We start from the raw sequence: 54,633 nt of genomic DNA on the forward strand, positions 1-54,633 counted from the left end.
GGTGGCGCGGTCGAAGATCACCTCCCAGCAGGTGGCGACCCCGACGGGCACACCCGCGGCGTGCACCACCCCGTTCCCGCTGCCGGGGACGAAGTAGCCGGCACGGTCGGCGTACGACGACAGGTGCCGGAAGAAACTCCGCCACGGCAGGTACTCGCCGAACGGCTGGATGATCTGCTTGTCGTGACGTTCGGCCGGCCCGGTCTCCGGGTTCCACACGATCACCGAGTTGTTGGCGGCAGGGTTGTCGGCGCTGTAGCCCGGTGCCGCGACCACGCTTCCGACCAGGATCGGCGCGTCGATCGCCGCCGCCGCCGCCGAGATCTCGGCTTTCGCGTCCGGATTGGCCAGCGGATCGATGTCCGAGGAGTTCTCGGGCCAGACGACGAACATCGGCCGCGGCGCCCGGCCCGCGCGCACGTCGTCGGCCAGCCGCATCGTTTCGCGGACATGGTTGTCCAGTACCGCGCGCCGCTGAGCGTTGAACTCCAGGCCGAGTCTGGGCACGTTGCCCTGCACCGCCGCCACCGTGATCGACTGTTCGTCGTCCGCGCCCACCCCGGAGTGCCGGACCTGCGGCCAGGTAAGTGCGGTCAGCAACAGGACGACGGTGATGCACGCGCCCGGGACCACCACCGCGGGCGGCGCCCCCGTCCTGGTCGTGCCGAGACGCCACCACTTGACGATCTCCAGAGCGATCGCGGTCAAACTGGATCCGACCAGCACCACGGCGAACGACAGCAGCGACGCGCCGCCGAACTGCACCACGGACAACATCGGCCCGCCGGTCTGGCCGTACGCCACGACACCCCACGGGAATCCGCCGAAGGGGACGGTCGACTTGAGCCACTCCGACGCCACCCAGAGCCCCGCGAACCACAACGGCCACCCCGGCACCCGTCGGACCACGACCGCCAATGCGCCGAACAAGGCGGGGAACAGTGCCTCGAGCGCCGAAAGGGCGATCCACGGAATCGCGCCGACGAGTCCGCTGATCCACGGCAGCAGCGGCAGATAGAACACCAGCCCGAACAGCAATCCGTAGCCGAATCCGCCAGCAACAGTGGTTGATTCGCGGGTGAGTACCCATGCGAAAAGCGCGAACGCGACGAACGCCAGATACCACCATCCGAACGGCGGGAAGCTCAGGCACAATGCCAGACCGGCGACGATCGCGACGCTCAACTGCGGCAGGCGGTCGAGTACCGCGCGACCGAAACGCTTGGTGCGCGAACTATCGGCCGACGCTGTCGCCGGCGCCTCGGTCTCGTCGTCCGCGTCGTCGTCGACGACATCGGTCTCGTCGATACGCGGACTCACGTCCTCAGCCATGGATGACGACACCCCGGTGGACCGTCTGACGGCAGCGCGGCAATGCGGCGTCGAGTCGTGGAAGCGCGGGCACCCGCGAGCGCGTATCGGTCGACCAGCGCTGCACCGCATCGGCAGGTGCACTCACCTCGAACTCGTCGGCCTCCCACACGGCGTAGCTCGCCGGGGCGCCTGGAACGAGCGTGCCGGTTTCACCGTCCCGGATCCCGGCGGCACGCCAGGCTCCACGGGTCGCGGCGGCAAACGCCGCGCGCGCGGACAGTGCGCTCCCGTGAGTCTGGTGCTGTGTCGCCGCTCGCACCGTCGCCCAGGGATTCATGCTGGTGACGGGGGTGTCTGAGCCGAAAGCGAGGGGCACGCCTTGGGATGCTAGCAGCGCGAAAGGATTCAACGATCCCACGCGTTCGGCGCCGAGACGTTGGGCGTACATGCCGTGCTCGCCGCCCCACAACGCATCGAAGTTGGGCTGCATGCTGGCAATCACACCCCACGCGCCGAGGTCGTGCGCCTGCTGCTCGGTGACCATTTCGAGGTGCTCGAGGCGATGTCCGCAACGGGCAACCGCGGGTGCGCCGAACTCCTCGACGACGGTCGCAAGTGCATCGACCACAGCGCCGACAGCCGCGTCGCCGATCACGTGGAATCCCGCGGTGACGTGCACCTCGGTGCATGCGCGCAGGTGTTCCGCGATGGCCCCGGTGTCGAGATACGAGTTACCGCAACAGTCGGCAGCGTCTGCGTAGGGCTGATGCAGCCATGCGGTGCGTGAGCCCAGCGCGCCGTCGACGAACAGGTCGCCTGCCAGCCCGCGCGCGCCTGTGCGGGCGATCAGATCTCGCGCCTCGGCGGCGGTGCTCACCGCTTCACCCCAGTAGCCGACGACCTCCACGCCGTGCTCGATGCGGCGCACCTCGTCCCAGTCGGCCAGGCCGCCGATGTCGGGCCCCGCACACTCGTGCACCGCGGCGATGCCGAACGCGGCCGCGGCGTCGAGGGCGGCCACCTGGGCGTGCCGCCGCTGCTCGGATGTCAGCCCGTCACGCGCGGCCGCGCGCACCAGGTGATGTGCGTCGCCGGTCAACGGCAGCGCAGCGGAGAAGCCGTGTGCGTCGGCCAGTCCGGGGGCGAGCCGGCGCAGCGTGGTCGAGGCGGCCGCCGAGTGGACGTCGACGCGGGCCAGGTACGTGGGCCTGTCTCCGACGACGCCGTCCACGTCGGCCGTGCTCGGCGGTGTCCGTTCGGGCCAGCCGGATTCGTCCCAGCCGTGTCCCCAGATCGGGCCGGCGTGGGTGCGGGCGAAGTCGCCGAGCAGCTGCAGGCAGTGCCGCAGTGAGGTGGCGGACCGCAGGTCGAGCCCGGTCACGGTCAGGCCGGTCGAGGTGAGGTGGACGTGGCTGTCGACGAAGGCCGGCGCGACGAACGCGCCGTCGAGATCGACGATCTGCGCGTCGGGATACTGTGCGCGTCCCACGTCGTCGCTGCCCAGCCATGCGACGACGCCGTCGCGCACCGCCATTGCGGACGCGTCGGGCATCGCCGGGCTGTGCACCCGGCCGTTCAGCAGGAGGGTCGTCACTTAGTCGGGTTTGGGCTCCACGGCAAGAGGTTCGACGTCCGTTACGTCGATGACCTCGCCGTCAATGTAGTCACCGCGCGGCGCCGGGTACCCCGCGGTGCCTGCCACGGTGATCAGCGGCATGCGGCGCGCGGCCATGGCCCTGACCACCGGACGGGCGGCCGAGCGCGTGGGCGGCAGCAAGAGCAGCGCGCCGATGACGGAGCTGGCCAGGCCGGGGATGGCGACGAGAACGGTGCCGAGCGCGACGAGCACGCTGTCTGCCGCGGCGCCCTGGACGGTCGTCGCGTCCAAACCTGAGCGCAGACGGCGGATGTGCCGCTTGACCTGTGATCCGGCCAGTGCCATGCCGACCAGGAAGGTGGCGAGCAGCAGCAAGACGGTCCAGCCGAAGCCGATCGTCGCTGTCAGCGCGACGACGACCGCGAGCTCGATGACCACGTAGAGGACAAACAACCGCATCGCCATGTGATGGGAACGTTCGGGAAGGGCGCCTGGGTTCCGTAAATTGACGATGTGACGACAATCAAGATCGACACGGCGGACGGCCCGATCGACGCGGTGCTCGCCGTGCCCGACGGTCAGGGACCGTGGCCGGGTGTGGTGGTCGTGCACGACGCCTTCGGATACCGCCCCGACAACGAGGCCACCGCAGCCCGAATTGCCGCCGCGGGCTTCGTCGCGATCACTCCGAACCTCTATTCGCGAGGCGGGCGCGCCCGATGCGTCACCAGAGTTCTCCGCGAGTTGCTCAGCCAGCGCGGTCGCGCGCTGGACGACATTCTCGCCGCGCGCGACCACGTGCTGGCTTTGCCGGAATGCAACGGCTCGGTGGGCGTGGTCGGTTTCTGCATGGGAGGGCAGTTCGCTCTAGTGTTGGCGCCCAAGGGTTTTGGCGCGTCGGCTCCGTTCTACGGTACTCCGCTCCCGCGGCATCTGAGCGAAACGCTGGACGGCGCCTGTCCGATCGTGGCCAGCTTCGGTCGCCGCGACCCGATCGGCATCGGTGCACCCGCACGGCTGGAAGAGGTCGTCGAGGAAAAAGGCATCACGGCCGATATCAAGGTCTACCCCGATGTCGGACACAGCTTCGCGAACAAACTGCCCGGGCAGCTTCTGATCCGCATTGCCGGTTTCGGATACAACGACGCGGCGACCGAGGATGCCTACGGGCGAGTGTTCGCGTTCTTCAACGAACACCTGGCGGCGCGTTAGGCCGCCTTTACCTCGATGGCGCTGTGCACTTTGTCGATCCCGCCTCGGATGAGGGCCTGCGGTATCCACCACCACGCATGCCACCAGTACTTCCTGGTGACCATGTCGAAGACCCGCCGATTGTCCGACTTGGGCAGATTACGGGCCACCGCCTCGACCGGTTCACCCTTGGGCTTACCTAGGGCGGTTGACCGTTGAATGGTTACGCGTGGCGTGTTGTTGATGCGTTTGGTCTTCCACGACCCGTCGTCGGTGGAGATCAGCAGCTTGTCGCCGTCCTTCACGCCCCACACGGTCGTCGGCTTCGGCCTGCCGTCCTTGGTGAATGTCGTGAGCAGCAGGTACTTGGACCGCGCCACGTCCTCAAAGGTGTCTGTCATAAGTTCAACGTCTTCTTTCGATGCACAAACGATGCAATTGAAGGATACCTGGCGAAGAGTTTGCTACACGGGCCTCAACTCGATCGTCACATTGTTCTTCTCGCCGCCACGCAGCTTGGAGAAAAGATTGAACGTCTTGCCCAGCAGTCCGTAGCGCTTGCCGATCGCGTCATAGGTGGCTGCGTTGGCAGATTTGTCCAGGATCGCGGCGACCGCGTCGACGGCCTCGCTCTTCGGGTTACCGCTGCGATCGCACGTGGCGATCGTCACGCGCGGGGTATTGCGGATGCGCTTCACCTTCCAGGACTTCTCCTGCGTGATCGCGATCAGGCTGTCTCCCTGCGATACCGCCCAGATGGCGGTCGGCTTGGGCCGGCCGTCCTTGGTGAACGTGGTCAGCAGGATGTACTCGGACTTGGCGACGTCGGCAAAGGTGGCGGGCATTCCCCAAACCTATCGGCTCAGCCCTCCAGTTCGCCTTCCGTCTCCAGCAGCACCTGCCGTAGGCCGTCGAGCGTGGCCTGATCGGGCTGCGCCCACATGCCGCGACCGGCGGCCTCCAGCAGGCGCTCGGCCATTCCGTGCAGGGCCCAGGGATTCGACTCCTCCATGAACTTGCGGTTCTCGTCGTCGAGTACGTATTCCGCCGACAGCCGCTCATACATCCAGTCGGCCATCACCCCGGCGGTCGCGTCGTAGCCGAACAGGTAGTCGACCGTCGCGGCCATCTCGAACGCGCCCTTGTAGCCGTGCCTGCGCATCGCGTTGATCCAGCGCGGATTGACCACCCGGGCGCGGAACACGCGGGTGGTCTCCTCGGAGAGCGTGCGGGTGCGTACGGCGTCGGGCCGGGTGTTGTCGCCGATATAGGCGGCGGGCGCCTTTCCTGTCAACGCCCGCACCGTCGCGATCATGCCGCCGTGGTACTGGAAGTAGTCGTCGGAATCGGCGATGTCGTGCTCGCGGGTGTCGGTGTTCTTCGCCGCGACCGCGATGCGCCGGTAGTTCTGGTTCATGTCGTCGGCCGCAGGCCTGCCGTCCAGGCCGCGGCCGTACGCGAAGCCGCCCCACGCGGTGTATACCTCTGCGAGGTCGGCGTCGTCACGCCAGTTCCGACTGTCGATCAGCTGAAGCAGACCCGCCCCGTACGTGCCGGGCTTGGATCCGAATATTCTTGTCGTGGAACGCCTTTGATCGCCATGCGTGGCCAGATCGGCCTGCGAGTGGGCGCGGACGTAGTTGTCCTCGGGGGGCTCGTCGAGGCCCGCGACCAGTTGGACCGCGTCGTCGAGCATCGTGACCACATGCGGGAACGCGTCGCGGAAGAAACCTGAGATGCGCACGGTGACGTCGATGCGCGGGCGATCCAGTTCCTCGAGCGGTATCGGCGCCAGGTCAACGACCCGCCGGGATGCATCGTCCCACACCGGCCGGACCCCGAGCAGCGCAAGCACTTCGGCGATGTCGTCACCGGCCGTGCGCATGGCCGAGGTGCCCCACACCGACAGCCCGACCGACCTCGGCCAGTCGCCGTGGTCCTCGCGGTAGCGCGCCAGCAGCGAATCCGCCATCGCCACACCGGTTTCCCATGCGAGCCGCGAGGGGACCGCCTTCGGGTCGACGGAGTAGAAGTTGCGTCCGGTGGGCAGCACGTTGACGAGGCCCCGAAGCGGCGACCCCGACGGACCCGCCGCGATGAAGCGGCCGTCGAGCGCGCGCAGAATCTGAGGGATCTCGTCGGCGGTTCCCGCCAGTCGGGGCACGACCTCGGTCGCCGCGAATCGCAGGATCGCCGCCACGTCGGTGTTGTCGGTGATGGTGTCGACGGCGCCCGGATCCCACCCCGAGGCCGCCAGTGCCACAACGAGTTCGCGGGCCTGTGCCTCGGCGGCGTCCACCGCGGTGCGCTCGTCATTGCCGTCCTCGGCGAGACCGAGCGCCTGGCGGAGACCGGGCACGCTCTGCTCACCGCCGAACAGCTGGCGTGCGCGCAGGATGGCGAGCACCAGGTCGATCTCCGGTTCGCCCGTGGGCTTTTCGCCGAGGATGTGCAGCCCGTCGCGGATCTGGACATCCTTGATCTCGCACAGCCAACCGTCGACGTGCAGCAGCATGTCGTCGAACGAGTCCTCGTCGGGGCGGTCCTCGAGACCGAGGTCGTGGTCCATCTTCGCGGCCCGCATGAGCGTCCAGATCTGCTGACGGATGGCGGGCAGCTTTCCCGGGTCGAGCGCGGCGATGTTGGCGTGCTCGTCCAACAGCTGTTCCAGACGCGCGATGTCCCCGTACGTTTCAGCCCTGGCCATCGGCGGAATGAGGTGGTCGACAAGCGTTGCGTGGGCGCGACGCTTGGCCTGGGTGCCCTCCCCCGGGTCGTTGACCAGGAACGGGTAGATCAGCGGGAGGTCGCCGAGTGCGGCATCGGTGCCGCAGGCCGCCGACATCCCGAGCGTCTTACCCGGTAGCCATTCCAGGTTTCCGTGCTTGCCGAGGTGCACGACGGCGTCCGCGCCGAATTCGGCGTCGAGCCAGCGGTAGGCGGCCAGATAGTGATGGCTGGGCGGCAGATCGGGATCGTGATAGATCGCGACGGGGTTCTCCCCGAAACCGCGCGGCGGCTGAACCATCAGCACGACGTTGCCCGCCCGCATCGCGGCGATCACGATCTCGCCGTCGGGGTCACCGCTGCGGTCGACGAACAACTCGCCGGGCGGTGGGCCCCAATGCTCGACCATCGCGTCGGTGAGCTCGGCGGGCAGGGTCGCGAACCAGTCCCGGTACTCCTTGGCGGACACGCGGATCGGATTGCCAGCGAGCTGACCGTCGGTCAGCCACGCTGGATCCTGGCCGCCGCGCTCGATCAGCGCGTGGATCAACGCGTCACCATCGCCGGCGTCGACGCCGGGAATGTCGTCGATCCGGTAACCGTGTTCGCGCATCGCGCGTAGCAACGCGACGGCGCTTGCCGGGGTATCGAGGCCGACGGCGTTGCCGATGCGGGCGTGCTTGGTGGGATACGCCGAGAACACCAGCGCCACCCGTTTGTCCGTGGCCGGGATGGCACGCAGCCGCGCGTGGCGCACTGCGAGACCGGCGACGCGCGCGCAGCGCTCGCGGTCGGCGACATAAGAGATCAGGCCCTCGTCGTCAATCTCCTTGAACGAGAAAGGGACTGTGATGATACGGCCGTCGAATTCGGGGACGGCGACCTGTGTGGCGACGTCGAGCGGCGACATCCCGTCGTCGTTGACCTGCCACTGCGACCGCGAACTGGTCAGGCACAAGCCCTGGAGGATCGGGATGTCGAGGGCGGCCAGATGCGCCACGTTCCAGGTGTCGTCAACCCCGCCCGCCGAGGCCGTCGCAGGGGTGGATCCGCCCGCGGCGAGCACGGTCGTCACCAACGCGTCGGCGGTGCCGAGCAACTCGAGCAGCTCGGCGTCCGCGGTGCGCAACGATGCGCAGAAGACGGGCAACGGTTTTCCGCCCGCGGCGTGGATCGCCCGGCACAGCGCTTCGACGTAGCCGGTGTTTCCCGCGAGGTGCTGTGCGCGGTAGTAGAGCACCGCGACGGTCGGCCCATCGCCGTCGGCCGACGCATGCTCGAGCACACCCCAGTTCGGGGTGGTCGCCGGCGGCGCGAAGCCGAAGCCGGTCATCAACAACGTGTCGCAGAGGAACGCGTGCAGCTGCCGCAGATTCTCGACGCCGCCCTGCGCCAGGTAGACGTGGGATTGAAGCGCGACACCCGCGGGTGTCGTGGAGTGGCCCATCAGCTCGGCGTCCGGGGCCTGCTCGCCGCTGACCACCACGGTCGGCACGCCGCCGGTCTCGAGCGCGTCGATGCCCTCCTGCCAGGCGCGGTAGCCACCGAGAATGCGGACCACCACGATGTCCGCGGCGCCGACGAGTTCGTCGAGTTCCCCGTCGACCAGCCGCGACGGATTGGCCCACCGATAGCCGGCGCCGCTGGCACGGGCCGTGATCAGGTCGGTATCGGATGTCGACAACAGCAGGACCGTCGGCGAGGAAGTCGGCTGAGTCACCCACCATTACTACCGCACCCCCAGATTGGGGTGCGGACTACCGTCGGTACAGGATCAGCGCCGGTTCCAGCGGCTGTAGGTGCTCTCCGGATATCCCATCCCAAGCGCACCGATGAGCATGACCCCGAGAGATCCGAAAACGATGAGTTCGAACATCGTCGTTCCTTCCTGACATCGCTTACTACACACGCGTGTAGTTAGTAGGAACGTACTGGTCAACCGGTGGAAATAGGGACTTTTGTGTGGGACGGATCACTAGAGCCAATAGTGTGGCGACCGTCACATTCAGGCAGTTTGGACGTCGAAGTGCGATTCGTCCGGAATGGCTAGCAGCTCGCGATGGCGAACCGGCCGCCACGGGAAAAGCTCCGGCAAGCCGTCCTTGCCCAGATACCAGCTCTTGCATCCGGTTACCCAGATCGTCTGCGGCATCGCGGATTTCATTTCCTCGTTGTAATCCTCGGTGGCCGCGTACGTGGGTGATGCCGCAACGATGTCGCCGTTGCGGATCTTGTTGATCCACCACATCGCGTAATCGGCCTGGTTCTCGGCGATGAGGACCAGCGACTGATTGCCGATCGGCGAGTGCGGGCCCATCAGCATGAACAGGTTCGGGAAACCCGGCACCGCAACCGACCGATAAGCGTGCGGGCCGTCTTCCCAGGCCTCGTCGAGCGTGACACCACTGCCGTTGACGATCCCCATCGGGCGTACGTAGGCACGGGCGTCGAAGCCCGTCGCCAACACCAACAGATCGAGTTCGTGGAGCACGCCGTCGGACGTCACGACACCTCTCGGTTCGACGTGGTCGATCGCCGCGGTGACGAGATGCACACCGGGCTTCTGGATGGACCGGTAGTAGTGGCCGGCCAGGATGAGCCGCTTACACATCGCGTGGTAGTCGGGAGTGAGCTTGCGGCGCAATTCCCGATTACGCACCGACAGTCGCAGATTCAGTCGGCACGACAGCGCCATCAACCAACGGTTCAACCCCGCCTCGACTGCCGCACGACCCAGGGTGTTCTCGATATAGGTCTGCCAGAAGCGGTATCCCAGTCTGTTGAGCGCCGGCCAACGCGCGAGCGCAGCCTTGGTCAGCGCCCGGTAGCGAATGTTGGGTGTCGGGTACACCCACTGGGGCGAGCGCTGGAAGATCGTCAGTCCGCGGACATTGCCGCCCAGTTCAGCGGTGATCTGTACGCCGGTGGAACCGGTGCCTATCAACCCGATCCGTTTGTCGTGCAACGGAATCGAATGATCCCAGCGTGATGAGTGGAACGTCGGCCCGGCGAATGTGTCGAGCCCCTCGATCTGTGGATAGCGGGGCACGCGCAGGACACCGGTCGCGGTGATCAGCACATCGAAGGCGTCCTCCCCCGCTGCCGTCGTCACCAACCACTGTCCGTCGTGATACCGCGCAGCGGTCACTTCTGTGCCGAAGCGGATGTGCGGTATGACGCCTCGCTCGTCGGCCACCTGTCGGAAGTAACGGTGGATCTCCGGACCCGGCGACATGAAGCGCGACCATTCGGGGTTCGGCCGGAACGAGTACGAATAGAAGCGAGACGGAACATCGCAACTCAGCCCGGGATAGCTGTTGTCGCGCCACGTCCCACCGACATCGTCGGCGGACTCGTAGATGACGAAGTCGTCGATGCCTGCGTCCTGCAGTTTGACCGCCATGCAGATGCCGGACATGCCCGCGCCGATGATCGCGACCCGCAGGGCTCGTTGTGTTGACATGATCAGCCCCTCCCGATGCACGGGACGGTACGCCTGACGAGCCCAGATATTCGGGAATTCGCCGCTCAGCGTTCGGTGACGAAACCCTGCGCCAGCATCCAGTCGCGGGCGACGACGGCAGGGTCGCGCCCTCGACGTCGACTTGCTTGTTCATCTCGATGATCGCGTCGTTGGTCAGCGCGGCGGTCACCGGAGCTGTCACGTCCGCGATCTGCGGATGCGCATCGAAGAACTCCTGCTTCATCGTCACCGACGGGTTGTAGTGGGCGAAGAACTGCTTGTCGTCGGTGACCACCACCAGATCGAGTGCCGCGATACGGCCGTCGGTGGTGAACACCTCCCCGAAGTCGCACTGGTCGCCGTCGGCTGTCGCCTGATAGATGATGCCGACCTGCAACACCGGTGTCTGTGCCTGCGCGGGATCGAATCCGTAGGCCGCGGCCATCAACGAACGGTCAGTTCGATTCGTGCTGAGGAAAATACTTGTCGGCAGACCGTCGAAAGACCAGCGTATGGCGGGTTCGTTCGATGGTTTGGAGGTGAGCCCGATGCTGCGGGTAGTGAAGCTCAGCGCGAATATCGGCGCACGCATCGACGGGATCGACCTGACTGCGGATGTCGACCCGGCGAGTGCGTCGAAGATCAACACCGCACTGCTCGAACACAAGGTCGTCTTCTTTCGCGATCAGCACCGGCTCGACGACGACGGACAGCTCGCGCTGGCGGCCAAGCTCGGCACGCCGACCGTCGCGCACCCGACGGTGACGTCCCGCGGCGCGCAGCTCCTCCCCATCGACTCCCGCTATGACAAGGCCAACGCCTGGCACACAGACGTCACGTTCGTCGACCGGATTCCCAAAGCATCCCTGCTGCGGGCGATTTCGCTGCCCGAGTACGGCGGCACCACCACGTGGGCGAACACCGAGACCGCATACGAGACGTTGCCCGAACCGCTTCGCGCACTCGCCGACAACCTGTGGGCGGTGCACACCAACGCCTACGACTACGCCGCCGATGTCGACCGCAGGCTCGAGACGTTGACCGACACCGTGCGCGAGTACCGCGAAGAGTTCGTGTCCGACTACTACGAGACGGAACATCCGGTGGTCCGGGTGCACCCGGAGACGGGTAAGCGCGTGCTGCTGCTCGGCCAGTTCGTCAAGAATTTCGTCGGACTGGGAGCCACCGAGTCCGCGACGCTGTTCGGCCTGTTCCAGACCCGGATCACCAAGCTGGAGAACACCATTCGATGGAGCTGGCAGCCCGGTGACCTTGCGATCTGGGACAACCGGGCCACCCAGCACTACGCGGTTTCGGATTATGACGACCAGTACCGGCGGCTCAACCGGGTCACCCTGGCCGGCGATATCCCGGTCGACGTCCACGGCCAGCGCAGCCGCACGGTCGCCGGTGACGCGTCGGCGTATTCGGAGGTGGTCAGCCCCGTCCGGTTGGCGAGCTGATCACAGGCGGTGCATCTCGCGCGCCATCACACCGTTCTCGAGATACATGTAGCGCCTTGGCGTATATCGCTTCGCCGGCGGACGCGGATCGGTGAAGAGCGCGCTCATCGCGCCCGACACCGACTTGATCGCGATGACCCATCGACGCGGTTTCACGCGCGGCAGTGCGACCGCGGCCGCAGTGCTGAACAACAGCTGCTGTTCGGTGATCAGCGTCGGCTCCGCGGCCGATGGCACCGGGGGTGACACCGCCGACGGGGTGGCGGGCGTCTGGAATGTCGGGCGAACGATCGCCGTCAGATCGGTCATGGCTCTCTCCCACCGTGCTCGCCCGGTCGGTCCCGGGCTCCTACCGAGAAAATTACGAGCGGCCCGCGATCAACACACGCGTAGGCGACTACCCCAATCGGTGGTTAACACGCAGGTCAGGCGTGTGCGCAGGCCTGAGCCATAACGGCGTACCGGATGAGCCGGCCAGCAACTCGGGCGTACCGTGAGCTGATGGCAAGGGCCCGCGACCAGGACGCCTGCCCCGGTGCGCTGCAGGTTCATTCCGCGGCCGACGGGGCGCTGGCCCGCGTGCGGCTACCGGGGGGCATGATCACCGCGCCGCAGCTCGAGACCCTGGCGCTGGCCTCGACGCAGTGGGCGTCTCCGGCAATGGAACTCACCTCGCGCGGAAACATTCAGATCCGCGCGGTCACCGACACCGCCGCAGTCGCGCAGGCCCTCGCGTCGTCGGGCCTGCTGCCGTCGGAGACGCACGAGCGGGTGCGCAACATCGTCGCGTCACCGTTGTCGGGCCGCGTCGGTCCGTATGCGGACATCCGCGCGATGGTGGTCGAACTGGACCACGAGATCCGCGCGCAGCCCGCGCTGGCCGGGCTGCCGGGCAGATTCCTGTTCGGCATCGACGATGGGCGTGGCGACGTCAGCGGACTGGCGGCCGATGTCGGGATTCAGGTCGTCGGCGACTCCGCGGCGCTCCTGCTGGCAGGCCGGGATACCGGTATCCGGCTCTCGTCAGCGGCCGCGATACCGTCGCTGCTGACCGTGGCAGGTCGTTTCGTCGACAGCCGTGGAACATGCTGGCGGATAAGCGAACTCGACAATCCGGAACTGCTCCTCGCGGGCTTTGAGGTGACGGCCGAGCCCGTGGCGACGCCGGATCCGGTCACCAGGGGCCCGGTCGGGTGGATCGAACAGAACGACGGTCGTGTGGCACTGGGCGCGGCGGTTCCGCTGGGCGTGCTGAACGCCCGCGTCGCGGAATATCTCGCGGCGATCAACGCGCCGATGGTGATCACGCCCTGGCGTTCGTTGCTCGTCTTCGACCTCGACGAGGGGGTCGCCGACGTTGCGCTGCGTGTGCTGGCGCCGATGGGGCTGGTGTTCGACGAGAACTCGCCCTGGCTTTCGGTCAGCGCATGCACCGGGAGTCCCGGGTGTGAACATTCCGCCGCCGACGTCCGGTCCGACGCGGCAGCCGCGATAGCTCACGAGCAGGCGGCGGGTCATCGGCACTTCGTCGGCTGTGAGCGCGCGTGCGGCAGTCCTGCGGCCGGTGACGTGCTGGTCGCGACCGGAGACGGATATCGGCTGCGAGGTGCTCACCCGTAGGGTGAGCGGGTGCTCGACTACACCCGCGACGCCGCCGAGATCTATCGGCAGTCGTTCGCGACGATCCGCGCCGAAGCGGACCTTTCGCGGTTTCCCGAGGATGTCGCACGTGTCGTGGTCCGGCTGATCCATACCTGCGGGCAGGTAGACGTCGCCGACCACATCGCCTACAGCGACGACGTCGTCGCGAAATCCCATGCGGCGCTCGCAGCCGGAGCCCCGGTGCTGTGTGACTCGTCCATGGTCGCCGCGGGCATCACCAAAGCCCGGCTGCCTTCGGGCAACGAGGTCGTCTCGCTCGTCGCCGACGAACGGGCGCCCGCGTTGGCCGACCGGCTCGGCACCACGCGCTCGGCGGCAGGTGTCGAGCTGTGGGCCGACCGTCTCGGCGGTGCGGTGGTCGCCATCGGCAACGCGCCGACCGCGCTGTTCCGACTGCTCGAACTCGTCGACGAAGGCGCCCCCACCCCTGCCGCCGTGCTGGGTGGTCCAGTCGGCTTCGTCGGCTCCGCACAGTCCAAGGAGGAGCTGATCGAGCGGCCCCGCGGCATGTCCTATCTGGTGGTGAAGGGCCGCAGGGGCGGCAGCGCAATGGCCGCCGCGGCCGTGAATTCGATTGCCACCGAGCGTGAATGACGATGCCTAAAGGGAAATTGTGGGGCGTCGGGCTCGGGCCCGGCGATCCTGAGCTGGTGACGGTGAAGGCGGCCCGGGTCATCGGCGAGGCCGACGTCGTCGCGTACCACAGTGCCCGGCACGGCAAGAGCATCGCGCGCGGTATCGCGGCACCGTATCTGCGCGCGGGCCAGATCGAAGAGCACCTGGTGTATCCGGTGACCACCGAGACCACGGCACATCCCGGCGGTTACGCCGGCGCGATGGATGACTTCTACCGCGAATCCGCCGACCGGATCGCCGTACACCTGGACGCCGGTCGCGACGTCGCGCTTCTCGCTGAAGGCGATCCGCTGTTCTACAGCTCCTACATGCACATGCACACGCGGTTGACCGAGCGGTTCGATGCGGTGATCGTTCCGGGTGTGACGTCGGTGAGTGCCGCCTCGGCGGCGACGGGCACTCCCCTGGTCCAGGGCGACGAAGTGCTGACGATCCTGCCCGGCACCCTTCCTGTCGAGGAGCTCAAGCGCAGGCTGGCCGACACCGACGCCGCCGTGGTCCTCAAGCTCGGGCGCTCGTATCCGGCGGTGCGCGAAGCGCTTTCCGCGTCCGGCCGGCTCGACGGAGCCTATTACGTGGAACGTGCGAGCACCGCGAGTCAGCGTGTGCTGCCCGCGGGTGATGTGGACGTGACATCGGTGCCGTACTTCTCGCTGGCGATGCTGCCGGGAACGCCGCGGCGCGAGCCGGTGACGGGCAGCGTCGCGGTCGTCGGCCTCGGGCCGGGCGACACCGCGTGGATGACACCCCAGAGCCGGCGTGAGCTCGCGTCGGCCACCGACCTCATCGGCTACGGCCCATACCTGGACCGCGTCGGAACCCGTGACGGCCAGCGGCGCCATCCCAGCGACAACACCGACGAACCCGCCCGCGCCCGGCTGGCGTGCACGCTTGCCGAGCAGGGCCGCGCCGTCGCGGTGGTGTCCTCCGGCGATCCGGGTGTGTTCGCGATGGCGACGGCGGTGCTTGAAGAGGCCAAACAATGGCCCGGCGTACAGGTGCGGGTCATTCCGGCGATGACCGCGGCGCAGGCCGTCGCCAGCCGGGTGGGCGCCCCGCTCGGCCACGACTACGCCGTCATCTCGCTGTCCGACCGACTCAAGCCGTGGGACGTGATCGCGTCACGACTGACCGCGGCGGCGGCGGCGGACCTGGTGCTGGCCATCTACAACCCGGCCTCCAAGAGTCGTACCTGGCAGGTCGGGGCGATGCGCGACCTGCTGCTCGAATATCGCGATCCCGGCACCCCGGTGGTGATCGGCCGCGACGTGTCGGGTCCGGCCGAGCACGTCGGTGTGGTCCGGCTGGCCGACCTCGACCAGGCCGACGTCGACATGCGCACTCTGCTGATCGTCGGATCGTCGCAAACGCAGTGGTATCTGAGCGATACCGGGGACACCGTCTTCACGCCACGCCGCTACCCCACCTAGGATCTGACGACCATGGGCATTCCACGCGGACCCGAAGATGTAACGCCGGCCTGGCTGGGATCGGTGCTTGACGCCGACGTATGCGAGGTCGAGGTCACGGCGATCGGTACCGGCCAGACGGGTGCGACGTATCGCGTATCGGCGACGTATGCGACGCCGCAGCCCGAGCTGCCGGATTCATTCGCGGTGAAGCTGTCCGCACAGGACGACGCCGTCCGCGAGCGCGTCGCGCTCGGGTACCGGTCGGAGGTCGAGTTCTACACGCGGATCGCCGACCAGATGCGCATCCCGGTCCCCCGCAGCTTTCACTGCGACATCTCGGCCGACGGTGCCGATGTCGTGCTGCTGCTCGGCGATATGACGCCCGCAGTGCAGGGTGATCAGATAGCCGGATGCTCCGAAGACGAGGCCGGGCTGGCGGTCGAAGCACTGGCCGGTCTGCACGGCCCCAGCTGGTGTGACCCCGAGTGGATGGAGCTGGCCGCCATCGTCATGCCGAAGCCCGGTGACGACGACGCCGCCAAGGGCCTCGGCGACATCTCGAAGATGGCCGCCGACATCGTGATCGACAGGCTCGGTGCGCGTATCAGTCCCGAGGATCAGGAAACGTTCGCCGCTGCGATGTCCGCGGTGACCCCGTGGCTGCGGGCGGAGCCGAAGCGGTACGCGCTGATGCACGGTGACTACCGGCTCGACAACATGCTGTTCGACCCGGATCGTACGCGCATCACCGTCGTGGACTGGCAGACGGTGGGAATCGGCCTGCCCGGGCGAGACCTCGCCTACTTCACCGGAACCAGCCTCGAACCGCAGGCGCGTGCTGAGATCGAGCGCGGCCTTGTCGAGCGGTATCACCGGACGTTGTTGGGTTACGGGATAACGGATTACGACGCCGAGACCTGCTGGCGCGACTACCGCCTAGGCGCGGTGCAGGTACCGCTGCTCGTGGGGCTGGGCACCGCCTTCGCATCAACGACCGACCGCGGCGACGACATGATGCTGGCCATGCTCAGCCGGGGTTGCCAGGCGATCCGCGACTTGGACACGCTCGAACTCATCGCGTCGTACTCGTAGAGCCGACATGAGAGTCGCAGTGATCGGCGCCCGTCCTTCGGCCAGGGAACTGCCCTCGCCATGGAGGATGCGATCACCCTTGCCCGTGGGGGAAATCCGTCAGCCGCTGGGCTGATTCGCACACCTGACCCACGCGGCCGCATCGTCGGTCGTGGCCACGGTCACGACGCCGGACGGCAGTGGCGGGCGTTCGACCATGACGACCGCAACCCCAAGGGCCGCCGCGGCGTCGAGTTTGCCCCGGGTCATCGAGCCGCCGCTGTTCTTGGTCACCAGTGCCTCGATGCGGTGCGTGCGAAGCAATTCGAGCTCTTCGTCGTACCGGTAGGGTCCCCGCGACAGCAGTACGTGGTGGTGCTGTGGCAGCTCCCTGGCATCGGGCGCTGTGACCGCGCGGATCAGAAACCAGGCGTCGACGTCCTTGAACACCGCCGTTCCTGTGCGTCCTGTCGTCAGAAAAACCCGCGAGAACCGATTATCGGCAACGACTTTCGCCGCCTGGGTGTCGGAGGACACGACGATGGCGTCGCCGGGCGCCCATGCGGGCCGGACCAGCACGAGATGTGGTACCCCGAGCTCGCGGCACACCCTGGCCGCGGTCGCCGTGATCGTCGCCGCGAACGGGTGGGTGGCGTCGACGACGGCATCGACGCACGTTTCGCGCAGCCAGTCCCGCAGCCCGTCGGTCCCGCCGAACCCGCCGACCCGTACCTGACCCACCGGCAGTGCCGGATCGGGCACCCGGCCGGCAAGCGAACTGATCACCTCGACGTCGGGATGTAGCGCTGCGGCGAGCGCGCGTGCCTCAGACGTCCCTCCCAACAACAGGATCCGCATCAGTGCCGTTCCCGGCGGGTCCGTCCCGCGGAGTAGAGGTAACTGTCGGCGAACTCGTCGGCGGCGAGCACGTCGCCGACGATGATGACCGCGGTCCGGCTGATACCGGCGGCGTGCATCTGCTCGGCCAGGTCGGCGAGCGGGCAGCGAAGCACCTGCTGTTGCGGCCATGACGCGAACGCGACCACCGCGCAGGGTGTTTCGGGCAGGTATCCGCCATCGAGCAGCTGGGGAACGATCGCGTCGATCTGTGCGGCGGCCAGGTGGAGCACGAGCGTGCCGCCCGCGGCGGACAGCGTTACCAGATCCTCACCGGGCGGCATCGCCGTCGACAGCGTTGCGACCCGCGTCAAGGTGATGGTCTGCGCGACGCCGGGGACGGTGAGCTCGCGGCCGAGCACGGCAGCGGCCGCCACGAAAGCCGGTACACCGGGCACTATTTCGTAGTCGATGCCGAGCACATCGAGGCGACGGCACTGCTCGGCGACCGCGCTGTAGATCGACGGGTCCCCGGAATGCAGCCGAGCCACGTCGTGACCCGCGGCGTGCGCGTCGCTGATCTCGGTGATGATGGCGTCCAGTGTCAACGGGCCGGTGTCGACGATCCGCGCATCCGGCGGGCACACTGCGAGCAGGTCGTCGGGCATGATCGAGCCGGCGTACAGGCAGACCGGGCACCGGCCGAGCAGCCGATGACCGCGCACGGTGATCAGGTCGGCCGCGCCTGGCCCGGCCCCGATGAAGTACACCGTCATCGCTTGGTCACCGACCACTGCGTCACCGGCATGGCGGGCCGCCAGCCGGTGAACTCGCCGAGCGGCTCGCCGCGCTGGTGCTCGAAACGCCGGAGCTCCCCGCCGTGCCGTGAATAACACTGAGCGAGAAGGGCTTCGGATTCGACGGTGACGACGTTGGCGACCAGCCGTCCACCCCTGGGCAGCCGGTCGAAACACGCTTCGAGCAGCCCCGGCTGCGTCAGCCCCCCGCCGATGAAGATCGCGTCAGGCGGTGGGGCGAGGCCGAACGCGTCGGGTGCGTCGGGGTGCACCTCGACGCGGACACCGAAGGCGACCGCGTTCTCGGTGATGCGCTTGCGCCGCCCCTCGTCGCGCTCGAACGCTACGGCGTGGCATCCGATTCCGCTGCGGCACCACTCGATCGCGATGCTGCCGGATCCCGCCCCGACGTCCCACAGCAGCTCCCCCGGCCCGGGTGCCAACATGGCGAGCGTCAGCGCCCGCACCGGCTGTTTGGTGATCTGTCCGTCGTGGGCGAAGGCATCGTCGGGCAGTATCGCGAAGCGCCGCTCGTCGGGGAGGTACCGCACGGCGATCACGTTCAGATCGTCGACGGGGCCTGGCGGGCGCGTCGACCATTCGCGTGCGGTCGCCGATCTGCGCCGCTCCGCCGGACCGCCGAGCTGCTCGAGCACGGTGATCTCCGAGTCGCCGCGTCCGGTGTCGGTCAGCAGCCGCGCCAACGCCACAGGGCTGGTGGCGTCGCGCGACATCACGACGGCCTGCCCGCCCCGCCGCACCGCGGTATGCGGTTCGGCCGTCACCAGGCTGATGATCTCGGTGTCCTGCACGGCCCACCCGACGCGTGAACACGCCAGAGTCACCGACGACACGTGTGGCAGTACGACGACCTGCTCGGCGCCGTACAGCCGGATGAGCGAGCTGCCGACCCCGTGCATAAGCGGGTCGCCGCTGGCCACCACATGGACATCGCCTGAAGCCCCGTCGAGCAGCGTGCGAAGGGCGGGCAGCATCGGCGTCGGCCATGCCTTCCGCGAGGCGGTGACAGTGCCGTCGAGCAAGGCCAATTGGCGCTTTGATCCGTAAATGACTGTTGCCCTTGCCAATTCGCTACGCGAGGTCTGCGCTATCCCGGACATGCCGTCAGCGCCGATACCGACGACGATGATCACCTGGGCATCCTTCGCCAGATGGACTGCGGCAGCAACCGCATGACCGCGAACATCGGCCGCAGCAGCGGCGGTATCCACACCGTGCGGCGTCCGGAGGCCAGCGCGCGCACCGTCTTGTCGGCGACCTGTGAGGGCGTCCTCGAGAACGGCGCGGGTGTCATTCCCTCGGTCATTCGCCCGATCACGAACCCGGGCCGCACCAGCAGCAGCCGCACCCCGGATCCGTGCAGCGCGTCGGCCAGTCCGCTGCAGAAACCGTCGAGGCCCGCCTTGGCCGAACCGTAGACGTAGTTGGCCCGCCGCACCCGGACGCCCGCGACCGACGAGAACACCACGATGCGGCCCGAGCCGGCTCCCTGCATCGTGGTGGCCAGCACCGTCAGCAGGCTGGCCTGCGCGACGAAGTCGGTGTGCAGGATCGCCGCGGCGTGCGCGGGGTCCTTCTCGGCGCGGGCCTGGTCCCCGAGGATGCCGAAGGCGAGCACCGCGGTGCCGATCGGGCCGAAGTCGTCGACGATCGAGTCGACGAGGGAACGATGCGAATCCAGGCCGTCGGCGTCGAACTCACGCACGGCCACCGCGGCGGCGCCTGCCGCCCGCACCGCCGCGACCTGAGCATCGAGATCGCCACATCGGCGGGCCACCAGCAGCACGGTCGCGGCGGGCGCCAGCCGCGTCGCCACCTCGAGCCCGATCTCGCTGCGACCGCCGAAGATCACGACGACTCCGGCATCCGCCGTGTCTTTCATGGCTGCGATTATCGCCTGCGCTAAGTTGGGCCTGATGGCGAAGGCAACAACCCGACTCACCGACGACGCGATCGCGTTCCTCACCGAACGGCATCTGGCCATGTTGACCACGCTGCGTTCGGACCATTCACCACATGTGGTCGCCGTGGGTTTCACCTTCGATCCCAAGACGCACATCGCCAGGGTCATCACGTCGGGCGGCTCGCAGAAAGCCGTCAACGCCGAGAACCAGGGTGTCGCGGTGCTCAGCCAGGTCGACGGCGCGCGGTGGCTGTCGCTGGAAGGCAAGACGCAGGTCAACGGGGACGCCGAGGCGGTGCGGGACGCCGAACTGCGGTACGCGCAGCGCTACCGCACACCGCGGCCCAACCCCAAGCGCGTGGTGATCGAGGTCCGCGTCGAGCGGGTGCTCGGATCGTCGGGCCTGCTGGACCGCGCGGCCGGCTAGCCCGCAGCGGGTGGGCCCGCGGGCACCACGACCAGGTCGTGGGGGCGGTTGTTGACCGCAAGCGCGCCGTCGGCGGTGACGATCACGATGTCCTCGATCCGGGCTCCCCACTGGCCCGGGAAGTAGATGCCGGGCTCGACGGAGAACGCCATGCCCTCCTCGAGGGTCAGGTCGTTGCCCGCGACGATGTAGGGCTCCTCGTGCACCGAAAGTCCGATGCCGTGGCCGGTGCGGTGCACGAAGGCATCGGCCAGCCCTTCGGCGGCCAGCAGGTCGCGCGCGGTGGCGTCCACCTGTTCGGCGGTGATGCCGGGCCGCACCGCCTCGACCGCGGCCTGCTGAGCGCGCTGCAGCACGGCGTAACGCCGCGCGACGTCCGGGTCGGGCTCGCCGATGCTGTAGGTGCGGGTGGAGTCGGAGTTGTAGCCGGGTTCGTAGGGTCCACCGATGTCGACGACGACGATGTCGCCGGGCCGAAGTTCACGGTCGGAGCACTCGTGGTGCGGGTCGGCGCCGTGCGGTCCGGATCCGACGATGATGAATGCGACCTCCGAATGTCCTTCGGCGACAATGGCTTGCGCGATGTCGGCGGCCACATCGGCCTCCGTACGGCCCGGCACCAGAAACTCGGGCACGCGAGCGTGTACGCGGTCGATCGCAGCACCTGCCTTGCGAAGCGCGTCGATCTCGGCGGTGTCCTTGATCATTCGCAGGCGGCGCAGCACATCGGTGGCGAGTATCGGAACAACACCGAGCACTTGGGCAAGCGGGAGGAGGTGCAGCGCGGGCATGGCATCGGTGACCGCGGTGGCGACGGGTGCGCCGCCCAGCGCGTCAACCACGAGCCGGTACGGATCGTCGCCGTCGACCCAGTCGCGCACCGCCACAGGCAGTTCGGTGAGCGCCGACTCCTTCAGCGATGCCAGTTCCATCCGCGGCACCACCACCGTGGGCTCACCGGATGCGGGTAGCACCAGCGCGGTCAACCGTTCAAAGGTCTGCGCGCGTGAGCCGACCAGGTACCGCAGGTCGTAGCCGGGGGTGATGACCAGGCCAGCCAGCCCGGCCTCGGCTGCCGCGGCGGCGGCCGCGGTGAGGCGTTGTGCGTACACGTCGGTGTCGAATCGGGCTGTGTTGCTGGCGGACATGATTTTCAGGCTAATCGGGCGCCCGATAGCTGGCGACCTCGATCAGGTTGCCGTCGGGGTCCCGGCAGTAGTGCGACGTCATCGCGCCCTGCGCGCCGGTCTTCGCGACAGGGCCCTCGGTGATCTCGACTCCACACGTCCGCAGATGGGTGCCGACGTCCGCAGCGCTCCTATCGGCGATGAAGCAGAGATCCAGCGAGCCGGGCGCATCGACGGCGCCCGTCGCCCAGTTCGGCGCACCGCTGGGCCGCACGTTGATCTTCTGGTTGCCGAACACCAACGCGATGCGGTCCTGGCCGAACACCTCGCGCCGCATGCCGAGCACCCGTACGTACCAGTCCACGGTCTGCTCGACGTCGCGGCAGTTGAGCACCACATGGTCGATTCGATCGACGGCGAAGGTCATACCTCACGCTACTGTCAGAAACCGTGTCCGCTCCTCTTGTGCTTCTCGACGGCGCCAGCATGTGGTTCCGCTCGTACTTCGGTGTGCCGTCGTCGATCACGGCGCCCGACGGGCGACCGGTCAACGCGCTGCGCGGTTTCATCGACGCCGTCGCGACGGTGATCACCCGCGAGCGTCCGGGGCGCCTCGTGGTGTGCCGTGACGACGACTGGCGCCCACAGTGGCGCGTGGACCTGATCCCGTCGTACAAGACGCACCGCGTGGTCGAGGAGAACCCCGGCGAGGTGCCCGACGTCGAGGAAGTGCCCGACGAGCTGACACCGCAGGTCGAGATGATCATGGAGATCCTGGACGCGTTCGGTATCGCGACCGCGGGCGCCCCGGAGTGCGAGGCCGACGACATCCTCGGCGTGCTCGCGGCCAGGGAGCGGCGCGATCCCGTCGTGGTGGTCAGCGGCGACCGCGACCTGTTGCAGCTGGTTCGCGACGAACCGGTGCCGGTCCGGGTGCTCTACCTGGGCAGCGGGCTGGCGAAGGCGATCAAGTGGGGACCACGAGAGGTCGCCGAGAAGTATGGCGTCCCGATCGACCGGGCGGGGCCGGCCTACGCCGAGCTGGCCCTGCTCCGTGGCGATTCATCCGACGGGCTGCCCGGCGTGCCCGGCATCGGCGACAAGACCGCGGCAACGCTGCTGGCCCAGCACGGCTCGCTGGAAAGGATTCTCGCTGCGGCGCACGATCCGAAATCCAAGATGTCCAAGGCGTATCGGACCAAAATCCTGTCCGCCACCGACTACATCGAGAAGGCCGAACCCGTGGTGCGGGTGGCCAGCAACCTCGCACCGGACGCCGACCTCGACTGGTCGACGGACTCGGATGTGCTGCCCCTTGCCGCCGAGCACCCGCGCAAGGTCGTCAAACTCGCCGAACAATACGGTGTGACGTCCTCGCTCGGCCGTCTACAGAAGGCGCTGGACGACCTGCCCAGCCATTAGTTAAGGCCTACTTGGGCCGACCGACCTCATAGGTGCCGTCATCGTTCTGGAACGTGACCGTCACCTGACGCTTGGTGCCGTCGATGCTGACCTCGCAGTCGAAGGTGCCACCCTTCTTCACCGTGGGGTTCTGACCGTCGTTGCACTTGACGCCCTGAACGTTCTTGGCGCCGTATCCGTTGGACTCGTCGGTCAGGATCCGCTGCACACCGGTTTGGGCCGCATCGATGTCGAGCTTGGTGGTGACGAAGAAGCCGGGCTTCCAGAAGCCGAGTACCAGCACCACCGCGACGATGATCGCCGCCAGCAGGCCGACGACACCGCCGATCACCGCCAGCGAGCGCTTCGAGCCCTCCTGGGTGGCGCCAGGAGCGCCGAACTGGCCCTGCTGACCGTACTGTCCGGGCTGCTGACCGTACTGGCCCGGCTGCGCGTACTGCCCCGGTTGCTGACCGTACTGTCCGGGCTGCTGACCGTAGGTGTACTGACCTGACTGGTCGTACCCGGTGGGTTGCCCGTACTGACCCTGCTGCGGATAGGCCTGCGGGTTGTACTCGGTCGGCTGCTGATACTGCTCGGCGCCGGGCTGCTGGTACTCCTGCGGCGCCTGGTAGGCCGGTTGGGCCGGCTGCTGCGGGTACTGGGGGTACTGCTGTTGCGGGTCGTAGGCCGGGGGCTGCCACTGCGGCGCAGCTGTGGTCGGTTCGCTGCTCGACGGCTGTTGCTGCCACTGATTGGCCGACGGATCGCTCGACGGCTGCTCCGCCGGCTGGTCCGGCTGCTGGCCGGTCCAGTGCTGCGTCGGGTCAGATCCCTGCGGTCCGCTCATTTCACTCCTTGATCACCGCGGCTGGGCCGCGAATACACCGGTGTTGTGCTTGCCGACACACTACCCCGCATCAACAGCTACGACGCCGCGCCGAACATCGTTGATCGCGCGTTTCGCGGTAGCCCGCAACGCGGGAGTGGGTGCGGCGTTTCGCACCTGGTCGAGCAGGTCGAGCACTTGGCGGCACCAGCGTACGAAATCGCCTGCCGACAACGGGGACCCGGACCCCGCGGCATCCGACGCCGCCAGTGCACTTGTGAGATCGCCGGTCGCGGCCCAGCGATAGATGGCGGGAACGAAGCCTTCGTCGGGTTCGCGGCTGTGACTGATTCGATGGCGCTGTTCGTCGGAACGCAGTTCGGTCCACAACCTGCGCGTCTGGTTCAGCGCACGCCTCACCTTGCCTGTCGGGATATCGACACCACCTGGGGCGGTCGGCGTGTCGCCGCGCGACTCGTAGAGCACGGCCGACAGCACCGCGGCCAGTTCGGCGGCGTCGAGGCCCTCCCACACGCCGGCCCGTAGACATTCGGCGACCAGCAGATCGCTTTCGCTGTAGATCCGCGCCAGAAGACGACCGTCGTCGGTGACCTTGGGGTCGCCGCCGTCGGGCGCTGCCGCGTCGATGAAGCCACGTTCGGTCAGCAGCACCACGATTCGGTCGAACGTGCGCGCCAGCGAGTTCGTGGCCGCCGCGACTTTCTGCCGGATCTGTTCGTTGTCACGCTCGATTCGCAGATACCGCGCGGCAATCCGTGCCTTCTCGTCGCGATCCGGCAACTGGTGCGCGGGATGTCGGCGCATCTGCTCACGAAGGGACGCCAGCTCGGGATCGACGTCGCGTTCCACCGGCTCCCCGCTGCGCTTGCGCTTCGACGGGCCGACGTCGAGACCGGTGGCCGCCGACAGCAGTGCCGAGGCCAGGTCGCGACGTGCGCGCGGATTGCGGTGCTCGACACGCTTGGGCAGCGTCATGGAACCCAGCGGCGCAGACGCCCCCGAATAGTCCGCGGACGAAATCCGGCCTGCCCAACGGTGTTCGGTCAACACCAGCGGTCGCGGATCGTCGCTGTCGCGGTCGGGTTCCAAGACGACGGCCAGGCCTCCGCGCCTACCGTGCGTGATGGTGATGATGTCGCCGCGACGGAGCGCTCCGAGCGCATCGTTGGCGGCCTTGCGGCGGTGCAGCCGTGACGCTCTGGACTGGGACCGCTCGCGTTCGGAGATCTGCTGGCGCAGCCGCACATACTCCAACACCGGACTGTCGCGGCCGTCCAACTCCGCGGCGATCTCCTCGAGCATCCGCTCGCCGCGCTCGATACCGCGCACCAAACCGACGACGGACCGGTCCGCCTGGTACTGCGCGAATGAACTCTCCAACAGCTTGTGCGCCTGCGCAGGCCCCATCTGGTGCACGAGATTGATGGTCATGTTGTACGACGGCGCAAAGGAACTGCGCAGTGGGAACGTGCGGGTGGACGCGAGCCCGGCGACCTCGGCCGGGTCGACATCCGGAGTCCACAGCACCACCGCGTGACCTTCCACGTCGATGCCGCGGCGTCCCGCACGTCCGGTCAACTGCGTGTACTCCCCCGGAGTCAAAGGCATGTGCTGTTCGCCGTTGAACTTGACCAGGCGCTCGAGCACCACCGTCCGTGCGGGCATGTTGATACCCAGCGCGAGTGTCTCCGTGGCGAATACGGCCTTCACGAGGCCCGCGACGAACAACTCCTCGACGGTGTGGCGGAACACCGGCAACATGCCTGCGTGGTGAGCCGCCAGTCCGCGCAGCAGTCCTTCGCGCCATTCGTGGTAGTCCAGGACGATCAGGTCGGCTTCGGGGAGATCGGCGCAGCGGCGATCGATCACCTCGGCGATGCGCGTACGTTCCTCGTTCGTGGTCAGCCGCAACGACGAGCGCAGGCACTGCTTGACCGCGGCATCGCAACCGACCCTCGAGAAGATGAACGTGATCGCGGGCAACAGGCCCTCGCGCTCGAGTGTCCCGATCACGTCGGGACGGGTTGGGCCCCGGTAGATGCTGGGCCGGCCCCGGTTGCGGCCGCGGCCACGCGGCTGCCAGTCCGCGAGCCGATCAGCCTCGAGCCGATGTGAGATGTGGCGCAACAACTCTGGATCGACGAGAAGCTCACGCCCCGTTTTCTTCGTCCCGGTCGCGCGATAGTCGAACAGGTCGAACACCCGCTTGCCCACCATCACGTGCTGCCACAGCGGAACGGGACGGTGTTCGTCGACCACCACCGTGGTGTCGCCGCGCACCGTCTGGATCCAGCCGCCGAACTCTTCGGCATTGCTCACCGTCGCCGACAGGCTCACCAGCAGCACGTCGTCGGGCAGATGCAGGATCACCTCTTCCCACACCGCACCGCGCATCCGGTCCGCGAGGAAATGGACCTCGTCCATCACGACATGGGAAAGGCCGTGTAGTGCAGGCGAATTCGCATACAGCATATTTCGCAGCACTTCGGTGGTCATCACGACGATGTCGGCGTTGCCGTTGATCGACTGGTCGCCGGTGAGCAGGCCGATCTTCTCCGCGCCGTATCGGCGTACCAAATCGTTGTGCTTCTGGTTGCTTAGTGCCTTGATGGGTGTGGTGTAGAAGCACTTCCGGCCCGCCGCGAGCGCCAGGTGCACCGCGAACTCGCCGACCACGGTCTTGCCCGCACCGGTCGGGGCACAGACCAGGACGCCGTGCCCGTTTTCGAGCGCTTCGCAGGCGGTTCGCTGGAACGGGTCGAGACGAAACGGCAGCGCTTCGGTGAAGCCCGCCAGGAGGGGGCCGCTAGGTGGCGTCGTCATCGATCACGAGCCGCGACGACGTCGGCACGGCGGTAGGCGTATCGATCTGCTCGACTTCGCCGATCGGCGCCGCCTGTTCGTCGGGGACCTCGTCGAGGGCCTCACGACGCGCCTTGCGCTTATCGTGAATTCGGGCGATCTGGATCGCGAACTCGAGCAGGACCGACAGGGCGAGCGCCAGCGACAGCATCGAGAACGGATCAGAGCCCGGGGTGAAGAATGCGGCGAAGACGAACAGCCCGAAGATCAGGCCGCGTCGCCATGTCTTGAGCTTTTCGTATGGCAGGATCCCGACGAAGTTCAGCATCACGATGAGCAGCGGGAATTCGAAGCTGAAGCCGAACACGAGCAGCAGGTTGATCAGGAAACCGAAGTACTGGTCGCCCGAGAGAGCGGTCACCTGCACGTCGCTGCCGACGGTCAGCAGGAACCCGAGCGCCGTCGCCAGCACCACGTAGGCCAGCACCGCGCCGGTGATGAAGAGTGCGGCGCCGATGACGACGAACGCGACGGCGAAGCGGCGTTCCTTCTTGTAAAGGCCCGGGGTGATGAATGCCCACACGTGATACAGCCAGACCGGGCACGCCATCACGATCCCCGCGGTCAGGGAGACCTTCAGACGAAGCATGAACTGATCGAACGGCGCGGTGGCGAGCAGCCGGCAGGCACCGTCGGGCGCGATGGTGGCTCGGTCGGAGGCAGGCAGCGAACAGTAGGGCCCGCGCAGCCAATCCCCCAGGCTGGGCAGTCCGAAGACCCCGTGGGTGTACCAGAAGAACCCGAGGATCGTGGTCACCACGACCGCGGCCGCGGAGATCAGCATCCGCGTCCGAAGTTCATGCAGATGCTCGACCAGCGACATGGTGCCGTCGGGGTTGACCTGCGAACGGCGCCGACGAGGGTCGAGTTTCTTGAAGATTCCAGGGGTCTGCACAGCGATGCCCATTACGCGGCGCTAGGCCGCGGTCGGTTGGTCTGCGTCGGTCAGGCCGGTCGCTGGTCCGGCGGCGTCACGGCTTCCGGAGCCGGTGCGGCAGCGGAGTCGGCGCGTTCCGAGGCGATCGGGGTGGCAGCCGGAGCCGCCCGACCGGCGACATCCGATGACGGCGTGTCCTCCTTGGAGTCGGACTGCATCTCCTTGATCTCGGACTTGAAGATCCGCATCGACTTGCCAAGCGAACGCGCAGCGTCCGGGAGCTTCTTAGCACCGAAGAGCAGGACGAATACGGCGATGACGATAAGCCAATGCCACGGTTGTAGACCGCCCAATTTGGTCACCTCCAGACGACGTGGACAGTCTACCCGGCCTCCCCGTAGGCGTTCAGCGCCGCGGCGGCCGACTCCCGGACCCGCCGGGCCAGCGACTCGGGTGTGAGCACCCGCACCGCCGAACCGAAGCCGAGCACGAAACGCGTCATCCAGTCTTCGGAGGCGTACGTCATCGCCGCCTCACAGGCGCCGTCGGGCAGTTCGCGGATCTCCCGCAGCGGGTAGTAGTCGAACATCCACGACGCCGATCGCTCGATGAGCAGCGTCGCCGACGGCAGCGACGGGTCCGCGTCGAACAGCGACGTGTCCGGTCCCGCCTGCACTGCCGGTGGTGGCGGCGCCGACGCTTCGTCGAGGACATGCGCGTCGACGATGCGATCGAAGCGGAACAGCCGGACCCCCTCCGCCGACCGGCACCACGCCTCCAGATAGCTGTGGTCGGCGACCAGAACGACCCGGATGGGATCAACGATGCGGCTGGTCAGAATGTCGTGCGACGCCGAGTAGTACTCGATCGACAGCGCCCGGCCGTCGCGAGCGGCGGCGCGCACCGCGGCGGCGGCCTCACTTTCGATGGGAGCGGGCTCGTCGACGGCCGCCACCGGCATACCTTCGCCGTGGCCCACCACGCCCGCGGCCGATTCGATCTTGGCGATCGCGCTGCGGGCGGCCTCCGGGTCGACCATGCCCGGAACATCGGCCAGCGCACGCAGCGCCACCAACACCCCGGTCGCCTCGGGCGATGTCAGCCGCAGCGGATGGTCGATGCCCGCGCTGAAGGTGACTTCGATTGTGTCGCCGGAGAATTCGAAGTCGATCAGGTCCCCGGGGCCGTAACCGGGCAGCCCGCACATCCACAACTGGTTGAGATCGTCGCGCAGCTGCTTGACGGTGACGCCGAGATCGGAAGCCGCTTCGGCGTAGGTGATCTTCGGGTTGGCCTGGAAGTACGGGACCATGTTCAGCAGCCGCACCAGCCGCGTCGATATGGCGGTCATGCGCGCACCTCGTCCGTCTGTCCTGCCTGTGCACGCAGCCTGTCGACCACATCGGCGCGCAGCGCCTCGGGTTCGAGTGCGACCGCGTCAGGTCCGTAGCTGGCGATCTCGCGGGCCAACCTGTCGAGCATCCCGATGTCCAGCGCGATCTCCTCGCCCGCTCGTCCGTCCAGGGTGCGCGGGCCGATCACCGTCGCGCGGCGCCGCAACGCGGTGGCGCGGCCGTCGGCGACCCATACCTTCGCCTCACCGCTGGCAGGCCAATCTCCTACCGCGCGGTCGACGAGCTCGCGCAGATCGGCCCCTGCGGGCCGCTCTACGGTCCCGGAAGGGCCGATCGGCGTGACCTCCGCGCCGATGCGGGACAACCGGAAGGTGCGGACGGCGTCGCGGTCGCGGTCGTGTCCGATCAGGTACCAGCGGCCCTTGGTGGTGACCACTCCCCACGGCTCGACGGTTCGCGTGGTGTAAGGATCGCTGCGCGACGGCCGATGCTGAAACTGAACAGCCTGCCTGGAATCGATGGCGGACAAGAGGATTCCCAGCACCTCCTCCGAGCCACGCATGCTCGGCAGCGCGGCGGTCGAGGTGATCGCGACGTCGGTGTGGGGTGCATCGACATCGACCCCCGCCGCCCGCAGCTTGAGCAGCGCCCCCTGTGTGGCCGTGATGAGCTCCGGCGACTCCCACAGCTGGGTTGCCACCGCGACGGCCGCGGCTTCGTCCGCGTTGAGCTCGACGGCAGGCAGCGCGTACGCCTCGCGGTTGATGCGATAACCCTCGGTCGGATCGAACTGCGATACGCGGCCCGTCTCCAGTGGGATGCCCAGATCGCGAAGTTCGTTCTTGTCGCGCTCGAACATGCGGGAGAACGCCTCGTCGCTCGCATTGTCGGCGTATCCCGACACCGTGTCGCGGATCCGGTCGGCGGTGATGAAGGTACGGGTCGACAACAAGGCGATGACGAGGTTCATCAACCGTTCGACTTTGGAAATCGCCACTCGTAAGAGCTTAGGGTGAGCCGTGGGCAGCCGTTGGCAGGACACCGAGGCACCCCGTGGCGACGCCTACGACAAACGGTGGCAGCGACTGGCCGCCGCAGGTCATGGCGTCCACGGTGAGGCCGATCTGATCGAATCCCTCGCGCGCGACACGGGCGGGAGCCGGGTGCTCGATGCGGGGTGCGGGACCGGCCGAGTGGCCATCGAACTCGCGGCGCGGGGGTTGTCCGTGGTCGGCGTGGACCTCGACGAGGACATGCTCGCGGCGGCGCGCACCAAAGCACCCGGACTGCAGTGGATTCACGCCGACCTCGTCGATGCGCCCGCACAACTGAGCGGCGAGTTCGACATCGTCGCGCTGGCGGGGAACGTGATGATCTTCGTCGACGCAGGTACCGAAGGTCGGGTGCTGGAGCAGCTGAGTTCGGTGCTGACGCCCGCCGGGCTGCTGGTGGCCGGGTTCTCCCTGCAGCCGGCCGGTCTGTCGCTGGCGACCTACGACCGGCTCGCCGAGGCGGCGGGGCTGCGGATTGCGCACCGATGGGCGACCTGGGACCGGCAGCCGTACGACGGCGGAAACTACGCGGTGTCGGTACACCGCCGGGTCACATAGAGGCGATCAGCCGCTTGACACGTTCGTCGACCGACCGGAACGGGTCCTTGCACAGGACGGTGCGTTGCGCCTGGTCGTTCAGCTTGAGGTGGACCCAGTCGACGGTGAAGTCGCGGCCGGCTTCCTGCGCGGCGTAGATGAACTCGCCGCGCAGCTTGGCCCTGGTGGTCTGCGGCGGGGTGTTCACCGCGGCCTCGATGTCCTCGTCGGTGGTGATCCGTGCGGCCAGGCCTTTGCGCTGCAGCAGGTCGAACACGCCCCGGCCCCGCTTGATGTCGTGGTAGGCCAGGTCGAGCTGGCTGATCTTGGGGTCGGACAGCTCCATGTTGTAGCGGTCCTGGTAGCGCTGGAAGAGCTTGCGCTTGATGACCCAGTCGATCTCGGTGTCGACCTTGGCGAAGTCCTGGCTCTCGACCGCGTCGAGCTGCCTGCCCCACAGATCGACCACCTGCTGGATCTGCGTATTGGGTTCGCGATTCTGCAGGTACTCCACCGCGCGGGCGAAATATTCACGCTGGATGTCCAGTGCGCTGGCCTGCCTGCCGCCGGCGAGCCGCACGGGGCGCCTGCCCGTCAGATCGTGGCTGACCTCGCGGATCGCCCGGATCGGGTTGTCCAGCGAGAAGTCGCGGAACGGAACGCCTGCCTCGATCATCTCGAGCACCAGGGATGCCGTGCCGACCTTGAGCATCGTGCTCGACTCGCACATGTTGGAGTCGCCGACGATGACGTGCAGCCGCCGGTACTTCTCGGCGTCCGCGTGCGGCTCGTCGCGGGTGTTGATGATCGGACGCGACCGTGTCGTCGCCGAGGAAACCCCTTCCCAGATGTGCTCGGCGCGCTGCGACAGGCAGAACGTCGCCGCCTTCGGCGTCTGCAGCACCTTGCCTGCACCGCAGATCAGCTGGCGGGTGACCAGGAACGGCAACAGCACATCGGAGATACGCGAGAACTCGCCCGCGCGCACGATCAGGTAGTTCTCGTGGCAGCCGTAGGAGTTGCCCGCCGAGTCCGTGTTGTTCTTGAACAGGTAGATATCGCCGCCGATACCCTCGTCGGCGAGCCGCTGCTCGGCGTCGATCAGCAGGTCTTCCAGTACCCGCTCACCGGCGCGGTCATGGGTGACCAACTGGACGAGGCTGTCGCATTCGGCGGTCGCGTACTCGGGGTGTGAACCCACATCGAGATACAGCCGGGCGCCGTTGCGCAGAAATACGTTGGAACTGCGGCCCCACGACACCACGCGCCTGAACAGGTACCGGGCGACCTCGTCGGGGCTGAGCCGACGGTGACCGTGAAACGTGCAGGTGACACCGAATTCAGTCTCGATGCCCATGATTCGTCGCTGCACGTCATCGAGACTACTGGGTGCGCGCCGACCACGGAGTGCTGCCGCGCCGATCAGCGAGGTTGACACTACCGACGGCATGCGTCAACGTCGGCGGCCGACTTTGCCAGGCGCCGGCGGGGCTGCGGTCGAGCGGTCTGCAGTCACCGATCGCAATGATTTTCCGGCTCGAACGCGGTGAATTGTTGGCTAAATCCGGCATCGGCTCCCACGGCGCTTCCTACCCCCTCGCTCATGCCGTTGCCCGCACGATTCTTTGATCCGGACCGGGCACGTCATCAGACCGCGGAACAGATTCGCGCACGGGGGCGATCGGCTCACTCAATGACGGTGTGCTCATCGAAATACACGGTGTTCCAACACGATTGATCGCGTCGCCGGGACCGGGATTTCAGACCGAAGCCGTTCATGTGCTGACGATGACCCCCGGCCGGCAGACGGACAGGCAAAGCTACGGACTGGCCGAAGAGGCGGTGCACGCGCTTCGAGGTGACGGCGAGGTGTACGTCCGTGGCGAATGGATTCGGTTCCGCCCCGGCGATCTGGCGTTCTTCCCGCCGCCGGTCGAGCACGCAGTCCGCGCGACGCTGGGTGGCCCGGGCTGGTTGCGGTGGCCGCGATCTCACCTCCGGAGTTCGAACTCTACGAATCGGCCGGCCTGTACAACCGACAGTACGGCGTCATCAACAGCGCTCCGTGCGGCGTCGAGCACAGGATCGCGATGGTCCCCCGCGCGGCGCTGTGGGGTGGCTTCGCCGCTCCGCCGCAGCTGGATCTGTACGCCCGGACGCCGTACTCCCTGGGCGCCAGGACCTTCGAGTAGGTTACTGTTCGGCCGCCTGGACTCCTGAGACCTGATCTGTCTGCACGAGGCATGGGACGTAATCCACTCGGCGACAGGTCATTACAACGATGACCGTGGAAGGGCGGTAAAAAGCCAGGCATTGGCGCCCATCGGCGACCAGAATGAGCCGATGTGGTCGCGCAGCGCGCCGGTCGACGGATTCCGGCTGGCATATGACCGATTCGGCACCAAGGGCGGCCCGCCGGTGGTGCTACTGCACGGCTGGCCGGGCAACCGGCATGACTACCGCCACGTCGTTCCGCGACTCACCGGCGCCGCCGACATCATCGTCCCTGACCTGCGAGGATTCGGCGGATCCGACAAGCACGCCGTCGCCGTACGCCACTTCTACAGCGCGACCGCCCAGGCGGCAAGCGTCATCGGGCTCATCAAGGAACTCGGCCTGTCCGCCGTCGTGCTCGCCGCCTACGACGTCGGCAGCCGGGTCGCGCAGAGCGTCGCCAGGATGGAGCCCGACCTGGTGTCGGCGCTGGTGCTCTGTCCCCCGCTGCCCGGGGCCGGCGACCGAGTGCTGACGGCTCGGGCGCAGAGCGAGTTCTGGTATCAGGCGTTTCACCAGCTTCCGCTCGCTGCGCAGTTGATCGACGGTAATCCCGACGCCGTCCGGGAGTACCTGCGGCACTTCTGGACCCACTGGTCTGCGCCCAATTTTAATGTCCCCGAAGATGATCTGGACAGGCTGGTCGCGGACTACGCGCTGCCGGGAGCATTCACCGCGTCGATCGCGTGGTATCGCGCGGGTGCGGGGATGATCGCCCAGTCACTGACCGAACTACCGCCGGATCGCGCCATCAAGATTCACGTGCCCACCGATGTGCTGTGGCCGCAACACGATCCGCTGTTCCCTCGCGAATGGTCCGACCGCCTCGCCGCCTACTTCACCGACGTGACACTGCACTTCGCCTTCGACGCCGGACATTTCACGCCGCTGGAATGCCCTGATCAATTCGCAGAGCTGATCCTCATTCGAGCTCGGCCGAGCGACCCCGGATGAGAAGGCTACGAGGACTCCGGCTTACTTTCGTCCGTCGAGTCTTCGGGCAGCAGAACTTCCAGCGCTGAGCCGGTGATTCGCCGGAACGCGCGGCGTGGCCGGTTCGCGTCCAGGATCGCCACCTCCAGCGTCGACGCATCGATCGTGCGGGACTCGCCGTTGGTGCCCGCCTTCAATGCGTCGATCGCGACCTTCGCGGCCGCCGACAGCCCGGCGTTCTCGGTGTAGTTCTCGTTGAGCTTCTCGGCGATCGGTTCGGTGACCCCGCCCATCACCACGAAATGGGGTTCGTCGTTGATCGACCCGTCGTACGTGATCCGGTAGAGCTCAGGAGCTTTCGTCTCACCGTGATGGGCGACCTCGGCCACGCACAACTCGACTTCGTACGGCTTGGCCTGCTCGGTGAAGATCGTGCCCAGCGCCTCTGCGTATACGTTGGCCAGCTGACGGCCCGTGACGTCGCGCCTGGCGTAGGCGTAGCCGCGGGTATCGGCAAACTGGATGCCGCCGCGGCGCAGCCGGTCGAATTCATTGAACCGCCCGACTGCGGCGAAGCCCACCCGGTCATAGAGCTCACTGACTTTCTGCAGCGATCGCGACGGGTTCTCGGCGACGAACAGCACACCGTCGGCGTAGGCGAGCACCACCACGCTTCTGCCGCGGGCGATGCCCTTACGTGCGAGCTCCGAACGCTCGCGCATCGCCTGCTCGGGCGAGATGAAGTATGGAAAGCTCACGAGTCTCCCCGCGCGTCGGTGAGGCGGTGTGCAGAGGCATCCGGGCCGAAAGTATCTGCCCGGGAACGACTTTCGATGACCTGCCGTGCGAAGTCCGCAATGCGTTGCTCGGGCACTTCCTCGGCGCCTTCAGCGCTGATGATCACGGCGGTCGGATAGATGCCCCGCACCAGATCCGGCCCACCGGTAGCGGAGTCGTCGTCGGCGGCGTCGTAGAGCGCCTCGACGGCCACCCGCAGCGCGGAATCCGCGTCCGACACGCGTGAGTACAGCTTCTTCATCGACGACTTGGCGAAGATCGAGCCCGACCCCACCGACTGGTAACCCTCATCCTCGAAGTTCCAGCCACCCGCCGCGTCGAAGGACACGATGCGGCCCGCGGCCTCGGGATTGAGGTCGTCAAGGTCATAACCGGCGAGCAGCGGCAGCGCGACGAAGCCCTGCAGCGCGGCGCCGAGGTTGCCCCGGACCATCGTCGCGAGCCGGTTGACCTTGCCCGCGAAACTCAGCGCGACGCCTTCGAGTTTTTCGTAGTGCTCCAGTTCGACCGCGTACAGCCGGGCGAACTCGACCGCGATGGCCGCGGTGCCCGCGATACCCGTCACCGTGTAGTCGTCGGTGATGTAGACCTTCTGCACGTCACGGCCGGCGATCATGTTGCCCTGGGTGGACCTGCGATCACCCGCCATGACGACGCCACCGGGGTACTTCAGCGCCACGATGGTGGTGCCGTGGGGCAGGGAATCGGTCGGGACCACGTGACGGTTCACCGGAAGGAGTTCAGGCGCCTGACGCCGCAACAGCTCGGAAAAGGATGACAAGTCCACGGGAAGTGGAGGTGCTCCTGGTAGCGGTGAAGGAAAAGTCGGCTGATCGCGGTGCTGCCAGGTCACTGGCCGCCCTTCTGGACATATGCGCGCACGAAGTCCTCGGCGTTTTCTTCCAGCACGTCGTCGATCTCGTCCAGCAGGTCGTCGGTCTCCTCAGCGAGTTTCTCGCGACGCTCCTGACCTGCGCCCGCGCTGCCGGTGGGGTCGTCATCATCCCCGCCGCCACCACCACGCTTGGTCTGCTCCTGCGCCATGCCCGCCTCCTGCGTATGTCTATGCCCTCGACGGCTGGGCGCACTGCCTGCCCGCCGTCACCCCACCCTACCGGTCAGGGGCCAGATTGCCGGGGATAGCACGCCTAATTAGTGAGCTGTTCTACCAGTTCGACGGCGCTGTTGACGGAGTCCAGCAGGGCGCCGACGTGAGCCTTGCTCCCGCGCAGCGGCTCGAGCGTTGGAATCCGGACGAGCGAATCGCCCCCGAGGTCGAAGATCACCGAGTCCCAGCTGGCCGCCGCGATATCGGCGCCGAACCGCCGCAGGCATTCGCCACGGAAGTACGCCCGGGTGTCGGTCGGCGGGTTGTCCACTGCGTCGATCACCTGTTGTTCGGTGACCAGTCGCTTCATCGACCCGCGGGCGACCAGGCGGTTGTACAGCCCCTTGTCCAGCCGGACGTCGGAGTACTGCAGATCGACCAGGTGCAGGCGTGGTGCCGACCAGCCGAGGTTCTCCCGCTGCCGGAAGCCCTCGAGCAGCCGCAGCTTGGCGGGCCAGTCGAGGATCTCTGCGCACTGCATCGGATCGCGCTCGAGGAGGTCGAGGATTTCGGCCCAGGTCTGCACGACCTTGGCGGCACCCGGGTCGGGGTCGCGGCTGTCCACCAGCTTGGCCACCCGGTCGAGGTAAATCCGTTGCAGGGCAAGGCCTGTCAGCTCACGGCCGTCAGCGAGTGCGACGGTCGCGCGAAGCGAGGGATCGCGACTGATGACATGGACGGCGTGTACCGGCCGGGCCAGCGCCAGATCGGAGAGATCCATGCCCTCTTCGATCAGGTCCAGCACCAGCGCTGTGGCGCCGAGCTTGAGATAGGTCGACGTCTCGGCCAGGTTGGCGTCACCGATGATGACGTGCAGCCGCCGGTACTTGTCGGCGTCGGCATGCGGCTCGTCGCGGGTGTTGATGATGCCGCGTTTGAGGGTCGTCTCGAGACCGACCTCGACCTCGATGTAGTCGGAGCGCTGCGACAGCTGGAACCCCGCCTCGTCGCCCGATGGACCGATGCCTACGCGGCCGGAACCGGTGATCACCTGCCGGGACACCAAGAACGGCGTCAACCCCGCGATGACCGCAGAGAACGGCGTCTGGCGCGACATCAGGTAGTTCTCGTGGGATCCGTACGAGGCGCCCTTGTTGTCGATGTTGTTCTTGTAAAGCTGGAGCTTGGCGGCACCGGGAACGCTGGCGACATGGCGCGCCGCCGCCTCCATCACCCGTTCTCCGGCCTTGTCCCAGATCACCGCGTCCAGCGGGTCTGCGCACTCGGGCGCGGAGTACTCGGGGTGGGCGTGGTCGACGTAGAGCCGGGCGCCGTTGGTCAGGATCATGTTGGCCGCGCCGACCTCGTCGGCGTCCACCACCGGCGGCGGGCCCGCCGAGCGGCTCAGGTCGAATCCGCGGGCGTCGCGCAGGGGTGATTCCACCTCGTAATCCCAGCGGGTGCGCTTGGCTCGCTGGATGCCGGCGGCTGCCGCGTAGGCCAGCACCGCCTGGGTGGAGGTGAGTATCGGATTCGCGGTGGGGTCGGACGGCGAGGAGATGCCGTACTCGACCTCTGTTCCGATAATCCGCTGCATGTGGCCAGCCTAGGCTGTCCGGTTTCGGGGACCCGCAGTAGCCTGCGACCGTGCCGTCTGACAGCGACGACTCCGCCGCCGACCGCGTCGCCGCCGCGAGCCGGTTCATCGCCGCGCTCGGCGCCATGATGACGATCGCCGTCGGCGTGCAGACCGTACTGCTGTTGTGGCGAGCGGCGATCCAGCTGACCGACCCCCCGGAACGACGGGCACTCCATGATTGACGTTCAACAGCGGCGGGCGGCTGACGCCTGGTTCCTCGATCAGGGGCTGCCTGCCGTGCTGCGCCCCGGCCGGCTGGTCCGTCGACTCTGGCCACGATCGGCGCCCGCGCTGGCGGCATTCGCGGTGTTCATGGCCAATTCCGCGCTGGTTGTGCTGGTCACCGGCAAGTACACCATCAACATCGAGGGTGAACCGACGCGTGCCGAGTGGTTCGTCCTGGCGCTGCTCGTCCTGGTCCTGCCCATCGCCTCGCTGGTCGGCTGGCTGGTGTCCAGGATCTCCACTGTGCGGGGCCGGACGGTCGCAGCGGCCATCGCGGTGGTTGCCGCGATCGCCGGTGGAATCATCGGCGGCCCAAGCCATCTGGTGCTGGCCGACCTTATCTTTGGTGAGGGTGCCCGAGGACTGGACGCTGGCCGCCCGCCTAGGAGACGGCGGGCGCCTGATCGGTTACGGCGTGGCGACTTCCTACGAAGCCGGGTTTCACTTCACCGCGAGTGAGGAATACGGCGGAATTGAATTTGTCGAATCGCCAGTGAGGTACGCCGTTTCGGTGGTCGCCTCTGCTGTTTGAGAATGGACTTCCCTGTTGACGACGTCGACCGACTAGTAACTAGTGATGGTGCGGGTGGGTGACCGATCGGAGTTCCAGTCGTGGGATTCGCGCAAAGTCGGCGGGATTGCATGTGTAGAGCGGTGTATCACCGGTGAGACCCTTGCGTCAGGTCGGCATGGCGCGGGGTTCAGCAAACTAACGGGGCCTCCCGGGGCGGGTCGGCAGAACTGAGGCCGCCAAACTGCCAAAACGCTGGCTTCGACGCTGGCTGAACACCCGTTGTCGCGCATAAGGGCGGGAAGGAATACGGCAGGACCGAATATGGCGGGTTACCAGTAGTAGACGGGAGGTATCAGTCCGAACCACCCCTTCCTCCGTGAGTGCGATAAGGGCCCCCACGCCGTGGCGCAGGCGGACAATAGCCGTATGTCCACCGCTCTGTGGATCCTTATTGCGGTGCTTGCCGTCGGCATCGTCGCCGGCGGCTTGTTGCGGATACGCGCCTGGTTGCGGCGGCCGGCCCCGCCCGAGATTGTCGACGCTGCGCGCCGTCGAAACGAGCAGGACGATCAATCCCCCGATTGACATCATCAATCAGGACCCGACTCGATTGCCGTCGGGTTGGCGGATCGCGTCATCGAGCAGGTCCAGCACCGCGCGCCACGCCCGTCGCTCATGGGCGGCGTGATGACCTACTCCTGGGACCGTGGCCACGGGGTGGTCCGGGATGCCTGCATCGGCCGATGACATCGGATCGGCCCAGAACGCGTGTTGAGCGCCACCATAAACGTTGACGTACCAGTCCCTTCCGGCCTCCTGTAACGCGGAGGCGAATGACGTCAGCTGCTCGGGGGTGCACAGCGGATCCTCGGAACCCGTGCACAAGAGAAACGTCGCGCCGACGTCGGCCCAGTCGTCGGCGCAGGCGTCCGGCAAGGCCGGGTGGACGACCGCCACCGCGACGAACGGCGTGCCCGTTCTGGCGAGCTCGAGAACGATGCGTCCGCCGGCGCCGTATCCGAGCGCCGCCAGACGCGTCGTGTCGACGCCCGGAACGGCGAGGAGAGCATCGAGCCCCGCACGACCTATCGCGAGCATGCGCGCGTGGTCGGCCAGCAGCGGCATGACGCGGTCCAGCATCGCTTGCGGTTGGCCGAAATACGTTCTGCCCGCGTGGTAGTCCAACGCGAGCGCGACGTATCCGCGCTCGGCGAGGATGTCGGCACGGCGACGTTGATATTGCTCCAGACCGACTCCGTCGTGACCGATCAGCACGGCCGGCCACGGCCCCTCGCCCTCGGGGTGAGCCAGGTGGGCGCTCATCGTCAGTCCGTCGACGTCGTACTCGACCTCCTGGACAACGATCATGCGCTCACGGTAACGCGCGACCACCGACGCCGTCGTTGGTTTCGCGCTCGGCGAATCGCGCTCTCAACACCTAACCGAAGACCATCGCAACTCTATTCAATAACACAGTCGTGCAGCCACTTTCACTGTTCACGCGGTCGTGGCGATCCCACCGTCGACGGGGACGACGGTGCCCGTCAGGTAGGCACCTGCCCGACTGGCGAGGAACACGGCGACACCCGCCATGTCGTCGTCGCGGCCGATGCGACGGAGCGGGGCCGACGTCGCGATCGCCTCGCCGAACTCGTCGAGGGTCGCAGCCATCATCGTGGACGGGAACGGTCCCGGCGCCACCGCGTTCACCGTGATGTGCTGCGGGCCCAGTTCCTTGGCGAGCACTCTGGTGAGTTGATGCAGCGCAGCCTTACTGCTGGAGTACGAGTAGTTCGGCCGGTTGGGGATGTGTATGGCGGCGATGCTGCCGATGTTGATGATCCGCGCGGGATCGTCGGGGGTACCGGCGCTGCGAAGTGCCGGCAGCAGCGCCTGCACCAACCAGAACGGCGCCCTCAGGTTGACGTCGATGACCGTGTCCCAGGCAGTGTCCGGGAACGTCGCCAACGGCTCGTCCCACATCGCACCCGCATTGTTGACGAGGATGTCGAGGCTCCCCGAGTCAGCCGTAACGAGGTGAGCGAGGCGGTTGCACTCCTCGTGTCGGGACAAATCGGCGGGGACCGCCCGGACGTCGCCGAATTCGGACAACTCCTCCTGCGCCTGACCGCACGCTTCCGCGGTGCGTGAGCTGATGACCACGCGGGCGCCCGCCTGGAGGAGCCCACGCGCGATCATCTTCCCGATGCCCCTGGTGCCACCGGTGACGAGGCCGCGCTTACCACTCAGATCGAAAAGTTCGGCATGCGTTGCGAGTCGGCTAATTACCACTTGTCGCCCTTCTGCTCTCGGGTTGGAGGGACGTCACTTCTCCGTACCAAGTGGGCTGTTCGCGTCTGTATTCCACGCCTCTGTCGACTTGGTCATCCCCCGTATGCGATCGTCGAAGGCCGTATCGACGTCATGGAGGAAGGTGAATCCCGTCGTCAGCCCAACCGAATTCGATTTCATCATCGTGGGAGCAGGTAGTGCGGGCTGCCTGCTGGCGAACCGGCTCAGCGCCGATCCCGACCGCCGGGTGCTCTTGATCGAGGCCGGCGGCACGGACAACTGGTTCTGGATCAAGGTGCCCGTGGGCTACCTGTACACGATCGCCAACCCCCGCACCGACTGGTGCTTCACGACGGAGGCCGACCCGGGTCTGGCCGGCCGCAGCATTCACTACGCGCGCGGCCGCGTGATCGGCGGCAGCTCGTCGATCAACGCGATGATCCACATGCGCGGCCAAGCCTCCGATTACGACCTGTGGGCGCGAGCGACCGGTGACGAGCGTTGGCGCTGGGGTGGCTCGAACGGTCCTGGCGAGACGCTGGCGATCTACCGGGAGCTGGAGGACTACTTCGGCGGCTCCGACGAGTGGCACGGCGCCGGTGGTGAGATTCGCGTCGAACGGCCTCGGGTGCGCTGGAAGATTCTGGACGCCTGGCAGGCAGCCGCCGCCGAGGTGGGCATCTCCCCGATCGACGAGTTCAACCGCGGTGACAACTCCGGAAGTGCGTATTTTCACGTCAACCAGAAGCGCGGCCGTCGCTGGTCGATGGCCGACGCGTTCCTGCATCCCGTCGCCCATCGACCGAACCTGACCATCTACACGCAGACGCGCGCCGTGCAACTTCTGCTGAACGAAACGGTCGGCGGCGATCAGCGTCGCGGCGCCTGGACCACGGCGCAGCAACGCGTCACCGGTCTGCGCATGCTCCACGACGGCCACCTCGTCGATGTCCGAGCACGCCGGGAGGTGATCCTGAGCGCCGGAGCCATCGGCTCGCCCCATCTGATGCAGGTGTCGGGTCTGGGTCCTGCAGGTCTGCTGGGCCGGCACCACGTGCCGGTCACCGTCGATCTGCCGGGTGTGGGCGAAAACCTTCAGGACCATCTCCAGCTTCGGACGATCTTCCGGGTCCGGGGTGCGCGCACCGTCAACACGCTGTACCGGAACCTGTTCACTCGTGCGGGCATGGGACTTCAGTACTTACTGATGCGATCGGGACCCATGACCATGCCGCCCTCAACGCTGGGCGCTTTCGCCAAGAGCGAACCCGCGCTGGCCAGTCCCGACCTGGAATGGCATGTGCAGCCGTTGTCGCTAGCGAAGTTCGGCGAACCCTTGCACCCGTTCGGAGCGATCACTCCCTCGGTGTGCAACCTCCGTCCCAGCTCGCGTGGCACGGTGCGACTGGCCGACGCGGATCCATTCGTCGACCCTAAGATCCTCTGCAATTACCTCTCGACTGACTCCGATCGCCGAACCGCCGTGATCGGCCTCCGCATGACTCGAGAGATCATGGCAGCGCCGGCGCTGGCGCGCTACGCCCCGCAGGAGATGCTTCCAGGTCCGCAACTGGTGAGCGACGAGGACCTGCAGGCGGCGGCCGGTGAAATCGGCACGACCATCTTCCATCCGGTGGGTACCTGCGCGATGGGATCCTTTGACGCACGGGGCCTTCCGCGGTCGGCCGAAACAGTGCTAGATACCGACTGCCGCGTGTATGGCGTCGCTGGCCTTCGAGTGGCTGACGCTTCGGCGATGCCCACCATCACGTCCGGCAACACCAACGCGCCAGTCATGTTGATCGCAGAGCGCGCAGCGCGGGCCATCCTGGGTGAGTCGGCGACAACCGCCACGGCCGGTCCGGAATAAACCTCCACCCAACCGCCGCGCGCCCGTCAGGCGAAGTAGCGCCCGGCGTTCAGGTCTTCGAGCAGGGTGGGTTGCTCGGGCGTCCAACCAAGCAGTCTTCGAGTGATCGCGCTGGATGTCGGGTTGTCCAGCGAGGCAATCCATCCGATGAAGCCGAGCTGTTCCGAGGCTTCCTCTACATCGACGCTGACGGCCGGAACGTCGAGGTGCTTGCCTATGGCTTCGGCGATGTCCCGGAACGGGATTCCTTCCTCGGCGGCACCGTGCAATCGGGACCCGCCCGGTGCGGACTCGAAGGCCAATCGGTACAACCGTGCCGCGTCGACGTTGTGGACCGCTGGCCAGCGGTTGGCTCCATCGCCGATGTAGATGGACTGTCCCGTTTTTCGTGCATTGTCGATGAGGGTCGGGATGAACCCGCGAGTGTCGGTGGGTCCGTGGACCGTGGGCGCCAGCCGAATCACCGAGGCGCGCACGCCTCGGTCTGCCAGTGCAAGGGTGACGTTCTCCGACGGTACGCGGGGGCCCTCCGAGGACGGCACCGTCTCCTCGGTCCCTAACGCGCTCGACGAACCGGTGGCGAGCATTGCGGTGCCGGATGTATTGACGAACGGTCTGCCCGAGCCGGCCAGCGCTGCTCCGATGGCCCTCACCGCCCGAAGATCGGCCTCGACGGCGCCGGCATAGTCGCTGAAATCGTGCTTGAACGCCAGGTGGATGACCCCGTCGGACTCCCCTGCCGCATTCGTCAGCAGGTCCAGATCGTCAAGCGTGCCGCGAATGACCTGGGCTCCGGCCCGCTCCACTACGTCCGCCCCCGCGTCTGAACGGGCCAAACCCGAGACCTGATGACCGTTGCCGAGCAGGTCGCGCACCACCAATGAACCGATGTGACCCGACGCGCCGGTGACGAAAACACGCATCTGCATTTCCTTCCGCTGGGATGACAGTGACTGACATCAGATTTATACCTGATGTCAGCGACTGTCATCCCCGTACTATTCCCTCATGGGTAGATGGGAGCCGGACGCGAAGGGCCGCCTTGAGCGCGCCGCGCTCGAGCTCTACGCCGAACGCGGCTTCGACGACACCACTGTTGCCGAGATCGCCGAGCGGGCAGGGGTCACCGAGCGCACGTTCTTCCGCCACTTTTCTGACAAGCGCGAGGTGCTGTTCCGCGGCGACGAGCTGGCCCGAAGCGTCGCCGACGCGCTGAGGGCCGCACCCCGCGACCTGTCCCCTCTTGACGCCGTCGCCGCGGCGTTCGCCTCGACCGCCGGGTTCTTCGACGGCCGGCGATCGCATTCGAGAAGGCGCCAGGACATCATCGACGCCCATCCGGCGCTGCGAGAACGGGAACTGATCAAGCTCGCGATGATGGCCAAGTTGGTCGGCCAGGCGCTTCGCGACCGAGGAGTCCCGGAACCGGCGGCCGGCTTGGCGGCGGAGGCAGGAACTGCCGTATTCAAGGTCGCGTTCGAGCGCTGGCTCGACGATCCCGCGGAGCACAGCATCGCGGTGCACCTCCATGAGTCGCTGGCGGAACTCAAGTCGGTGACTGGGCACTGACGGCGCGGTGGGCCGAGCCGGCGCATCCGTACACTCATGCCGCGTACCGCCACCGCTGGTCCCGTCGTTTTCGCCTGTCGCTCAGGGGTTTCCGCCTGTTCCGCAGGTCCAGCGACCGCGTCGACGAGCTGGCGGCGCCCGTAACGGCCGGACAGGTCCGGTCGCAGTTCAGTTGGCCGTTTCGCAATCAACCTGACGCTCGTTGGTTGGCCGCCAGTTCTCGGTGCAGCTGGCATCTCCAAGATGGTGCTTACCCTTCGCGCCGTGCCGGGAATGTGAAGGCCTCGCACGGTCGCCTCACCTGAGATTTTTACCCCTATAGTTGGTTTGCTGCGCCAGGCGGCGGGAGTTCGCTGAACTGCCGGCCAGGAAGGCCGGCTGTACTGCGGCTAGTGGGAGTTCGGGTTGGTGGCGTATTCCAAGAGTGTCGTCGTGTTCGGCCGCCTCGTCCGCGAGTGGTGGAGTGAGCCGGTCGATTACGCCGCGCAGGTGCAGTACTTCACCAAGCGGGCGATGTCCGGAGCGGTCCAGGTCTTGATCGGCCTGGGTACGGGGCTAGACGCGGTGATCTGCGCCGTGATCCTGCTGCCGTCCGCGAGCACCGGCGCATCGCGGATCGCCGTGGCGGTGTTCGTCGCGTTGCAAGTCTTCTGGGCGTGGGCGTGGTGTTTTCGGTCGTGGCCCTCTCGTCGGATGTCGCTTGCGTTCGTCATCTCCGCCGACATCGCAATTACCGTGATGGTCCTGCTGGATCCAAGTTGGATACTGGGCTCGTTTGGGTTCAGCTTCTTCACAATGCTTTCGGTGTTCCTGATCTTCTTCGATGGTCCGAAAGCGCTTGCGGGCCATATCGTGTGGATCCTGGTGACGACAGCGGCCTTTGCCGCGCAGGTTGGTTTCCTAGCGCAGCTCGACGTTGTTGATTTCACCATGAAGACGCTCGCGTCGGTGGCCCTGGTCGTCGCGACACCGCTGGGGATCCAAGCTGCGATCTGGGCTTTGCGTAACGACGCCAACGAGTCCGTCACCGACCCGCTGACCGGTCTGCTCAACCGGCGTGGCCTGCACATGCAGGTCGGAGGCTTCCTACGCGACGCCGCCGCCACGAACAGCGAGGTGATCGTGATGGTCGTCGATCTGGATCGATTCAAAGAAATCAATGACAGCTTCGGTCACACGGTCGGCGACGCGGTTTTGGTTCGTAGCGCATGGCGCATCAAGTCGGCGGTTCGGGGCAGTGCATTGGTGGCGCGGCTCGGCGGTGAGGAATTCGTCGTCGTAGACTTTGCCGAGCCAGGCAGCAGTCCCGACCGGGACTTCGATCGCGTCAGGCGCGCGATCGCTGCACCGACGGACTATGCGATTACCGCAAGTGTCGGGGTCGTCAGCGTTGCCGTCGCCAGCTTCGCCGCGCCGAAGGTTGAACCTGTGGCGTTGCTCGACACCCTCATCGAGCGAGCTGACCATGCGATGTTCAACGCGAAGCGCGACGGCGGTAACGCGACAGCACAGCTACATCCGTGACGGCTGCTGTGACCAGGGTGCGCTACGTCACTTCCGGCTAAAACACTAACGGTGCAGGCCCGGGTCGAATATGGCGGGATGCCAGCAATTCTCGGCGCTTCTTCTCGATGGCTCAGTGGCGCCAGGACCGAAGCTCCGCTATCTGCTGGGCGGTGCGGATGACGACAGCTAGACAGCGGAGACTTCGGCTACATGATCAGGACGAGATCTCGGCAGCGAGTCGGCCGAGGGTATCGGTCAGCTGATCTTCGGTCACGAGCGGGAACTTCACTTTTTCGAGCAGTTTCTTGTCGGTGACCTTTGACCAGTCGTAGGTATGGCGAACCAACGTCTCGTCAGGCCCGTGCGGTTCCAACTCCCACAGCCACTCCCACCCGGGAGGCTCAGTGCCCGCGGGCGCAGTCTTCCAGGCCAACAGTTTGTCTTTCACGTAGCCGGACACGTGGTTGTCAGTCTTGTATTCGCCACCCATGTGGTCACCCTGCATGTTCATCGTGAACACGTCGCCGACCTGTTGAATCCGATCGGCGTGGTCCACACTTCGGATAAACCCAGAGCCATCGAGCACCTGGTGCCGCTCGGGATTGGAGAGCACGTCGAATATCGCTTCGACGGGTGCTGCGACGGTTCTTTCGACAGTTATCTTTTCGTTGTTGCTCATAACCCCACACTGCCGAAACTTGCCCGATACGGCAACGACAGTGGTCCCTACTGCGCACCGAGCGCAACGAGGACGCGGGCAACGCCAATAACCAGCACCACTACGGTTTCGCCAGTAGCGAATACTGCGCGGCGGCGCGTTGCCGCGCGTCGGCGTCATCGCCGCTATACGTGCCTGCGACAAAGCGGTCGTACAGTAGGTAGCACTCAAATTTCAATCCCGTTGTGTCTTTTGATGATTCGGGCGTCAGCGCGAAGCATTTCGAGTCCGCAAGGCCGGCACACCGCCGATGGGATGGTCGATATCGGGATCAGTGGCGATTTCCTCGCCCATCAACCTGATGGCGGCGTCGCGATCACGCGCGCGTAGCAGGGGCGAGCCACCCAACTGACGGTCAATCCACATCCCCACCCGGATGCCTAGGCAGATGGGATCGCGATGGTCGGCCTCACTGGTCGCCCGACGGAGCTGAGTGTGGCGGATGCAATGGTGACGCGAAGGGACGTGGGTGGTTCTCGGTGGCAATCCGTCGACCCCATTTGTCCATCTCGCACTGGCAGTTCGGACAGGTATGGCCGCCCCACACCGCCTGCTGGCGCGAGTTCGGCATCCGCACTCGCCTCATCGCGGTTCCGCAGTCCGGACACGCAACGCGGCGGAGGTTCATGCCCCAGCGGTTCTTGGCGATGCTCCCGTAGGCGATCAGGACCAAGCACAGGCAGGCAACGACGAGAAATGCAACGTCTGCGTACATTTCGATATTCATGGAGTTCCTTTGCGTCTGAAGTGAATGTCTGAGGGCTGCACAGCTCGAGTTTCGGCTCCACGCAGTCGATCTCGTTAGTTCGGATAGAGACTGCGGTACGGAGGCTGAGGCTCACTGTCTCCGTATCGCGCTCCGTACCGTGGCTACCGAGTCGCCCGGTCGGGACATGGCGCGACGTTCAGTCCTGTCACGCCGCGAACCTACGGCCGAACGGAGTAGGCGTGCATCGCTCAATCCGGCCATCTTTCGCCGTGGCCGTTTCCGGCTATGTCACAACAGTCCGAGACGCACTACTGAGCTTGCGGTGGATGTTCGCGACGGTTAGTCGCTACCTCGCTGTCAAGCAGTGATTGTCACAACCGCACGCGATACCTATTGGGCGCCGAGCGCAACCAGGACGGCAGCCCCGCCAAAGACCGCCACTATCAAGGCGACCTGGAGATAGCCGATGATCAGCGCGGCCGTCGCCAGTCCCCTCCCGCCCTCTCCAGTCCGATTGATCTGCCCGCGTGCCACGTGCCCGAGGACGATCCCCACCGGGAAGAACACGAACACCAGGATCAGCGCCGCGATCGCCATTCCGTTGGTCGCCGGTACGGACACGTAGACCGGCGGCGAGCCTGACGGTGGCATGATTGATTGGTTTGGATATGCCAAGATCTGCTCCTTTGAATCGCGTGCTGAGCCTGCGGGACGCTCTATATACGAGACGCAACGACCGAGGGTTCAACTCCTGACGAGGCGTCTGAGCGTGGCCGGTTGAGTCATGTCATGGGCCGAGGCGAGCGTCACCGGAAGTTGGTCAGCACGGGCCCATCGGTGGTTACGCGCGTCGGAACCCTCGTCGGCGGTGCCGGCTGGACCTCCACAAAAGTTCCTGAGGACACATCGGTGTTCACGATCGGCGGAACATTCTTCGGCGGATCCGGATGCACCTCCAGGACGGCTCCTCCGCTTGGCTGCAGGAGGTCGTCCGGATTGATGCAGGCGCCGTTGCGCATGACCCCGCCGGCGTGTTCGCAGCAGTAGTCGGTCGGCATGTCGCGTTCCAGGCACGATGAGAAGTCGGATTCCTTATAGGTGGCATTCGCGACGGCGAGAGCCCCGAGCGGGCTGGCCGCGAGGGCAAGCACGCCTGCGGACAGGGCGCCGCGCACGATCCAACGTGCAGGTGCGGAAACCGTGACGGGGCGGTTGGTGGTCGAAAGGTTCATGGTGGCGTCTCCCTAGGTCTTGGGTATCGGCGTCCGGCGGAAGCCGCTTTCTTCGGTGGTGGACGTAAGTGTCCGACGGACGGCTATCCCTCCGTAATCGCTGGGACGCCAGATTCCACTCCCGAAAGGGAAGGGTTTGCTATCCGCTGGGTAAGAAGCGCAGGCCTACGCGGCTGGATAAATCTCCCCGCCGCAGGGCGTTCCACGAGCCAGACAGGTGACTTCACCTGTCCTCACCCACAGCGGTCAGGAGAAAACATGAGCGTGGACAGCATTTCACTCGGCAGCACCGGACTCGACGAGTTGGTTCCGTCGCGCTACGCGGTACAGGTCGGCGACATCGAGGTGCTCGTGATCAGCGACGGGGTGCTGCCCATCACCGCCAGAACGATGGCGACCAATGCCGATCCGACCGAGTACGGGAACTGGCTGAACGACATGTTTCTGCCGCAGGACGTGCTCGACTGGCCGCTGAACGTGGTCGTGGTGCGCAGCGGCGGCCGGACCATCCTCGTCGACGCGGGCCTGGGCGTGGAGTTCCCCGACTTCCCGCGGGCCGGGCAGACAGTCCACCGTCTCGAGGCCGCCGGTATCGATCCCTCGGGCGTGACCGACGTGGTGCTCACCCACCTGCACATGGACCACGTGGGCGGGCTGCTCACCCAGGGTCTGAAGGAACGGCTGCGCCCGGATCTGCGGGTCCACGTCGCGACCCGTGAGGCCGAGTTCTGGGAAGCGCCCGACTTCACCCACACCGATATGCCGGCGCCGGTGCCCGACGCTCTTCGGTCGATCGCCTCGCGGTTCCTCAACGAGTACCGCGGCCAGATCCGGACATTCGAGACGGAGTACGAGATTGCCCCGGGAGTGCTCGTCGCCCGCAACGGCGGCCACACCCCCGGACACAGCGTCGTCCGCCTGGCGTCCGGCGGCGATGCACTGACGTTCGCCGGCGATTCGGTGTTCGCGCCGGGGTTCGACAACCCCGAGTGGCACAACGGCTTTGAACACGACCCCGAGGAGTCCGCCCGCGTCCGGATCGAACTCCTGCGGGAGCTGGCGGCGACCGGCGAGGCAATGGTGGCCACTCACCTACCGTTCCCGTCGGTCTGTCATGTGGCGACTCACGGCGACGTCTTCCGGTGCGTACCGGCCTCTTGGGACTACTGACGGGGATTGTCGTTGCCGATCCCCCGGTTTACTATCGCTTGTAGTACTTCGTTGGAGGGTCAGATGGCGACACTGACAGGCACAGTGGTGACCCGGAACGACCTGCGGCGTAGGCGATTAGCGCGAGGGTGAAGGTCCCGGCCGCTTCCATCACGCCCGCCGCTGCCGGCGCCGAACCGATTAGAAGAGTTCCGGCGTCGCCGGTGGCACGTCATCGAGGAATGCACTGACCATCGGGATCAACACCTCCGAGGCCCCCGACAGCCCGACGTGCGACATGGCAGGCAGAACCACCAGGCGCGCAGCCGGAACGTCCTGCAGGACTCCGGACCTCGTCGCCTCCTCGTCGCCGCCGCCGCGCAACTTGAACATCGTCAGCGCGTGTTCGAGTGTCACGCCGTCCGCATCACCGACGATGACCATCGTCTTCGCCGAGATCGACCGCATCTCCTCGTCGCTGATGTCTTGATCCTCGATGTTCAGCACTTTCATCTTCTCGAGGTAGGCGTCGAACGCCTCGGCGTCCGGCGTGTGCTCCTTGAATGCCGTCTCAACGGGTGTGCCCGCGAAGTCCTTGGCGCTCAGACCCCCGATCGCTTCGGACACCACCGGATACCAGCCGTCCTTGCGGAAAGTGGCTGCCATTGAGACCAACTTGCTCACGAGCGACGGGTGACGGATCGCGAGCTGCAGCGCGACTCCGCCACCCTGCGAGTACCCCATCACATCCACACGCTCAATCTCCAACGCGCGCAACAACTCCGCGGCGTCGTCGCCGAACTGCGCGTAGGACATCTCCCGCGACGTATCCGCGGTGCGGCCGTGGCCTTGCTGGTCGAACACGATCACGGCGCGCTCCCGTGCAAACGCCTCCGCCCACGTTTTCATCGAATCGGTGGCCATGAATGCACCGGGTATCAACAGCAACGGTGGCTTGGACGTTCCGAGTTCGCCGTAGACCTCGTAGTACAGATTCAGCCCGTTGATCGGCAGATATCCACTGCGCGAAGGCTTGGTTGGCATCCTGTCGCCCCTCCATCTCGCATCGCTTGAGTAGATAGACCGTCAACGCGGGACAAACTCATCATCCGGCCCATTCGTTTCGTGAACGGAGATCACGATTGCCGTGGATACTCCTGACAACATCGAAGTCAGGGAGAAGTCATGAGGCAACCGTTCCGCTTCAGAGGCGCCGCAGTGCTGGCCGCAGTCAGCGTGTGTGCGCTCACTGCCCTGGCGCCCGCGGCGGGCGCGAACCCCTACACGCCGGTTCAGACGCAAGACAATGCGGAATTCGCGATCGCGGACGGCTACATCGTCAAGCAGATGGACTGCACCCCCGACAGCCCTCCGGTCTTCGAATCGATCACCTGGGATCCGCCCGGGTTCACTCCAGAGGGCGGCACGGGAATGATTCATGACGCCAACCCGGCGCTCGGCGGTCAGTTCGCCGCCAGGTGGGCGGGCGACTACTGGGATGTCGAGTACCAGTTCTGCTGAGAGGGTCGCGTGGCCAATCCGCGCGCTGTAGGGCCTATCTTCAACGAACGCGTAGTGCGGCTGTAGCGTGGCGACCGTGAATTTCTCTCGTGTGTCCTCCTCTGTCGCGCTCGCAGCCGGTGCCACGTTGCTGGTGACGACGCTCGCCGCGTGCGGCTCCGACTCCGGCTCGGCCGCCTCGTCGACGAGCTCGTCCTCAGCCTCCGCCCCCGCGGACCCGTTTTCGGTCACCGAGACCCAGACGCCAACCGAAACGCCTGCTCCGGCCGCGGCCAGCACGTGCCCGACAGCAGCGCCTGCCAATGGCGGCACACCCGAGTGGACGCTGCCCGGAGCCACCGGAAGCGTGGCTGTCACCGGCTCCACGGATGCGACAGCGCCAAACATCAAGGTGGACAAACCGTTCAGCGTCAAGGAAACCCAGGTGCACACGCTGCAGGCCGGCGAGGGACCGGTCGTCGCCGACACGGCAACGGTTTCGGTCTGCTACATGGGTGTCAACGGACGCGACGGGTCTGTTTTCGACAGCAGCTACGAACGCGGCGCCCCTGAGGAATTCCCGCTCACCGGCGTCGTGGCGGGTTTCCAGAAGGCCATCGCAGGGCAGCGAGTCGGATCCACGGTCGCCGTGGCCATGACCTCGGCCGACGGCTACGCCGACGGTCAGCCCGCCGCCGGAATCCTGCCGGGCGACACGCTCGTCTTCGCGATCAAGATCCTCAACGCGACGAGCTGACCGATCAGCGACCTGTTGCGCCGTCGATCTGCTCACGCAGGATGTCGGCGTGGCCGGCGTGACGGCCGGTCTCCTCGATCATGTGGATGAGGATCCATCGCATGGACGGTGCTGATTGGGGCCGAGCCGATCGCGGCGCGGGTTCACTCAGGTTCGCGCATGCGTCGATGATCGCGTTCGCTTCGGATATCGCGTCCCGGTACGCCGCCAGCACACCGTCTATCGTGTCGTCAGATGTAGGCCGGAACGTGGCACTCCAGTCGTCGACGTCCTCGCCGAGAAAAAGGAACCGTTCGACATAGCCCAGGTGCTTGGCCAAGCCCAGCACGCTGGTCCCCGACGGCACCCCGGCGGAACGCACCTGCGGCTCGGGCGCACCCTCGACGTTCGAAATGATCCCGCCGCGCAGGTAGTTGAGAAACGCCGTCAAGGTCGCCTTCTCCCCCGCAATGCCGTGCGGCGGGCGGTTGTCGGTCTTGTCGGGCATCGAGTTCCTTTCGCACAGAGCGCCGGTCGCGTGTCCAAAGATGCTCTCTCGCCCTATCAGACCACGAACCCGGCAAGTGGCCGGTTATCGTAAGCCGGTGGAAGGCACGCCATTCGGCCGTTACCAGCTGATCGAGTTGCTGGGGCGCGGCGGGATGGGCGAGGTCTGGCGCGCATACGACGGCGAAATCGACCGTGTCGTGGCACTCAAGATGCTGTTGCCGAATCTGAGTGAAGACCCGGAATTCGAAACGCGATTCCGGCGGGAGGTCCGCGCCGCAGCACGCCTGGACGACCGCCACGTCGTGCCGATCTACGACGTCGGCGAGATCGACGGCCGCCTGTACGTGACCATGCGCCTGATCACGGGCACCGACCTCCACACCCTGCTCGACAATGGTCCGCTCGAACCATCCCGTGCGGTGGCGATCATCGAGCAGATCGCCACCGCGCTACAAAACGCCCACCGAACAGGACTCGTCCACCGCGACGTGAAACCGTCCAACATCCTGCTCGAACCGAACGACTTCGCCTATCTCATCGACTTCGGAATCGCCCGTACCGCCGAGGACGGTGTGACGCAGACCGGTTCGACCATCGGAACGTGGGCATACATGGCCCCGGAGCGTTTCAGCAACGACCACATCAACCCCAGCTCCGACATCTATGCGCTGGCGTGTGTGCTCTACGAGTGTGTCACCGGCCAGCCGCCTTTCCCCGGTGACACCTTTGAGAGGGTCGCCAGCGGACACATCTTCAGCCCACCACCGAGACCATCCGATCTCAGCCGCACGGTTCCGGCCGGGCTGGACGCGGTAATCGCAAGGGGCCTGGCCAAGCAGCCGTCCGACCGCTACTCCACCGCCGTCGATATGGCTTCTGCTGCAAAGGAATCCATTACGCGGCCGAGTCGGCCCAACGTCGTTCACCCACCTCCGCAACCACACTCGTGGGCGCAACAACCCAGCGGTGCCCCGCCGGCCTTCTCCTACCCACACAGTGTCCCCACTGTGCACGCGACCGCCATACCGCCGGCGCCGAAGCGCAACCGCGGCCTGCTCGTCGGCGCCGTGGTGTTCCTCGCCACGCTGATGGTGATCGCCGGCGTGGTCGCGGTCGTGGGATTCAGTCAGCGCGACAAGCCCTCCGCTACCCCACAGTCCACCTCGCCGAGCGGGGCCGAATTCAGCGGCACCTACACCGCTGACTACGGTCCCGGTACGGATCTCGAGGGCAAGCCGGTCCCGAATGCGCCTGCGACAACCAGTAATTGGGCGATTCGCTCAGAATGCGGCGCGAGCGGTTGTGTCGCGACGGCGGCCAATGTCAGTGGCGCCGGGATGGCCCTGCTGTCGAACCTCACATTCGATCAACTGGGCGGTACGTGGGTCGCTGTCGGCCTCGCCTCGGCGCAGTGCGGCGGCGACCAACCCGAAGAGATCTGGGTGATCTTCACGCTGCAACCGCATCCGGACGGTACCTTGTCCGGCGAGACCATCAGGGCTTCCGCGAACGGCGCGTGCTCGGCCAAACGCACCGTGAAGTTCACCCGCACTGGCGATCCCGACCCCAACAAAGTCCCGGATCCCGCCGTCCTGCCACCGCGGGCGGTCTCCCCCGCGGAGGCACTGCACGGCAGCTACCGGCAGACGACGACATTCACGAAAGGTGGTGTCGTACCCGGAAAAGCCCTCTCCGCCAACACCTACTGCCTCCGCACCGCCGATCGCTGCATGAGCCTGTTCCATGCCGAAAACGGGGTGGTCACACTGATTTTCGCGGACGACAAGTGGACGCGCAACGAGGCAGGCACCACGGCGTGCCCGGGCGGTGGCACAGCGCAGGTGACGATCACCGCGGAATACCCGATGCCCCGGCAGTTGGACGATCCGATCGCGCTGCTCACCGGGCGCGGAAGCCAGACTGTATCGGCGGGCGGTGCGTGCACCGGCGGTGGGGATTTCACCGACACATTCGAGCGCACAGGCGATTAGCGCCTATCCGACGGCCCCTTGCGCAGATCGGCGAGCGAGTTTCGAAGACCGCCGTCAAGAGCGATCTGCACCGCGGCCACCGCGAACATCACCACCGACGTGACGATGTGCACCACCGCGTCGGTGATGTTGTTGGGAAACGCGAAGATGTAGGCGACCTGATTCGAGAAGAACGCCCAAACGCCCGGCACGGCGCCCGCCACCGCGGCCGCCAATAGGTACAGCACCGACCACGACTTGCGCATCGCGAACACCAGGCCCGGTGTGAAGAGCGCGAGGCCGGCCAGCGCATGCCAGCCGTTGTAGTCCATCCCCAGGATCTGGGCGGTGGGCGCGTCGGGTCCGGTGGCGAAGCTGGGTTCGGCGATGAAACCGACGACCGCCTGCACGACGTGGAACACACAGATGATCAGAAGTCCGGCCTGAGCGAAGCTCCACTTCACGTCCCACCTCCGTCGACGGTTCGCGATGAGCTCCTCACGTATACTACGCTCAGTAGTAGGTAGAGACAATGGTCAAGGGCCATTAAGCTGTACGGGCGTACACAAAATTTCCGTGTACTCAGTGCATAACCCGTGATCCCGTGCGCGCTCTCGCGAGTGCGGCGGGATCACGCGTCTGTCGGAGGTATCGAGTTGAAGAACATGGTCGGCGTCCCGTTGTCGGTCGTTGCCGGTGCCGTGGCGTTTGCGGCCCCCGCGGCGGCGAGCGAAGACGAATTCGTTCACACGATGCAGACCACCTACGCCTTCCTCACTGATCAGGAGTTGCGGTCCGAGGGCGCCAAGATCTGCAGCGTTCTCGGCAATGGTGTGCCCGCGTCGGACGCCGTGGTCAT

The 54,633-nt window shown here is 66.5% G+C and carries 57 protein-coding genes and 3 pseudogenes (2 of these 60 only partly in view); 23 read left to right on the plus strand and 37 right to left on the minus strand.

All coding sequences use genetic code 11. The features are described from left to right. The 3 genes in view from lnt to AB4Z42_RS16495 are tightly spaced (each overlapping or abutting the next) and all read right to left on the minus strand, a layout consistent with a single transcriptional unit that may run on beyond the window. Positions 1-1,332: the 5' portion of an apolipoprotein N-acyltransferase gene (gene lnt, locus AB4Z42_RS16485; RefSeq protein ID WP_442010266.1), read on the minus strand. The gene continues 390 nt to the left of window position 1, outside the view; 1,332 of the gene's 1,722 nt are visible here — the first part of the coding sequence; it begins with the start codon at positions 1,330-1,332; its stop codon lies beyond the left edge, outside the window. Next, a complete protein-coding gene (locus tag AB4Z42_RS16490) occupies positions 1,325-2,908 on the minus strand; it encodes an amidohydrolase (RefSeq protein ID WP_442010267.1) in 1,584 nt (527 codons plus the stop codon). The genes lnt and AB4Z42_RS16490 overlap by 8 nt, the downstream gene beginning before the upstream one ends. Continuing rightward, complete coding sequence (locus AB4Z42_RS16495) at positions 2,909-3,376, minus strand: FxsA family protein (protein WP_442010268.1); 468 nt, start codon at positions 3,374-3,376, stop codon at positions 2,909-2,911. Positions 3,377-3,424: 48 nt separating this feature from the next. On the opposite strand from AB4Z42_RS16495, the gene AB4Z42_RS16500 reads away from it, so the two are divergent. Continuing rightward, positions 3,425-4,123: a dienelactone hydrolase family protein gene (locus tag AB4Z42_RS16500; RefSeq protein WP_442010269.1), complete on the plus strand. Its 699-nt coding sequence runs from the start codon at positions 3,425-3,427 to the stop codon at positions 4,121-4,123. Here AB4Z42_RS16500 and AB4Z42_RS16505 read toward each other — a convergent pair. The 5 genes and pseudogenes from AB4Z42_RS16505 to AB4Z42_RS16525 form a co-directional block, all read right to left on the minus strand. Next, positions 4,120-4,503 carry a PPOX class F420-dependent oxidoreductase gene (locus AB4Z42_RS16505; protein ID WP_442010270.1) on the minus strand — a complete coding sequence of 128 codons (384 nt, stop codon included), beginning with the start codon at positions 4,501-4,503 and terminating at the stop codon, positions 4,120-4,122. The two genes, AB4Z42_RS16500 and AB4Z42_RS16505, sit on opposite strands and share 4 nt — an antisense overlap. Before the next feature lie 63 nt (positions 4,504-4,566). After that, positions 4,567-4,947, minus strand: a complete 381-nt coding sequence (locus AB4Z42_RS16510) for a PPOX class F420-dependent oxidoreductase (RefSeq protein ID WP_442010271.1) — start codon at positions 4,945-4,947, stop codon at positions 4,567-4,569. A 17-nt stretch (positions 4,948-4,964) separates the two neighbouring features. Further along, positions 4,965-8,549, minus strand: a complete 3,585-nt coding sequence (gene cobN, locus AB4Z42_RS16515) for a cobaltochelatase subunit CobN (RefSeq protein WP_442010272.1) — start codon at positions 8,547-8,549, stop codon at positions 4,965-4,967. A gap of 285 nt (positions 8,550-8,834) precedes the next feature. Then, the gene (locus AB4Z42_RS16520) at positions 8,835-10,292 is read right to left on the minus strand and encodes a flavin-containing monooxygenase (protein WP_442010273.1); all 1,458 of its coding nucleotides are present in this window, start codon (positions 10,290-10,292) and stop codon (positions 8,835-8,837) included. 65 nt (positions 10,293-10,357) lie between these two features. After that, positions 10,358-10,737: pseudogene (locus AB4Z42_RS16525) on the minus strand (glycine betaine ABC transporter substrate-binding protein); the annotation flags it as partial. A gap of 67 nt (positions 10,738-10,804) precedes the next feature. Here AB4Z42_RS16525 and AB4Z42_RS16530 point away from each other — a divergent pair. Beyond that, the gene (locus tag AB4Z42_RS16530; RefSeq protein ID WP_442010274.1) at positions 10,805-11,755 is read left to right on the plus strand and encodes a TauD/TfdA dioxygenase family protein; all 951 of its coding nucleotides are present in this window, start codon (positions 10,805-10,807) and stop codon (positions 11,753-11,755) included. Here the strand turns inward: AB4Z42_RS16530 and AB4Z42_RS16535 are convergent, their stop codons facing one another. Beyond that, entirely contained in the window at positions 11,756-12,064 is a 309-nt protein-coding gene (locus AB4Z42_RS16535) for a hypothetical protein (RefSeq protein ID WP_442010275.1), read from the minus strand. Positions 12,065-12,256: 192 nt separating this feature from the next. Between AB4Z42_RS16535 and cobG the strand changes: the two genes are divergently transcribed. Genes cobG through AB4Z42_RS16555 form a run of 4 tightly spaced genes read left to right on the plus strand, consistent with a single transcriptional unit; the run spans position 12,257 to position 16,557 of the window. After that, the gene (cobG, locus tag AB4Z42_RS16540) at positions 12,257-13,375 is read left to right on the plus strand and encodes a precorrin-3B synthase (protein WP_442010276.1); all 1,119 of its coding nucleotides are present in this window, start codon (positions 12,257-12,259) and stop codon (positions 13,373-13,375) included. A gap of 9 nt (positions 13,376-13,384) precedes the next feature. Then, entirely contained in the window at positions 13,385-14,011 is a 627-nt protein-coding gene (locus AB4Z42_RS16545; RefSeq protein ID WP_442010277.1) for a precorrin-8X methylmutase, read from the plus strand. A gap of 2 nt (positions 14,012-14,013) precedes the next feature. Next, complete coding sequence (locus AB4Z42_RS16550) at positions 14,014-15,483, plus strand: precorrin-2 C(20)-methyltransferase (protein ID WP_442010278.1); 1,470 nt, start codon at positions 14,014-14,016, stop codon at positions 15,481-15,483. Positions 15,484-15,495: 12 nt separating this feature from the next. Beyond that, positions 15,496-16,557: a phosphotransferase family protein gene (locus AB4Z42_RS16555; RefSeq protein WP_442010279.1), complete on the plus strand. Its 1,062-nt coding sequence runs from the start codon at positions 15,496-15,498 to the stop codon at positions 16,555-16,557. A 99-nt stretch (positions 16,558-16,656) separates the two neighbouring features. Here the strand turns inward: AB4Z42_RS16555 and AB4Z42_RS16560 are convergent, their stop codons facing one another. From AB4Z42_RS16560 to AB4Z42_RS16575, 4 genes are read right to left on the minus strand one after another with little or no spacing between them, the layout of a single operon-like run. After that, positions 16,657-17,394, minus strand: coding sequence for a cobalt-precorrin-6A reductase (locus tag AB4Z42_RS16560; RefSeq protein ID WP_442010280.1), 738 nt, complete (start codon positions 17,392-17,394; stop codon positions 16,657-16,659). After that, a complete protein-coding gene (cobM, locus tag AB4Z42_RS16565) occupies positions 17,394-18,149 on the minus strand; it encodes a precorrin-4 C(11)-methyltransferase (RefSeq protein ID WP_442010507.1) in 756 nt (251 codons plus the stop codon). Before cobM ends, AB4Z42_RS16560 begins: the two co-directional genes overlap by 1 nt. Beyond that, entirely contained in the window at positions 18,146-19,324 is a 1,179-nt protein-coding gene (gene cbiE, locus AB4Z42_RS16570) for a precorrin-6y C5,15-methyltransferase (decarboxylating) subunit CbiE (protein WP_442010281.1), read from the minus strand. Before cbiE ends, cobM begins: the two co-directional genes overlap by 4 nt. Further along, complete coding sequence (locus AB4Z42_RS16575; protein ID WP_442010282.1) at positions 19,321-20,073, minus strand: SDR family NAD(P)-dependent oxidoreductase; 753 nt, start codon at positions 20,071-20,073, stop codon at positions 19,321-19,323. Before AB4Z42_RS16575 ends, cbiE begins: the two co-directional genes overlap by 4 nt. 34 nt (positions 20,074-20,107) lie before the next feature. On the opposite strand from AB4Z42_RS16575, the gene AB4Z42_RS16580 reads away from it, so the two are divergent. Next, the gene (locus tag AB4Z42_RS16580) at positions 20,108-20,521 is read left to right on the plus strand and encodes a F420-dependent biliverdin reductase (RefSeq protein ID WP_442010283.1); all 414 of its coding nucleotides are present in this window, start codon (positions 20,108-20,110) and stop codon (positions 20,519-20,521) included. Here the strand turns inward: AB4Z42_RS16580 and AB4Z42_RS16585 are convergent. Together AB4Z42_RS16585 and AB4Z42_RS16590 are read right to left on the minus strand one after the other, a co-directional pair. Beyond that, entirely contained in the window at positions 20,518-21,669 is a 1,152-nt protein-coding gene (locus AB4Z42_RS16585; RefSeq protein ID WP_442010284.1) for a M24 family metallopeptidase, read from the minus strand. The two genes, AB4Z42_RS16580 and AB4Z42_RS16585, sit on opposite strands and share 4 nt — an antisense overlap. Positions 21,670-21,679: 10 nt before the next feature. Next, positions 21,680-22,075 (minus strand): VOC family protein, encoded by a 396-nt coding sequence (locus tag AB4Z42_RS16590; protein WP_442010285.1) that lies wholly within the window; start codon positions 22,073-22,075, stop codon positions 21,680-21,682. 23 nt (positions 22,076-22,098) lie between these two features. On the opposite strand from AB4Z42_RS16590, the gene AB4Z42_RS16595 reads away from it, so the two are divergent. Continuing rightward, positions 22,099-23,070, plus strand: coding sequence for a 5'-3' exonuclease (locus AB4Z42_RS16595; RefSeq protein ID WP_442010286.1), 972 nt, complete (start codon positions 22,099-22,101; stop codon positions 23,068-23,070). 7 nt (positions 23,071-23,077) lie between these two features. On the opposite strand, the gene AB4Z42_RS16600 is transcribed toward AB4Z42_RS16595, so the two are convergent. From AB4Z42_RS16600 to AB4Z42_RS16625, 6 genes are read right to left on the minus strand one after another with little or no spacing between them, the layout of a single operon-like run. Then, positions 23,078-23,899 carry a DUF4333 domain-containing protein gene (locus AB4Z42_RS16600; protein WP_442010287.1) on the minus strand — a complete coding sequence of 274 codons (822 nt, stop codon included), beginning with the start codon at positions 23,897-23,899 and terminating at the stop codon, positions 23,078-23,080. 60 nt (positions 23,900-23,959) lie between these two features. Beyond that, positions 23,960-26,722: a DEAD/DEAH box helicase gene (locus AB4Z42_RS16605; RefSeq protein WP_442010288.1), complete on the minus strand. Its 2,763-nt coding sequence runs from the start codon at positions 26,720-26,722 to the stop codon at positions 23,960-23,962. Continuing rightward, positions 26,706-27,656: a twin-arginine translocase subunit TatC gene (gene tatC / locus AB4Z42_RS16610; RefSeq protein WP_442010508.1), complete on the minus strand. Its 951-nt coding sequence runs from the start codon at positions 27,654-27,656 to the stop codon at positions 26,706-26,708. Before tatC ends, AB4Z42_RS16605 begins: the two co-directional genes overlap by 17 nt. A gap of 50 nt (positions 27,657-27,706) precedes the next feature. Then, positions 27,707-27,991 (minus strand): Sec-independent protein translocase subunit TatA, encoded by a 285-nt coding sequence (gene tatA, locus AB4Z42_RS16615; RefSeq protein ID WP_442010289.1) that lies wholly within the window; start codon positions 27,989-27,991, stop codon positions 27,707-27,709. Positions 27,992-28,020: 29 nt separating this feature from the next. Beyond that, positions 28,021-28,989, minus strand: a complete 969-nt coding sequence (locus AB4Z42_RS16620; protein ID WP_442010290.1) for a helix-turn-helix transcriptional regulator — start codon at positions 28,987-28,989, stop codon at positions 28,021-28,023. After that, positions 28,986-29,990: a helix-turn-helix transcriptional regulator gene (locus AB4Z42_RS16625; RefSeq protein WP_442010291.1), complete on the minus strand. Its 1,005-nt coding sequence runs from the start codon at positions 29,988-29,990 to the stop codon at positions 28,986-28,988. The genes AB4Z42_RS16620 and AB4Z42_RS16625 overlap by 4 nt, the downstream gene beginning before the upstream one ends. A 22-nt stretch (positions 29,991-30,012) precedes the next feature. Between AB4Z42_RS16625 and AB4Z42_RS16630 the strand changes: the two genes are divergently transcribed. Then, on the plus strand, positions 30,013-30,603 hold the full coding sequence (locus AB4Z42_RS16630; protein WP_442010292.1) for a class I SAM-dependent DNA methyltransferase: 591 nt from the start codon (positions 30,013-30,015) through the stop codon (positions 30,601-30,603). Here the strand turns inward: AB4Z42_RS16630 and pafA are convergent. After that, positions 30,596-31,954 (minus strand): Pup--protein ligase, encoded by a 1,359-nt coding sequence (gene pafA, locus AB4Z42_RS16635; protein ID WP_442010293.1) that lies wholly within the window; start codon positions 31,952-31,954, stop codon positions 30,596-30,598. The genes AB4Z42_RS16630 and pafA overlap by 8 nt on opposite strands. Before the next feature lie 416 nt (positions 31,955-32,370). Between pafA and AB4Z42_RS16640 the strand changes: the two are divergent. From AB4Z42_RS16640 to AB4Z42_RS16650, 3 genes and pseudogenes are all read left to right on the plus strand, one after another. Further along, a pseudogene (locus tag AB4Z42_RS16640) lies at positions 32,371-32,526 on the plus strand (cupin domain-containing protein); the annotation flags it as partial. 35 nt (positions 32,527-32,561) lie between these two features. After that, a complete protein-coding gene (locus tag AB4Z42_RS16645; protein WP_442010517.1) occupies positions 32,562-32,774 on the plus strand; it encodes a hypothetical protein in 213 nt (70 codons plus the stop codon). 151 nt (positions 32,775-32,925) lie between these two features. Continuing rightward, on the plus strand, positions 32,926-33,810 hold the full coding sequence (locus tag AB4Z42_RS16650) for an alpha/beta fold hydrolase (protein ID WP_442010294.1): 885 nt from the start codon (positions 32,926-32,928) through the stop codon (positions 33,808-33,810). Positions 33,811-33,815: 5 nt separating this feature from the next. Here AB4Z42_RS16650 and prcA read toward each other — a convergent pair whose 3' ends face one another. The 4 genes from prcA to dop form a co-directional block, all read right to left on the minus strand. Beyond that, positions 33,816-34,547, minus strand: coding sequence for a proteasome subunit alpha (prcA, locus tag AB4Z42_RS16655; RefSeq protein WP_442010295.1), 732 nt, complete (start codon positions 34,545-34,547; stop codon positions 33,816-33,818). Further along, positions 34,544-35,440 carry a proteasome subunit beta gene (gene prcB, locus AB4Z42_RS16660; protein WP_442010296.1) on the minus strand — a complete coding sequence of 299 codons (897 nt, stop codon included), beginning with the start codon at positions 35,438-35,440 and terminating at the stop codon, positions 34,544-34,546. The genes prcA and prcB overlap by 4 nt, the downstream gene beginning before the upstream one ends. After that, positions 35,437-35,631 carry a ubiquitin-like protein Pup gene (locus AB4Z42_RS16665; protein ID WP_014213325.1) on the minus strand — a complete coding sequence of 65 codons (195 nt, stop codon included), beginning with the start codon at positions 35,629-35,631 and terminating at the stop codon, positions 35,437-35,439. Before AB4Z42_RS16665 ends, prcB begins: the two co-directional genes overlap by 4 nt. Positions 35,632-35,735: 104 nt before the next feature. Continuing rightward, positions 35,736-37,232 (minus strand): depupylase/deamidase Dop, encoded by a 1,497-nt coding sequence (dop, locus tag AB4Z42_RS16670; protein WP_442010297.1) that lies wholly within the window; start codon positions 37,230-37,232, stop codon positions 35,736-35,738. A gap of 50 nt (positions 37,233-37,282) precedes the next feature. Between dop and AB4Z42_RS16675 the strand changes: the two genes are divergently transcribed. From AB4Z42_RS16675 to AB4Z42_RS16685, 3 genes are all read left to right on the plus strand, one after another. Then, positions 37,283-37,456: a hypothetical protein gene (locus AB4Z42_RS16675; protein WP_442010298.1), complete on the plus strand. Its 174-nt coding sequence runs from the start codon at positions 37,283-37,285 to the stop codon at positions 37,454-37,456. After that, positions 37,449-37,958: a hypothetical protein gene (locus AB4Z42_RS16680; protein ID WP_442010299.1), complete on the plus strand. Its 510-nt coding sequence runs from the start codon at positions 37,449-37,451 to the stop codon at positions 37,956-37,958. The genes AB4Z42_RS16675 and AB4Z42_RS16680 overlap by 8 nt, the downstream gene beginning before the upstream one ends. A 481-nt stretch (positions 37,959-38,439) precedes the next feature. Next, positions 38,440-38,598, plus strand: a complete 159-nt coding sequence (locus AB4Z42_RS16685; protein ID WP_442010300.1) for a hypothetical protein — start codon at positions 38,440-38,442, stop codon at positions 38,596-38,598. A 9-nt stretch (positions 38,599-38,607) separates the two neighbouring features. Here AB4Z42_RS16685 and AB4Z42_RS16690 read toward each other — a convergent pair whose 3' ends face one another. Together AB4Z42_RS16690 and AB4Z42_RS16695 are read right to left on the minus strand one after the other, a co-directional pair. Next, positions 38,608-39,381, minus strand: a complete 774-nt coding sequence (locus AB4Z42_RS16690) for a dienelactone hydrolase family protein (RefSeq protein ID WP_442010301.1) — start codon at positions 39,379-39,381, stop codon at positions 38,608-38,610. A gap of 129 nt (positions 39,382-39,510) precedes the next feature. After that, the gene (locus AB4Z42_RS16695) at positions 39,511-40,305 is read right to left on the minus strand and encodes an SDR family oxidoreductase (protein ID WP_442010302.1); all 795 of its coding nucleotides are present in this window, start codon (positions 40,303-40,305) and stop codon (positions 39,511-39,513) included. A gap of 142 nt (positions 40,306-40,447) precedes the next feature. On the opposite strand from AB4Z42_RS16695, the gene AB4Z42_RS16700 reads away from it, so the two are divergent. After that, a complete protein-coding gene (locus AB4Z42_RS16700) occupies positions 40,448-42,175 on the plus strand; it encodes a GMC family oxidoreductase (protein WP_442010303.1) in 1,728 nt (575 codons plus the stop codon). A gap of 26 nt (positions 42,176-42,201) precedes the next feature. Here AB4Z42_RS16700 and AB4Z42_RS16705 read toward each other — a convergent pair whose 3' ends face one another. Next, positions 42,202-43,098: an SDR family oxidoreductase gene (locus tag AB4Z42_RS16705; protein WP_442010304.1), complete on the minus strand. Its 897-nt coding sequence runs from the start codon at positions 43,096-43,098 to the stop codon at positions 42,202-42,204. 85 nt (positions 43,099-43,183) lie between these two features. Here AB4Z42_RS16705 and AB4Z42_RS16710 point away from each other — a divergent pair, with 85 nt between their 5' ends. Continuing rightward, positions 43,184-43,744, plus strand: coding sequence for a TetR family transcriptional regulator (locus AB4Z42_RS16710; protein WP_442010305.1), 561 nt, complete (start codon positions 43,184-43,186; stop codon positions 43,742-43,744). A gap of 476 nt (positions 43,745-44,220) precedes the next feature. Here the strand turns inward: AB4Z42_RS16710 and AB4Z42_RS16715 are convergent, their stop codons facing one another. Beyond that, entirely contained in the window at positions 44,221-44,457 is a 237-nt protein-coding gene (locus AB4Z42_RS16715) for a hypothetical protein (protein ID WP_442010306.1), read from the minus strand. Between AB4Z42_RS16715 and AB4Z42_RS16720 the strand changes: the two genes are divergently transcribed. Continuing rightward, positions 44,438-45,268 (plus strand): GGDEF domain-containing protein, encoded by an 831-nt coding sequence (locus AB4Z42_RS16720; RefSeq protein WP_442010307.1) that lies wholly within the window; start codon positions 44,438-44,440, stop codon positions 45,266-45,268. The two genes, AB4Z42_RS16715 and AB4Z42_RS16720, sit on opposite strands and share 20 nt — an antisense overlap. A gap of 196 nt (positions 45,269-45,464) precedes the next feature. On the opposite strand, the gene AB4Z42_RS16725 is transcribed toward AB4Z42_RS16720, so the two are convergent. The 4 genes and pseudogenes from AB4Z42_RS16725 to AB4Z42_RS16740 form a co-directional block, all read right to left on the minus strand. After that, positions 45,465-45,929: an SRPBCC family protein gene (locus tag AB4Z42_RS16725; RefSeq protein WP_442010308.1), complete on the minus strand. Its 465-nt coding sequence runs from the start codon at positions 45,927-45,929 to the stop codon at positions 45,465-45,467. A 100-nt stretch (positions 45,930-46,029) separates the two neighbouring features. After that, a pseudogene (locus AB4Z42_RS16730) lies at positions 46,030-46,200 on the minus strand (DUF7373 family lipoprotein); the annotation flags it as partial. 867 nt (positions 46,201-47,067) lie between these two features. Beyond that, positions 47,068-47,328, minus strand: a complete 261-nt coding sequence (locus tag AB4Z42_RS16735; protein ID WP_442010309.1) for a DUF4190 domain-containing protein — start codon at positions 47,326-47,328, stop codon at positions 47,068-47,070. 155 nt (positions 47,329-47,483) lie between these two features. After that, the gene (locus AB4Z42_RS16740; protein ID WP_442010310.1) at positions 47,484-47,909 is read right to left on the minus strand and encodes a hypothetical protein; all 426 of its coding nucleotides are present in this window, start codon (positions 47,907-47,909) and stop codon (positions 47,484-47,486) included. A gap of 258 nt (positions 47,910-48,167) precedes the next feature. Here AB4Z42_RS16740 and AB4Z42_RS16745 point away from each other — a divergent pair, with 258 nt between their 5' ends. Further along, complete coding sequence (locus tag AB4Z42_RS16745; RefSeq protein WP_442010311.1) at positions 48,168-49,079, plus strand: MBL fold metallo-hydrolase; 912 nt, start codon at positions 48,168-48,170, stop codon at positions 49,077-49,079. 180 nt (positions 49,080-49,259) lie between these two features. Here AB4Z42_RS16745 and AB4Z42_RS16750 read toward each other — a convergent pair whose 3' ends face one another. Beyond that, positions 49,260-50,102 carry an alpha/beta fold hydrolase gene (locus tag AB4Z42_RS16750; RefSeq protein WP_442010312.1) on the minus strand — a complete coding sequence of 281 codons (843 nt, stop codon included), beginning with the start codon at positions 50,100-50,102 and terminating at the stop codon, positions 49,260-49,262. A gap of 141 nt (positions 50,103-50,243) precedes the next feature. On the opposite strand from AB4Z42_RS16750, the gene AB4Z42_RS16755 reads away from it, so the two are divergent. Both AB4Z42_RS16755 and AB4Z42_RS16760 read left to right on the plus strand, forming a co-directional pair. Further along, entirely contained in the window at positions 50,244-50,579 is a 336-nt protein-coding gene (locus tag AB4Z42_RS16755; RefSeq protein WP_442010313.1) for a hypothetical protein, read from the plus strand. Positions 50,580-50,655: 76 nt separating this feature from the next. Next, complete coding sequence (locus tag AB4Z42_RS16760; protein WP_442010314.1) at positions 50,656-51,315, plus strand: FKBP-type peptidyl-prolyl cis-trans isomerase; 660 nt, start codon at positions 50,656-50,658, stop codon at positions 51,313-51,315. 4 nt (positions 51,316-51,319) lie between these two features. On the opposite strand, the gene AB4Z42_RS16765 is transcribed toward AB4Z42_RS16760, so the two are convergent. Further along, entirely contained in the window at positions 51,320-51,802 is a 483-nt protein-coding gene (locus AB4Z42_RS16765; RefSeq protein WP_442010315.1) for a DinB family protein, read from the minus strand. 40 nt (positions 51,803-51,842) lie between these two features. On the opposite strand from AB4Z42_RS16765, the gene AB4Z42_RS16770 reads away from it, so the two are divergent. Continuing rightward, complete coding sequence (locus AB4Z42_RS16770) at positions 51,843-53,795, plus strand: protein kinase domain-containing protein (RefSeq protein ID WP_442010316.1); 1,953 nt, start codon at positions 51,843-51,845, stop codon at positions 53,793-53,795. Here the strand turns inward: AB4Z42_RS16770 and AB4Z42_RS16775 are convergent. Beyond that, positions 53,792-54,238, minus strand: coding sequence for a DUF4383 domain-containing protein (locus AB4Z42_RS16775; protein WP_442010317.1), 447 nt, complete (start codon positions 54,236-54,238; stop codon positions 53,792-53,794). The genes AB4Z42_RS16770 and AB4Z42_RS16775 overlap by 4 nt on opposite strands. A 201-nt stretch (positions 54,239-54,439) precedes the next feature. On the opposite strand from AB4Z42_RS16775, the gene AB4Z42_RS16780 reads away from it, so the two are divergent. Beyond that, positions 54,440-54,633 carry the 5' portion of a DUF732 domain-containing protein gene (locus AB4Z42_RS16780; protein WP_442010509.1) on the plus strand. Its footprint extends 79 nt past the window's final position, so only the first 194 of its 273 coding nucleotides appear in the window; the start codon lies at positions 54,440-54,442; the stop codon falls past the right edge of the window.

This window comes from Mycobacterium sp. 2YAF39 (assembly GCF_052114565.1).
Taxonomy (GTDB): domain Bacteria; phylum Actinomycetota; class Actinomycetes; order Mycobacteriales; family Mycobacteriaceae; genus Mycobacterium.

Bases quoted from the DNA above. Each gene is read 5' to 3' on its own strand.
- AB4Z42_RS16550 (WP_442010278.1), top strand. From the start codon at position 14,014: ATGCCTAAAGGGAAATTGTGGGGCGTCGGGCTCGGGCCCGGCGATCCT.
- cobG (WP_442010276.1), top strand. From the start codon at position 12,257: ATGGCAAGGGCCCGCGACCAGGACGCCTGCCCCGGTGCGCTGCAGGTT.
- AB4Z42_RS16680 (WP_442010299.1), top strand. From the start codon at position 37,449: ATGATTGACGTTCAACAGCGGCGGGCGGCTGACGCCTGGTTCCTCGAT.
- AB4Z42_RS16580 (WP_442010283.1), top strand. From the start codon at position 20,108: ATGGCGAAGGCAACAACCCGACTCACCGACGACGCGATCGCGTTCCTC.
- AB4Z42_RS16590 (WP_442010285.1), bottom strand. From the start codon at position 22,075: ATGACCTTCGCCGTCGATCGAATCGACCATGTGGTGCTCAACTGCCGC.
- AB4Z42_RS16620 (WP_442010290.1), bottom strand. From the start codon at position 28,989: ATGACCGCCATATCGACGCGGCTGGTGCGGCTGCTGAACATGGTCCCG.
- AB4Z42_RS16555 (WP_442010279.1), top strand. From the start codon at position 15,496: ATGGGCATTCCACGCGGACCCGAAGATGTAACGCCGGCCTGGCTGGGA.
- AB4Z42_RS16585 (WP_442010284.1), bottom strand. From the start codon at position 21,669: ATGTCCGCCAGCAACACAGCCCGATTCGACACCGACGTGTACGCACAA.
- AB4Z42_RS16735 (WP_442010309.1), bottom strand. From the start codon at position 47,328: ATGCCACCGTCAGGCTCGCCGCCGGTCTACGTGTCCGTACCGGCGACC.
- AB4Z42_RS16745 (WP_442010311.1), top strand. From the start codon at position 48,168: ATGAGCGTGGACAGCATTTCACTCGGCAGCACCGGACTCGACGAGTTG.
- AB4Z42_RS16510 (WP_442010271.1), bottom strand. From the start codon at position 4,947: ATGCCCGCCACCTTTGCCGACGTCGCCAAGTCCGAGTACATCCTGCTG.
- AB4Z42_RS16505 (WP_442010270.1), bottom strand. From the start codon at position 4,503: ATGACAGACACCTTTGAGGACGTGGCGCGGTCCAAGTACCTGCTGCTC.
- AB4Z42_RS16530 (WP_442010274.1), top strand. From the start codon at position 10,805: ATGGCGGGTTCGTTCGATGGTTTGGAGGTGAGCCCGATGCTGCGGGTA.
- AB4Z42_RS16755 (WP_442010313.1), top strand. From the start codon at position 50,244: ATGAGGCAACCGTTCCGCTTCAGAGGCGCCGCAGTGCTGGCCGCAGTC.
- AB4Z42_RS16535 (WP_442010275.1), bottom strand. From the start codon at position 12,064: ATGACCGATCTGACGGCGATCGTTCGCCCGACATTCCAGACGCCCGCC.
- AB4Z42_RS16650 (WP_442010294.1), top strand. From the start codon at position 32,926: ATGTGGTCGCGCAGCGCGCCGGTCGACGGATTCCGGCTGGCATATGAC.
- AB4Z42_RS16750 (WP_442010312.1), bottom strand. From the start codon at position 50,102: ATGCCAACCAAGCCTTCGCGCAGTGGATATCTGCCGATCAACGGGCTG.
- dop (WP_442010297.1), bottom strand. From the start codon at position 37,232: ATGCAGCGGATTATCGGAACAGAGGTCGAGTACGGCATCTCCTCGCCG.
- AB4Z42_RS16715 (WP_442010306.1), bottom strand. From the start codon at position 44,457: ATGACGAACGCAAGCGACATCCGACGAGAGGGCCACGACCGAAAACAC.
- AB4Z42_RS16600 (WP_442010287.1), bottom strand. From the start codon at position 23,899: ATGAGCGGACCGCAGGGATCTGACCCGACGCAGCACTGGACCGGCCAG.
- AB4Z42_RS16605 (WP_442010288.1), bottom strand. From the start codon at position 26,722: ATGACGACGCCACCTAGCGGCCCCCTCCTGGCGGGCTTCACCGAAGCG.
- AB4Z42_RS16685 (WP_442010300.1), top strand. From the start codon at position 38,440: ATGTCCACCGCTCTGTGGATCCTTATTGCGGTGCTTGCCGTCGGCATC.
- AB4Z42_RS16710 (WP_442010305.1), top strand. From the start codon at position 43,184: ATGGGTAGATGGGAGCCGGACGCGAAGGGCCGCCTTGAGCGCGCCGCG.
- AB4Z42_RS16495 (WP_442010268.1), bottom strand. From the start codon at position 3,376: ATGGCGATGCGGTTGTTTGTCCTCTACGTGGTCATCGAGCTCGCGGTC.
- AB4Z42_RS16720 (WP_442010307.1), top strand. From the start codon at position 44,438: ATGTCGCTTGCGTTCGTCATCTCCGCCGACATCGCAATTACCGTGATG.
- cobM (WP_442010507.1), bottom strand. From the start codon at position 18,149: ATGACGGTGTACTTCATCGGGGCCGGGCCAGGCGCGGCCGACCTGATC.
- AB4Z42_RS16690 (WP_442010301.1), bottom strand. From the start codon at position 39,381: ATGATCGTTGTCCAGGAGGTCGAGTACGACGTCGACGGACTGACGATG.
- AB4Z42_RS16575 (WP_442010282.1), bottom strand. From the start codon at position 20,073: ATGAAAGACACGGCGGATGCCGGAGTCGTCGTGATCTTCGGCGGTCGC.
- AB4Z42_RS16725 (WP_442010308.1), bottom strand. From the start codon at position 45,929: ATGAGCAACAACGAAAAGATAACTGTCGAAAGAACCGTCGCAGCACCC.
- AB4Z42_RS16740 (WP_442010310.1), bottom strand. From the start codon at position 47,909: ATGAACCTTTCGACCACCAACCGCCCCGTCACGGTTTCCGCACCTGCA.
- AB4Z42_RS16770 (WP_442010316.1), top strand. From the start codon at position 51,843: ATGCTCTCTCGCCCTATCAGACCACGAACCCGGCAAGTGGCCGGTTAT.
- AB4Z42_RS16560 (WP_442010280.1), bottom strand. From the start codon at position 17,394: ATGCGGATCCTGTTGTTGGGAGGGACGTCTGAGGCACGCGCGCTCGCC.
- AB4Z42_RS16665 (WP_014213325.1), bottom strand. From the start codon at position 35,631: ATGGCGCAGGAGCAGACCAAGCGTGGTGGTGGCGGCGGGGATGATGAC.
- AB4Z42_RS16765 (WP_442010315.1), bottom strand. From the start codon at position 51,802: ATGCCCGACAAGACCGACAACCGCCCGCCGCACGGCATTGCGGGGGAG.
- AB4Z42_RS16520 (WP_442010273.1), bottom strand. From the start codon at position 10,292: ATGTCAACACAACGAGCCCTGCGGGTCGCGATCATCGGCGCGGGCATG.
- AB4Z42_RS16705 (WP_442010304.1), bottom strand. From the start codon at position 43,098: ATGCGTGTTTTCGTCACCGGCGCGTCGGGTCACATCGGTTCATTGGTG.